Source organism: Catenulispora rubra, from assembly GCF_015356825.1.
Lineage (GTDB): Bacteria > Actinomycetota > Actinomycetes > Streptomycetales > Catenulisporaceae > Catenulispora > Catenulispora rubra.
The window spans coordinates 1-57,434 of record NZ_JAACYW010000021.1 but is presented as its reverse complement, the minus strand read 5'-3'; the positions used below and the strand labels follow the sequence as shown (position 1 = coordinate 57,434).

47 protein-coding genes (1 of these 47 running past the window's edge) are annotated in these 57,434 nt (G+C 71.5%); 25 read left to right on the top strand and 22 right to left on the bottom strand.

Annotated features, from left to right (window positions below):
- The 3 genes from GWK61_RS08945 to gabT all read right to left on the bottom strand — a co-directional run.
- Positions 1–1,052, bottom strand: the 5' portion of a protein-coding gene (locus tag GWK61_RS08945) for a class F sortase (RefSeq protein WP_194906966.1). Its footprint begins 13 nt before the window's first position; 1,052 of the gene's 1,065 nt are visible here — the first part of the coding sequence; the start codon lies at positions 1,050–1,052; the stop codon falls past the left edge of the window.
- Entirely contained in the window at positions 1,049–1,573 is a 525-nt protein-coding gene (locus GWK61_RS08940) for a hypothetical protein (RefSeq protein ID WP_194906964.1), read from the bottom strand. The genes GWK61_RS08945 and GWK61_RS08940 overlap by 4 nt, the downstream gene beginning before the upstream one ends.
- A gap of 208 nt (positions 1,574–1,781) precedes the next feature.
- Complete coding sequence (gene gabT / locus GWK61_RS08935; protein ID WP_194906962.1) at positions 1,782–3,113, bottom strand: 4-aminobutyrate--2-oxoglutarate transaminase; 1,332 nt, start codon at positions 3,111–3,113, stop codon at positions 1,782–1,784.
- Between the two features lie 217 nt (positions 3,114–3,330).
- On the opposite strand from gabT, the gene GWK61_RS08930 reads away from it, so the two are divergent.
- On the top strand, positions 3,331–5,325 hold the full coding sequence (locus tag GWK61_RS08930) for a DUF2510 domain-containing protein (RefSeq protein WP_194906960.1): 1,995 nt from the start codon (positions 3,331–3,333) through the stop codon (positions 5,323–5,325).
- Between the two features lie 93 nt (positions 5,326–5,418).
- On the opposite strand, the gene GWK61_RS08925 is transcribed toward GWK61_RS08930, so the two are convergent.
- Both GWK61_RS08925 and GWK61_RS08920 read right to left on the bottom strand, forming a co-directional pair.
- On the bottom strand, positions 5,419–6,168 hold the full coding sequence (locus GWK61_RS08925) for a G1 family glutamic endopeptidase (RefSeq protein ID WP_194906958.1): 750 nt from the start codon (positions 6,166–6,168) through the stop codon (positions 5,419–5,421).
- Positions 6,169–6,292: 124 nt separating this feature from the next.
- Positions 6,293–7,033, bottom strand: a complete 741-nt coding sequence (locus GWK61_RS08920; protein ID WP_194906956.1) for a TetR/AcrR family transcriptional regulator — start codon at positions 7,031–7,033, stop codon at positions 6,293–6,295.
- A 273-nt stretch (positions 7,034–7,306) separates the two neighbouring features.
- Here GWK61_RS08920 and GWK61_RS08915 point away from each other — a divergent pair, with 273 nt between their 5' ends.
- On the top strand, positions 7,307–8,836 hold the full coding sequence (locus GWK61_RS08915) for a DHA2 family efflux MFS transporter permease subunit (RefSeq protein WP_194906954.1): 1,530 nt from the start codon (positions 7,307–7,309) through the stop codon (positions 8,834–8,836).
- Positions 8,837–8,848: 12 nt separating this feature from the next.
- Here the strand turns inward: GWK61_RS08915 and GWK61_RS08910 are convergent, their stop codons facing one another.
- Together GWK61_RS08910 and GWK61_RS08905 are read right to left on the bottom strand one after the other, a co-directional pair.
- Complete coding sequence (locus GWK61_RS08910; RefSeq protein ID WP_194906952.1) at positions 8,849–9,979, bottom strand: phosphotransferase enzyme family protein; 1,131 nt, start codon at positions 9,977–9,979, stop codon at positions 8,849–8,851.
- Positions 9,980–9,993: 14 nt separating this feature from the next.
- Entirely contained in the window at positions 9,994–11,376 is a 1,383-nt protein-coding gene (locus tag GWK61_RS08905) for a purine-cytosine permease family protein (RefSeq protein WP_228561987.1), read from the bottom strand.
- Between the two features lie 90 nt (positions 11,377–11,466).
- Here GWK61_RS08905 and GWK61_RS08900 point away from each other — a divergent pair, with 90 nt between their 5' ends.
- The 3 genes from GWK61_RS08900 (at position 11,467) to GWK61_RS08890 (ending at position 15,330) form a co-directional block, all read left to right on the top strand.
- Entirely contained in the window at positions 11,467–12,918 is a 1,452-nt protein-coding gene (locus GWK61_RS08900) for a PucR family transcriptional regulator (protein WP_194906950.1), read from the top strand.
- 70 nt (positions 12,919–12,988) lie between these two features.
- Positions 12,989–13,708 (top strand): VOC family protein, encoded by a 720-nt coding sequence (locus tag GWK61_RS08895; RefSeq protein ID WP_194906948.1) that lies wholly within the window; start codon positions 12,989–12,991, stop codon positions 13,706–13,708.
- 176 nt (positions 13,709–13,884) lie between these two features.
- On the top strand, positions 13,885–15,330 hold the full coding sequence (locus GWK61_RS08890) for an aldehyde dehydrogenase family protein (RefSeq protein WP_194906947.1): 1,446 nt from the start codon (positions 13,885–13,887) through the stop codon (positions 15,328–15,330).
- Between the two features lie 110 nt (positions 15,331–15,440).
- Here GWK61_RS08890 and GWK61_RS08885 read toward each other — a convergent pair whose 3' ends face one another.
- Positions 15,441–16,367, bottom strand: coding sequence for an NAD-dependent epimerase/dehydratase family protein (locus tag GWK61_RS08885; RefSeq protein ID WP_194906945.1), 927 nt, complete (start codon positions 16,365–16,367; stop codon positions 15,441–15,443).
- Positions 16,368–16,487: 120 nt separating this feature from the next.
- Complete coding sequence (gene sigJ, locus GWK61_RS08880; protein WP_194906943.1) at positions 16,488–17,438, bottom strand: RNA polymerase sigma factor SigJ; 951 nt, start codon at positions 17,436–17,438, stop codon at positions 16,488–16,490.
- 63 nt (positions 17,439–17,501) lie between these two features.
- Here sigJ and GWK61_RS08875 point away from each other — a divergent pair, with 63 nt between their 5' ends.
- Together GWK61_RS08875 and GWK61_RS08870 are read left to right on the top strand one after the other, a co-directional pair.
- Positions 17,502–18,266 carry an SDR family oxidoreductase gene (locus GWK61_RS08875; RefSeq protein WP_194906941.1) on the top strand — a complete coding sequence of 255 codons (765 nt, stop codon included), beginning with the start codon at positions 17,502–17,504 and terminating at the stop codon, positions 18,264–18,266.
- Between the two features lie 71 nt (positions 18,267–18,337).
- Positions 18,338–19,207, top strand: a complete 870-nt coding sequence (locus GWK61_RS08870) for a PHP domain-containing protein (RefSeq protein WP_194906939.1) — start codon at positions 18,338–18,340, stop codon at positions 19,205–19,207.
- Positions 19,208–19,288: 81 nt separating this feature from the next.
- Here GWK61_RS08870 and GWK61_RS08865 read toward each other — a convergent pair whose 3' ends face one another.
- Together GWK61_RS08865 and GWK61_RS59395 are read right to left on the bottom strand one after the other, a co-directional pair.
- Positions 19,289–20,197, bottom strand: a complete 909-nt coding sequence (locus GWK61_RS08865) for an alpha/beta fold hydrolase (RefSeq protein ID WP_194906937.1) — start codon at positions 20,195–20,197, stop codon at positions 19,289–19,291.
- 154 nt (positions 20,198–20,351) lie between these two features.
- The gene (locus GWK61_RS59395; protein ID WP_194906935.1) at positions 20,352–22,589 is read right to left on the bottom strand and encodes a DEAD/DEAH box helicase; all 2,238 of its coding nucleotides are present in this window, start codon (positions 22,587–22,589) and stop codon (positions 20,352–20,354) included.
- 392 nt (positions 22,590–22,981) lie between these two features.
- Here GWK61_RS59395 and GWK61_RS08855 point away from each other — a divergent pair, with 392 nt between their 5' ends.
- Positions 22,982–23,671: a ferritin-like fold-containing protein gene (locus GWK61_RS08855; protein WP_228561986.1), complete on the top strand. Its 690-nt coding sequence runs from the start codon at positions 22,982–22,984 to the stop codon at positions 23,669–23,671.
- Between the two features lie 130 nt (positions 23,672–23,801).
- On the opposite strand, the gene GWK61_RS08850 is transcribed toward GWK61_RS08855, so the two are convergent.
- The 3 genes from GWK61_RS08850 to GWK61_RS08840 all read right to left on the bottom strand — a co-directional run bounded on the left by GWK61_RS08850 (position 23,802) and on the right by GWK61_RS08840 (position 25,066).
- Positions 23,802–24,068, bottom strand: a complete 267-nt coding sequence (locus GWK61_RS08850) for a hypothetical protein (RefSeq protein ID WP_194906934.1) — start codon at positions 24,066–24,068, stop codon at positions 23,802–23,804.
- Positions 24,069–24,105: 37 nt separating this feature from the next.
- On the bottom strand, positions 24,106–24,330 hold the full coding sequence (locus tag GWK61_RS08845; RefSeq protein WP_194906932.1) for a DUF3107 domain-containing protein: 225 nt from the start codon (positions 24,328–24,330) through the stop codon (positions 24,106–24,108).
- Positions 24,331–24,415: 85 nt separating this feature from the next.
- A complete protein-coding gene (locus GWK61_RS08840; RefSeq protein ID WP_194906930.1) occupies positions 24,416–25,066 on the bottom strand; it encodes a TetR/AcrR family transcriptional regulator in 651 nt (216 codons plus the stop codon).
- Between the two features lie 260 nt (positions 25,067–25,326).
- Between GWK61_RS08840 and moeZ the strand changes: the two genes are divergently transcribed.
- A complete protein-coding gene (gene moeZ / locus GWK61_RS08835) occupies positions 25,327–26,508 on the top strand; it encodes an adenylyltransferase/sulfurtransferase MoeZ (RefSeq protein WP_194906929.1) in 1,182 nt (393 codons plus the stop codon).
- 31 nt (positions 26,509–26,539) lie between these two features.
- Positions 26,540–27,181, top strand: coding sequence for a hypothetical protein (locus GWK61_RS08830; protein ID WP_194906926.1), 642 nt, complete (start codon positions 26,540–26,542; stop codon positions 27,179–27,181).
- 145 nt (positions 27,182–27,326) lie between these two features.
- Here the strand turns inward: GWK61_RS08830 and GWK61_RS59390 are convergent, their stop codons facing one another.
- A complete protein-coding gene (locus GWK61_RS59390) occupies positions 27,327–29,891 on the bottom strand; it encodes a lysylphosphatidylglycerol synthase domain-containing protein (protein WP_194906924.1) in 2,565 nt (854 codons plus the stop codon).
- 151 nt (positions 29,892–30,042) lie between these two features.
- Between GWK61_RS59390 and GWK61_RS08820 the strand changes: the two genes are divergently transcribed.
- Positions 30,043–30,420: an MGMT family protein gene (locus tag GWK61_RS08820; RefSeq protein WP_194906915.1), complete on the top strand. Its 378-nt coding sequence runs from the start codon at positions 30,043–30,045 to the stop codon at positions 30,418–30,420.
- A gap of 93 nt (positions 30,421–30,513) precedes the next feature.
- Here the strand turns inward: GWK61_RS08820 and GWK61_RS08815 are convergent, their stop codons facing one another.
- Both GWK61_RS08815 and GWK61_RS08810 read right to left on the bottom strand, forming a co-directional pair.
- Positions 30,514–31,197, bottom strand: a complete 684-nt coding sequence (locus GWK61_RS08815; protein ID WP_194906914.1) for a response regulator — start codon at positions 31,195–31,197, stop codon at positions 30,514–30,516.
- Positions 31,194–32,096 carry a sensor histidine kinase gene (locus GWK61_RS08810; protein WP_194906911.1) on the bottom strand — a complete coding sequence of 301 codons (903 nt, stop codon included), beginning with the start codon at positions 32,094–32,096 and terminating at the stop codon, positions 31,194–31,196. The genes GWK61_RS08815 and GWK61_RS08810 overlap by 4 nt, the downstream gene beginning before the upstream one ends.
- Positions 32,097–32,180: 84 nt before the next feature.
- Between GWK61_RS08810 and GWK61_RS08805 the strand changes: the two genes are divergently transcribed.
- The 9 genes from GWK61_RS08805 to GWK61_RS08765 all read left to right on the top strand — a co-directional run bounded on the left by GWK61_RS08805 (position 32,181) and on the right by GWK61_RS08765 (position 48,985).
- A complete protein-coding gene (locus GWK61_RS08805; protein ID WP_228561985.1) occupies positions 32,181–32,936 on the top strand; it encodes an ABC transporter ATP-binding protein in 756 nt (251 codons plus the stop codon).
- 5 nt (positions 32,937–32,941) lie between these two features.
- Positions 32,942–35,251 carry an ABC transporter permease gene (locus tag GWK61_RS08800; protein WP_228561991.1) on the top strand — a complete coding sequence of 770 codons (2,310 nt, stop codon included), beginning with the start codon at positions 32,942–32,944 and terminating at the stop codon, positions 35,249–35,251.
- A gap of 208 nt (positions 35,252–35,459) precedes the next feature.
- Complete coding sequence (locus GWK61_RS08795; RefSeq protein ID WP_228561984.1) at positions 35,460–38,762, top strand: ATP-dependent helicase; 3,303 nt, start codon at positions 35,460–35,462, stop codon at positions 38,760–38,762.
- The gene (locus GWK61_RS08790; protein ID WP_194906906.1) at positions 38,759–42,211 is read left to right on the top strand and encodes a UvrD-helicase domain-containing protein; all 3,453 of its coding nucleotides are present in this window, start codon (positions 38,759–38,761) and stop codon (positions 42,209–42,211) included. Before GWK61_RS08795 ends, GWK61_RS08790 begins: the two co-directional genes overlap by 4 nt.
- 180 nt (positions 42,212–42,391) lie before the next feature.
- Positions 42,392–43,720, top strand: a complete 1,329-nt coding sequence (locus GWK61_RS08785; RefSeq protein WP_194906904.1) for an ABC transporter substrate-binding protein — start codon at positions 42,392–42,394, stop codon at positions 43,718–43,720.
- A gap of 132 nt (positions 43,721–43,852) precedes the next feature.
- A complete protein-coding gene (locus GWK61_RS08780; RefSeq protein WP_323747468.1) occupies positions 43,853–45,235 on the top strand; it encodes an aldehyde dehydrogenase family protein in 1,383 nt (460 codons plus the stop codon).
- A 65-nt stretch (positions 45,236–45,300) separates the two neighbouring features.
- Positions 45,301–46,731 (top strand): dipeptidase, encoded by a 1,431-nt coding sequence (locus GWK61_RS08775; protein WP_194906893.1) that lies wholly within the window; start codon positions 45,301–45,303, stop codon positions 46,729–46,731.
- A 34-nt stretch (positions 46,732–46,765) separates the two neighbouring features.
- On the top strand, positions 46,766–47,791 hold the full coding sequence (gene nudC / locus GWK61_RS08770) for an NAD(+) diphosphatase (protein WP_194906892.1): 1,026 nt from the start codon (positions 46,766–46,768) through the stop codon (positions 47,789–47,791).
- Between the two features lie 93 nt (positions 47,792–47,884).
- On the top strand, positions 47,885–48,985 hold the full coding sequence (locus GWK61_RS08765) for a trypsin-like serine peptidase (protein WP_194906890.1): 1,101 nt from the start codon (positions 47,885–47,887) through the stop codon (positions 48,983–48,985).
- A 53-nt stretch (positions 48,986–49,038) separates the two neighbouring features.
- On the opposite strand, the gene GWK61_RS08760 is transcribed toward GWK61_RS08765, so the two are convergent.
- Complete coding sequence (locus GWK61_RS08760; protein WP_194906888.1) at positions 49,039–49,209, bottom strand: hypothetical protein; 171 nt, start codon at positions 49,207–49,209, stop codon at positions 49,039–49,041.
- A 318-nt stretch (positions 49,210–49,527) separates the two neighbouring features.
- On the opposite strand from GWK61_RS08760, the gene GWK61_RS08755 reads away from it, so the two are divergent.
- Positions 49,528–49,851, top strand: coding sequence for a hypothetical protein (locus GWK61_RS08755; protein ID WP_194906886.1), 324 nt, complete (start codon positions 49,528–49,530; stop codon positions 49,849–49,851).
- A gap of 31 nt (positions 49,852–49,882) precedes the next feature.
- Here GWK61_RS08755 and GWK61_RS08750 read toward each other — a convergent pair whose 3' ends face one another.
- Both GWK61_RS08750 and GWK61_RS08745 read right to left on the bottom strand, forming a co-directional pair.
- Positions 49,883–50,032, bottom strand: a complete 150-nt coding sequence (locus GWK61_RS08750; RefSeq protein WP_194906884.1) for a hypothetical protein — start codon at positions 50,030–50,032, stop codon at positions 49,883–49,885.
- A 491-nt stretch (positions 50,033–50,523) separates the two neighbouring features.
- Entirely contained in the window at positions 50,524–50,781 is a 258-nt protein-coding gene (locus tag GWK61_RS08745; RefSeq protein ID WP_194906882.1) for a mycoredoxin, read from the bottom strand.
- A 114-nt stretch (positions 50,782–50,895) separates the two neighbouring features.
- Between GWK61_RS08745 and GWK61_RS08740 the strand changes: the two genes are divergently transcribed.
- The gene (locus GWK61_RS08740; RefSeq protein WP_194906880.1) at positions 50,896–53,157 is read left to right on the top strand and encodes an ATP-dependent DNA helicase UvrD2; all 2,262 of its coding nucleotides are present in this window, start codon (positions 50,896–50,898) and stop codon (positions 53,155–53,157) included.
- On the opposite strand, the gene GWK61_RS08735 is transcribed toward GWK61_RS08740, so the two are convergent.
- Together GWK61_RS08735 and GWK61_RS08730 are read right to left on the bottom strand one after the other, a co-directional pair.
- The gene (locus GWK61_RS08735) at positions 53,127–54,347 is read right to left on the bottom strand and encodes a hypothetical protein (protein ID WP_194906879.1); all 1,221 of its coding nucleotides are present in this window, start codon (positions 54,345–54,347) and stop codon (positions 53,127–53,129) included. The genes GWK61_RS08740 and GWK61_RS08735 overlap by 31 nt on opposite strands.
- Positions 54,344–55,612, bottom strand: coding sequence for a hypothetical protein (locus GWK61_RS08730; protein WP_194906878.1), 1,269 nt, complete (start codon positions 55,610–55,612; stop codon positions 54,344–54,346). Before GWK61_RS08730 ends, GWK61_RS08735 begins: the two co-directional genes overlap by 4 nt.
- Positions 55,613–56,014: 402 nt before the next feature.
- Between GWK61_RS08730 and GWK61_RS08725 the strand changes: the two genes are divergently transcribed.
- The 3 genes from GWK61_RS08725 to GWK61_RS08715 all read left to right on the top strand — a co-directional run bounded on the left by GWK61_RS08725 (position 56,015) and on the right by GWK61_RS08715 (position 57,301).
- Positions 56,015–56,473 (top strand): hypothetical protein, encoded by a 459-nt coding sequence (locus tag GWK61_RS08725; RefSeq protein WP_194906877.1) that lies wholly within the window; start codon positions 56,015–56,017, stop codon positions 56,471–56,473.
- Between the two features lie 181 nt (positions 56,474–56,654).
- Entirely contained in the window at positions 56,655–56,996 is a 342-nt protein-coding gene (locus GWK61_RS08720; RefSeq protein ID WP_194906876.1) for a WhiB family transcriptional regulator, read from the top strand.
- Positions 56,993–57,301 (top strand): hypothetical protein, encoded by a 309-nt coding sequence (locus GWK61_RS08715; protein WP_194906875.1) that lies wholly within the window; start codon positions 56,993–56,995, stop codon positions 57,299–57,301. The genes GWK61_RS08720 and GWK61_RS08715 overlap by 4 nt, the downstream gene beginning before the upstream one ends.
- Positions 57,302–57,434 lie beyond the last annotated feature (133 nt).

Sequence of the window (57,434 nt, the reverse complement as noted above, 5' to 3'; positions counted from 1 at the left end):
ACGAGGTGCGCGTAGACGATGACGTTGTCCGCGTATCCGGTCCGCCGGTCGTAGTGGCCGCCGCAGGTGATCAGGCGCAGTGCCGCGTACCCGGTGGAGCCGTAGACCTCGCGCGTCGGAAAACCGGTCTTCGGTACCAGCGCGACCGAGTCCACCCGGAACACCGCGACCCGCCGATCGGTACGCGCCACCTCGACATCGTCGCCAGGGCGTACTGCTCCCAGCTCGTAGAAGGCAGCCCGATTGCCTGGTGCGAACCGCGAATCCACGTGCCCGGTGATCACCGCGGGCCCTGCCTGCCCGGGCGCCGGCCCCCGGTCGTACCAGGCGGCCTTCAACGGCTCGCGGGTCGGCGGCACCCCTACCTCGCCGTTCTGTGCCAACCCGACGGCGAGTACATCGGCATGAATGCCCACTCGCCCGACCGTGACCCGCGTCGGCCGCGCGTACCCCAGCGGCGCGGCCCGATGCCCCACCGGACCCACCGCGTGCCCCGCCCACGCCGGAGGCAGCGGCGGCGGCACCGGATCGGTGAGAGTCAGTGCACGGATGAGGAACCCGGAGCCGATGAGCACGGCCACCACCGATGCGAAGGCCAGCGCCCGCCCCGCATGCCGGACCTCGCTCCCCGCACCGTCCGCCTGCGCCGGTGCCTCGGCGGATGCCCGCGCCCTGCCTTGGATGCCGACCTCGACGTGGGAACCGGGCGCCACGAGGGCGGCGCTCGGAACCGTGGCCTGGCCGGGCTCGCCGATCGCGTGGAAGATCGGGCCTGACGCCGGGAGCTTCGCCAGCGATGCGCCGGCAGGGGACGCCAGCCCGGCCTCGGATGCCTGCGCAGGGCTCGGTAAGGAATCGCCGGGCAGCTCGGTGCCTGCGAGCGGGTCGGTGGCTCGCGGTACGTCGCTCGCCTCACGCGCGGGCTGCTCGATCGTGTGGGGATCGCGCGATGTCGGGCGAGCCGCATCCCGCGCGGCGTCCGGGGTGGGCCTGTGCTGCTGGTCGGTGACGGCGCCGCCGATCGGGATGCCGACCATCGTGGGTTCGCTCATCCGCGCGGGGTGGCGCGGCGGCGGCGGATGAAGGAGGCGGTGGCGAAGCCGAGGCCGCCCAGGAGGAAGGCGCTGCCCACCGCTGCGTCGCCTATGCCGAGGTGGTCTTCGGCGGAGCCGTCGCCGGTCGCGGCGGCGCCGGTGGGGGTGGCTGCGGCGTGCGTGGTGCCGTGGGTGTCGACGTGGAGGGTGGCCGTCAGGGTGCTGCCGCAGTGGAGGGTGATCGTGTACGTGCCGGCGGCCAGGCCTTGGCGGAGTGTGCCGCCTCCGCCGGTCATGTGGGCCAGGGGCGCCAGGGCGATGGGGGCCGCGAGGGCCTGGGAGGTCGCGGTGCCGCTGGGGGCTGTGCACTCGTTGGCGTCGTAGACCCAGACCTGGGTGCCGGGGGAGGCCGGGTTGGGCTGGACCGTCGGGTTGGCGGGTTTGTCCTCGGCCCGGGCCGAAGCCCCCGCACCCGTCGCCATAGTGGCCGCCACCAGCAGTGCGCTCGCCGCCGCCATCAGAACACCCAGAACCCTCACCGGCCGGCCTCCGTCTCTCTCCCGCTCACGTCACCCCGACAACCCACCCGAGCAGCGGTACATCGCGACGCTAACGCCGCGTATTGCGCCGCGCGCGCTGGGTGGTCCGGAGGAGGGGTGCGGAAGAGAGGGCCCAAAAGGAGGCGGCCGGTACGGGAGGACTCCGTACCCGCCGTGGTGACGCCGCGCTGTGTTCCTACAAACAATCTCAGACCGCGGCGAAAGCCCCCTCGATCACCGTCAGGCCCTCGTCCAGCAGCGCCTCGCTCATCACCAGCGAGGGCAGGAAGCGCAGCACGTTCCCGAAGGTGCCGCAGGTCAGGATCACGACGCCCTCGGTGTGGCACTTCTTCGCGACCGCGGCCGCCAGCGCGGCGTCCGGCTCCTTCGTGCCCGGCTTCACCAGCTCGACGGCGATCATCGCGCCGCGGCCGCGGACGTCGCCGACGCGGGGGTCGGCGGCGGCCAGCTTGGTCAGGCGCCCGAGCATCTGCGCCTCGATCTTGCGGGCCCGGGCCGGCAGGTCCTGCTCCTTCATGGTCTGGAGGGCGCCGAGCGCGCCCTCGCAGGCCACCGGGTTGCCGCCGTAGGTGCCGCCCAGGCCCCCGGGGCCGGCGGCGTCCATGATCTCGGCGCGGCCGGTGACCGCGGCCAGCGGCAGGCCGCCGGCGATGCCCTTGGCGGTGGTGATCAAGTCCGGGACGACGCCCTCGTGGTCGACGGCGAACCAGTCGCCGGTGCGGCAGAAGCCGGACTGGATCTCGTCGGCGATGAAGACGATGCCCTTCTCCCGGCACCAGTCGGCCAGGCCCGGCAGGAAGCCGTCCGGGGGCACGATGAAGCCGCCCTCGCCCTGGATCGGCTCGATCAGGACGGCGGCCACGTTGTGCGCGCCGACCTGCTTCTCGATCAGGGTCTTGGTCTGCTCCAGGGCCTCGGCCGCGGCGTTGTCCGGGCCGGTGGGCCAGCGGTACGGGTAGGCCATGGGGACGCGGTAGACCTCGGGGGCGAACGGGCCGAAGCCGTCCTTGTACGGGGCGACCTTCGCGGTCAGCGCCATCGTCAGGTTGGTGCGGCCGTGGTAGCCGTGGTCGAAGACCACGACCGCCTGGCGCTTGGTGTAGGCGCGGGCGATCTTGACCGCGTTCTCCACCGCCTCCGCGCCGGAGTTGAACAGCGCCGAGCGCTTCTCGAAGTCGCCGGGGGTGAGCTCGGCCAGCGCCTCGCAGACCGCGACGTAGGACTCGTACGGCGTCACCATGAAGCAGGTGTGGGTGAACTTCGCCAGCTGCTCGGAGGCCCGCCGCACGACGTTGGTGTCCGCGTGCCCGACCGAGGTCACCGCGATGCCGGAACCGAAGTCCAGCAGCTGGTTGCCGTCTGCGTCCAGCAGCACCGCGCCGTCGGCGTCCGTGACGAACACCGGCAGCGTCGTGGAGATGCCGCGCGCGACCACCTTGTTGCGGCGCTCGAACAGCTCGCGGGACTTCGGGCCGGGGATCTCGGTGACGAGACGCCGTTCCTGCTTGAGCTCGTTCATTGTCCCTGTGCCTCCTGGGTGGGCGGTTGGTCGCGCGGTTCCCTCGCAGCCTAAGCGCGCCGTGACGGCCCGGCACAGGACGCGGTGGCGGGTCCGGAAGCGAAGTTGAGCCGAATTGGCGAGTGGGAACGCTGCGCTGGAAGCGTCCGGGAGGTGTGCGGGAAGCGGCCGGGCGCCGTTCCCCATCGCCGCGTCGTAGTTCTGATACACAGAACGTGTGACGACTGAAGGCCAGGGCCCCGGCCCGCTGCCGCCCGGCTGGTACGCCGACCCCTCCGGGGCGCCGCAGGTGCGCTACTGGACCGGGACCAAATGGACCGAGCGCACCCGGCCCGACGTGCAGTCCTGGGTCCACGGCCCGCGGCTGGTGGACGTCCCGGGGGTCTTCGCCTACGGCCGCGACCCCGAGGCGGCCGCCGCCGTCCGGGTCAGCCGCGAGGCCCGGCAGCGGGCCCTGCGATACCTGCTCTACGCGCCGCTGGCCGGCGTGGTGCTGGCGGTGCCCGCCTCGATAATCCTCACCTCGATCGGCCTGAAGGGCGCCGGGGTGTGGCTGGTCTACCTGGTGCTGCTGCTGGGCGCCTGCGGGTGGGCCGGCGGCTGGGTGCCGGTGGGCCGGGTGCTGTGGGCGCAGCACGGCGACCGCCTGGGCGCCCTGCCCGGCCTGAGCAAGAAGCGCAAGGCCCCGCCGCCGCCCAAGCCCGACATGTGGGTGGACCTGCGCCAGGCCGGGCACGTCGCGGCCGCCAGCCGGCTGGACTCGGCCGCCGACCACGGCGAGCTCACCGACGTCGACTACGTCCGCGTGGTCCGGGTGATCCGGCAGGCGCGCGGCGACGACGACCGCCTCGCCGCGGTGGCCGCCGAGATCGAGGACGCCGGTCCGCACGCCTGGCTGCACCCTTCCGGCCAGCGCGACCTCCCCGCCCGACTCGGCGAGCACGACCTGATGACCGGGCAGGTGCGCCTGGGCGTGGCGTCGACCTCGGCGAAGAACCCGGCGACCCACGCCGGCCAGACCTTCGCCCTGGACGCCGAGGTCCTGCGCACCTCGCTGCTGGTGATAGGGCCCACCGGCAGCGGCAAGACCCGCAGCTTCGCGCGGCCGATCGTGGAGCTGCTGGGCCTGCAGACGCTGACCAACATGGCCTCGGTGGTGGTCATCGATCCGCACGGCGACTACGCGCTGCCCGGCTTCTTCGACGTCGACATCGACCCGCTGGACCCGGACTCGCGCTGGGGCTTCGACCTCTACGGCGGCGCGCGCAACCCGGCCGAGGCCGCGGACCGGCTGGCCGGCGCGCTGCTGCCGCCGGGCGTGGAGCCGGAGGCCGACGCGGCCGCGCACAACGGCCTGGACGCCGCGCTGAGCTGGTTCCGCGAGCGCGAGGGCCGCTATCCGACGCTCAAGGAGCTGATCGCCGAGCTGACCGAGGGCGGACCGCGGCTGCTGGTGGAGCGGCTGCGGCTGCTGGACCGGCCGGCGCTGGTCGAGCTGTTCGACGGCCGTGGCGAGCAGAAGTTCTCGATGCGGCAGATCGACAAGCCGATCCGGGTCCGCATCGCGCTCCCGGAGGGCGCCTACCCGCAGGCCGCGCGGATCCTGGCGCGGCTGGCGGTCTCGCAGTTCGTGCAGACCGTGTCCGCGCCGGACGTCGACCGCTCGATCTTCAAGGGCCTGATCGTCGACGACGCCGGCCGCTTCGTCGACGAGTACGTGGTCCAGGGCCTGCAGCGGGCCCGGGCGGCCAACGCCGGCCTGATCCTGCTGGCCCAGTCGATGCGCGAGTTCCCCGAGGACCTGCGGGCCACGGTCTTCGCCAACACCGGCTGCAAGGCGGTCTTCGCCGGCATCGACCCGCAGGACGCCTCCTACATCGCCGATTTCTGGGGCAAACAATGGGTCGCCGAGACCACGGTGACCACCGGCCAGGAGAACACCACCCGCTCCGGCACCATCACCGGGCCGCCGGAGCGGCGGCGCAGCGTGCAGTCCATGGGCCGCAACGCCCGGCGGCCCGGCCAGCTGCTGGCGCTGACCGGCGGCTCGTCGGTGACCCAGCAGCGCTCGGTGGCGACCCGGCCGGTGGAGCGCTACGTCTGGTCGCCCTCGGAGATCATCAACGAGATCCCGACCGGCCACGCCCTGGTGTCGCTGGCCACGGCCGAGGGCTTCCGGACGCCGCCGGTGCTGGTCGACCTGCGCGGTTGAACCTGCGCGGGCGGCGGCCGGACCGGTCGCCGCCGCCACGGCTGCCGCCGGCGCCGCCCCCGGCACCGGAACCGGCGCCGTCGCCGCCGCCGCTCAACCGGCGTGCCACGTCACCGCGAAGTCCCCGCCCGCCGAGAGCGGGCCGGGATCGGCCTTCGTGGTCCCGCCGTTGGCCATGGTGATCGGGTCCGGGTGGAACGCGCCCAGCGCGGCGCCGTTGGCACTCGCGCCGGTGAACCGCACCGCCCCGAAGTTGGACAGCGGCAGCACGCCAGAGGCGTCGGACGGGGCCTCGGCGATGACCTCGGCAGAGGCCAGGGCCGGGTTGTCGAGGTGTGGGGTGAAGGTGTGCGACCAGCCCTTGGTCCGGTCGCCGATGACCAGGGTGAAGCGGCCGGATCCGTTGTAGGTCACGGAGGCGTGGACGGCGTCGCCGGGGGAGATCGGGCCCGCGACGTCGACCGGGCCGTTCGGATACATCTCGTACCACGCGGAGTAGGCGGCGCGGCCGCCGGAGCAGTCGGCCTCGGTGCCGATCTGCTCGACCGAGTTGCTGCCGTCGCCGTCCAGGCCGATCCAGAACGACGCGTACGTGGTCTGCGACCGGCAGGAGACGCCCGGCTGCGTCCAGGAGGCGCTGACGGAGGTGTAGCCGCCGCCGGTGGCGACGTAGCCGGCCCAGTTCGCGGAGGTGCTGGCGGGCAGATCGGGGGTGGCCGGACGCGCGGACAGCGCCGTGCCGTCCACGATGCCCGCAGACGCTGCCGGAGTGGAGATGAGGGCCGCGGATATCGCTCCGGAGAGCGCTATGGCGGCCGCGGCCCGGCGGCGGGGAGAAGACATCATGTGTCTCCAATCTCTGTGTGCTGAGATGGAGACTAGGTAACCCTTTTGAAGATGTCTGCCCTGAAAAGCACAAAAGCCTGATTCGCCAGGCCGCGCCCGCTTTCGCTGTTGCTACGCCGGATCAGCTCCGAGCGTGCGAGGCCAGACCGCGCAGCATCAGGTCGAGCCCGAACTCGAACCGTCCGTCCGGGCCCCCGGTCTCGAACATCGGATCGGCCAGCGCCACCATGTTCGGGAACGTCGCGGCCGGCAGGGACTTGATGTAGGCCTTCATCTCCCCGGCCCACTTCTCGACGTCCTCCTGCGAGGACTCGCCGTGGACGGAGAACCGGACGTCGTCCTCGAAGACGCTCGCCACCACGTACAGCGAGACCACGTCCCCGGCCCAGGCGGCCACCTTGTCCGGCAGGTCGCCGGCCCGCAGCAGGCCCATGAAGCCCTCGACGAGGCGGATCCCGCTCGGTCCCATCGGCACCCGGCCGAGCATGGCGCGGGCCAGGCCGGGGTGGGTCTGCAGGATCCGCCGGGTCTGGCGCATCGCGTCCCGGAGCTGCTCGACCCAGTTCTCCGGGTCCGGCTCGGGGATCTCGGCCTCGGCGAACACCCGGTCGATGGCCAGCTTCAGCAGCTCGTCCTTGTTGGCGACGTGCGCATACAGGGACGCGGCGCCGGTACCCAGATCGGCGGCCACGCGGCGCATGGACAGCGCGTCGTAGCCGTCGGACTCCAGGATGCGCAGCGCCGCCTCGACGATCGCCTCCTGGCTCAGCGGCGTGCGCGCGGTCGCTTTGACCTTGCGCGTGCGCTCCCACGGGGGGACCGGCGCTTCCGGAGTCTCGTTCGGTGCTGCTGGATTCGCCATCGGATCTGGCTCCCTTCCTTCTTCCGAACACTGTACGCCTGACGAACGCTGTTCGGAAGCTCGAACAGTGTTTGACTCGAACGTAGTTCGCGTGTAGAACGGTGTTCGTAGAACTACGAACGGCGTTCGTGAGCGAACCGGATGCAGGTCCGAGGTTCGCGATATAGCTTGACATCCGGAACACGAGATATATCGTGAGCATGCACACCGTCGAACGGTGTTCGCTCGTCACGAACTACGTTCAACCATCATTTCTCCCGGAGGGGGAGCACCATGACCAGCACCATCGACACCTCGAACCAGACCGTCGACCACTCCGACAGCGCGCCTCCCGGCGCACCGGATGCCCAGATTTCACAAGATGCCCAGGGTCCAGCGAAGTCCAAGCTCGGCAAAGCCGTGATCCTCGCGCTGTTCGCGATCATCGGCGCCGACATCATGGACCTGCTCGACACCACGATCATGAACATCGCCAGCCCGGTCCTGCGGACCGACCTCGGCGCCTCGACCTCGGCCCTGCAGTGGATAGTCGCCGGCTACACGCTGGCCTTCGCCGTGATGCTGACCACCGGCGGCCGGCTCGGCGACGTCTTCGGCCGCAAGCGGATGTTCCAGGTCGGCATCAGCGGCTTCCTCGTCGGCTCGGTCCTGTGCTCCGTGGCGCAGAGCTCTGGCGAGCTGATCGGCGCGCGGATCCTGCAGGGCGCCTTCGCCGCGGTGATGATCCCGCAGGGCCTGGGCATGCTGCGGGCCATGGTCCCGGCGGAGAAGATGAACTCCGTCTTCGGCATCTTCGGCCCGATGATGGGCCTGGCCGCGACCCTCGGTCCGATCCTGGGCGGCTGGCTGGTCGGCGCCGACCTGTTCGGGCTCAGCTGGCGGGCCATCTTCCTGGTCAACGTGCCGGTCGGGATCGCCGCGCTGGCCTTCGGCAGCAGGGTGCTGCCCAAGGACGAGCACGCCGCCGACGGCGCCAAGCCCAAGCTGGACATCGTCGGCATGCTGCTGGCCACCGCCGGCATCATGCTGCTGGTCTACCCGCTGGTCCAGGGCCGCGAGGCCGGCTGGCCGGCGTGGATGTTCGCCATGATGGCCGCGTCCGTCCCCACCTTCGGGGTCATGGCGCTGCACCAGCGCCGCCGCAACGCCCTGGGCCGCGACCCGTTCGTGGTGCCGACCGTGTTCCGCAAGCGCTCGTTCGTCAGCGGCATCGCCGTGCTGTTCTCCTTCGCGGCGGCGATGAGCGGCGTGTTCTTCGTCTACACCCTGTTCCTGCAGGTCGGCCTGCACTACAGCGCGCTGCACGCCGGGCTGACGATGCTGCCCTGGTCGATCGGCACGATCATCTCCATGGGTGCCTCGCAGGCCCTGATGCCCAAGGTCGGCCCGCGCCGCACGCTCCAGGCCGGCATGCTGGTCATGTCCCTGGGCACGGTGATCTCCGCGCTGCTGGTCCACACCTACGGCGCGACCACCACCAGCTGGACCCTGATCGCCCCGCTGCTGGTCTCCGGGATGGGCATGGGCCTGATCTTCGGCCCGATCTTCGGCACCGTCCTGGGCGACCTGGACGACGCCGAGGTCGGCTCGGCCTCGGGCCTGCTCAACGCCATGCAGCAGCTCGCCGGCGCCTTCGGGATCGCCGCGCTGGGCACGGTGTTCTTCGACAAGGCGGGCGCCATGATGACCAGCGTCCCGGCCGCCGCGACCCTGGTGTTCGCGATCAGCGCCGCGATCCTGGTCGTCGCCTGGGCCGTCGCCTTCACGATGTCGAAGCACACCCAGGAGGCTGAGGGGCACTGAGAGGGGCCGGTTTCAGACCGGCGTGTCCCCTCCGAGGAGTCCGAGGAAGGTCTGTCCTTCCTCGGCTCCGCTCTTAAATAGGCACAGCGCCCATTTCGCGTGGCCGAGGAGCCAGTCGCGGTAAGCGATCTCGGCGTTCTTCTCGCTGCCGCCGGGGACGACCGACAGGAAGTAGTCGATCTCTGAGAGCTCGTATTCGGCGTGGCAGAGCGGGAACAGGTTCGGGAGTGCGGCGGATTCGGCGGCGCTGAGCGGCCGGACTGCTGTGTAGGCGCCCAGGAACTGCTGGAGTTCGCGCCGGGGAACGTTGGCAGGACCGCCGTCGCGCAGGCCGACCCAGTCCACGGCGAAGCGTTCGATCGCGATGGCCAGGTCGTGGACGGCGGTGGTGCGGTCGGAGAGGCCGAAGTCGAGGACCGCGGTGACGGACGGTCGGTCGCGGTCGGCGGACCAGAGCATGTTGGTGCCGTGCCAGTCGTTGTGGGTCCACAGCGGCGCGAGGTCTTGGTTCAGCCGCCGGTGGAACGGGAGCAGCAGGCGTTCGACGTCGGAGCGCCAGTCGCGGGCCGCCAGGAAGTCGGCGAGGTGCGGGCGCCGGGCTGCGATCTGTTCGATGGCCGTGATCGGGTCTGCCGAGCCGAAGAGCGAGAAGCCGGATTTCAGCGGGCGCCAGGGTCGGGGCGGGGCTTCATAGCCTTCAGCGGCGACGTGCAGGCGGCCGAGCATCGCTCCGGCGGGACCGGCGTGGGAGCTCGGGGAGTAGGGCGACCAGGAGAAGGTGCTCTGATACAGGTCCTCGCCGATGCCGAGTTCCTGGGCCTCGTAGACGAAATCGCCGCGGGTTCCGGCCGTCCAGGCGGCGGGGACCGGGATGCCGCGCTCGCGGACGTGGTCCATGAAGCCGTGTTCCTCGGCCAGTGCCTCGGGAGTGCGCAGGCTCGACGGCAGTCGCTTCACGATCAGCCGCCGACCGTCGGGCATGCGGATGCGCGCGGTCGTCGACAGCGGACGCGGACTGCGCCACTCGATCCCGGCGATCTCCTCGCCGAGCACCGCCTCGACTTCCTCCGTGGTCAGACTCGGCCAGTCGCGCCGCACGATCGATTCCGCCCCCATGCCGAAGACGAAGTCGTCGTCGCTCACGTCGCCGGCTCCGCTCACGCAGAGGCCTCGGCCTGGGCCGGGATCGAGACGCCCGGAGTCCGCCGCCGGTCCAGCGCCACGATCGCGCCGGTGACCAGCGCCGCCACCGCGAACGAGTACAGCGAGGCCGAGGCCCACCAGCCCGGGTGCACGTGGACCCAGTCCTGGACGTGCATCCAGCCGTGCGCCCACCAGTCCACCGAGCCCGGGTTCAGCACCTGGTAGACCACGAAGCCCAGGGCCCACGGCAGCAGCATCGCGGGCCGTGCCGGGGAGCGCTCGGACAGGTCCCAGCGGCCCTGGCGGCCGCGGCCCAGGAAGTAGTCGACGCCGACCACCGCGGCCAGCGGCACGAAGACCGAGCCGATCAGCCCGAGGAAGTTCGCGAAGCCGCCGAGGTCGTGGACGAACAGCGCGATCACCGTCACCAGCGCGCCGACCCCGCCGGCCAGGATCCGCCGGTCCACCCGGGGCAGCAGGTTCTGGACCGACATCGCGGTGGAGTACACGTTCGCGAAGGACTGGTCCGACTCGCGCAGCACCAGCACCAGGAAGAACAGCCAGCCGGCGGTCACGCCGAGCATGGTGTGGAAGACGTCGGCGTTCGGGGCCTGCAACAGGGCCACGATGCCGATCGCGTAGCACCAGAACTGCGTGATGCTGTAGCCGAGCACCGCCGCGCCGCCGGCCTGGCGGGAGCTGCGGGCGTGCCGCATGTAGTCGGCGGCCATCGGCAGGAAGGACACCGACAGCGCGAGCGCGGCGTCGACGGCCGGGAAGAAGCCGCTCCAGGACGTGCCGCTCTGGTGCGGGATCGGGTTCCGCAGCAGCTGGACCGTGAAGTAGAGCATGGCGACGGCGACCGCGCCGGTCACGTACTTGCGCAGCACGCGCAGCACCGCCAGCGGCCAGATCGCCATCGACGTGCACAGCGCCCCGGCGGCGAGCACCACCAGCGGGCGCGGGATGCCGTGGGTGTGGGGCATGGCGTCCACGCCCTGCACGATGACGGTGATCTCGTACACGCCCCAGCCGATCAGCTGGAAGATGTTCGCCAGGCTCGGCAGCCAGGACAGCTTGGTGCCGAACAGGCCGCGCAGCACCGCCATCGCCGGCGCACCCGTGCGGGTGCCGACCACGCCGGCCAGCGCGGTCATCACCATGCCGACCACGGTGCCCAGCGCGAGCGCCAGCAGCGAGGCCGGGACCGGCAGCGGCGAGTAGCCGGTGGGGACCAGCACGACCGCGGCCGAGGAGAACCCGATCAGGCTGACGCCCAGGTTCGCCCAGAACGCGGACTGGTCGCTGAAGGAGAGGGTGCGCGGGGCCTCTGTGGTGAGGTGGAGCGGCGCCTCGGCGGAGGGAGCGGCCTCGGCCGGCGTGGTGGTGGTCGTCATGGCGTGCTCCATGGTACGGGGCGCGCGCACCGCTGTTCGATGGGCGATCAGCGGAGATGGCTGCCCGGGCCGGCGACGTAGGCTGGGGCTGTGCCGCCGACGATCGCCTCCCTGCTCGCCGACCGACCTCTGGGCCTGCGACTGCTCACCTCCGAGGGACCGGCCGGGGACACCGCGCGCGAGGTGCGGTGGGTGCACACCACGGAGCTGAACGACCCGGCGCCGTTCCTGGAGGGCGGCGAGCTGCTGCTGACCACCGGGCTGCGCCTGGCCGACCCGGGATTCGACCTGGAGGCCTTCCTGTCGGGGCTGGTGCGCGCCGGGGTCGCGGGCCTGGGGTTCGGCGTCGGGCTGAACAACGCCTCGGTGCCGGACCGGTTCGTCGTCGCGGCCTCGGCGCACGGCCTCCCGGTGCTGGAGGTGCCCAAGGCCACGCCGTTCATCGCGATCGCGAAGTCGGTGTCGAAGGCGCTGGGGGCCGAGGAGTACCGGGCCATCACCGAGGGGTATCGGACGCAGCAGGACCTGGTGAAGTCGGCGCTCGCGCACGAGCCGCAGCGCTCCCTGGTCCGCTCGCTGGTGCGCGGCCTCGGACCCGGCGCGTGGGCCGTGCTGGCCGGGGCCGACGGCTCGGTGCTGCACAGCGCGGGCCCGGTGCCCGACCTGGACCTGGCGCCGGAGCTGGCCCGGCTGCGCGGCGGGACGCTGCCCAGCAGCTCGTCGATACTCACCGAATCAGGGCACGTCGAGGTGCACGCGCTCGGGGCCGGCAAGCGCGTGATGGGCTTCCTGAGCGTCGGGATGCTCGGCCGCACGAGCGGACCGGACATCACCGGCCGCCAGATCCTGGCCGTGGCGCTCACGCTGCTCACGCTCGGGGTCGAGCAGCCGACCAAGGACGTCACCGTCGCCGAGCTGACGCTGCGGCGCGCGGTGGTGCGGCTGCTGCTGGCCGGGTACGTGGACGCGGCGTACGAGGCCGCCGGGGAGCTGCGGGTGCCGTTGCCGGCCGAGCCGGTGCGGATCGCGCGCGACTCGGTCCGCGACGAGGCGGTGTCGGACCGGGTGTTCGTGCTCGAGGAGGACGGCGAGCGGGTGCTGGTCGCCGCCGCCGACTACGAGGGCTTCACCGGCGGCGTCTCGGACGCGGTCGGCTACGCGGACTTCGGACGCGGTTACCGGCAAGCCGGCGAGGCGCTGGCGACGGCGCGCAAGAGCGGCCGGCCCGCCGTGTACTTCGCCGAGTCCGGCTCGGGACTCGCGGCGCTGTTCGCGGACCAGAGCGTCCGGGACTTCGCGGCCGGAGTGCTGCGGCCGCTGGTCGAGGCAGACCGCTCGGAACTGGTGCCGACGCTGCGCGCCTGGCTGGCGCACAACGGCCAGTGGGATTCGGCAGCTGCCGAGCTCGGGGTGCATCGGCACACCGTGCGCGCGCGGATCGCACGGGCCGGCGAGCTGTTGGGCAAGGACCTGACAGCCGCGGATTCGGCCGACGCGCGCATGGAATTGTGGTTCGCGTTGCGGGTGCGCGAGGGGCAGTAGCCGACCGGCCACGGGGCATGAGGGCTGAAATGCAGTCGCGTCGCAGTTCTCGAAGTGGTTAAGTCGAGAGATGGGTGCCCAGCTTGTCGCGCTGTGTATAGACGCGCACGATCCGCTCTTGCTCGCCCGGTTTTGGTCCGGCCTTCTTGGCTGGGAGCGAGCGGAGGATCAGGGTGACGGCGTCGCCCTCGTCCCCGCCGACGACACCGGCTTCCGGATCAGGCTCCTGCCGTCGGAGGCGCAGAAGGTCCGGCAGAACCAGATGCACTTCGATCTGACCAGCGCTTCTCCCGAGGCCCAGAAGGAGACCGTGGCCCGCGCGCTCGAACTCGGCGGCCGGCACCACGACGTCGGGCAGGGCCCGGAGGCGACGCACGTGGTGCTCGCCGATCCGGAGGGCAACGAGTTCTGCGTCATCGCGGCGGGCAACAAGTTCCTCGCCGAGTGCGGGTTCGTCGGCGCGCTGGCGAGCGACGGTTCGCAGGAGGTCGGGTACTTCTGGAGCCGGGCGCTGGACTGGCCGCTGGTCTGGGACCAGGACCAGGAGACGGCGATCCGCTCCCCGCGCGGCGGTCCGAAGATCACCTGGGGCGGTCCGCCCGTCGCGCCGAAGAACGGCAAGAACCGGCTGCGCTTCGACCTCGCCGTCGCCGAGATTTCTCAGCAGACGGAGACCGACCGGCTGGTCTCGCTCGGCGCCACGTGGGTCGGCGTCGGACCGGGCACCGGCGAGGTGCTGATGCTGGACCCCGACGGCAACGACTTCAGCCTGTGGCCGGCCGCGCGGTGACCAGCCGGGGCTCGCGGTGACGAGCGCGGTGAGGGCTGGAGGCTCTGCCGCACACCTGCTTGAACGCCGGTCGCGGCCGGTCCGGCCGCATTCTGGCCCGAACGGCGTAGCCGCCGCCGTCGACTGGCCATCGCGTACACCGGCGGAACCGGCCGCCCGCGCCTACTGTGAGTGCCATGACTGAGCAGGCAACGCCGTTCTGGATCGCGGGTAAGCAGGTCACGGGGACCGACAGCTACGAGGTGCGCTCGCCGTACGACGGCCGCCTGGTGGCGACCGTCTCGGTGCCCACCGAGGAACAGGTCGAGCAGGCGGTGGCGGCGGCCGCCGAGGCGGCCAAGGAGACCGCCGACCAGCCGGCTTATCGCCGGGCGGCGGCGCTGGACCACGTCTCCCGGCGCATCGCCGAGCGCGCCGACGAGATCGCCGCGCTCATCACCGCCGAGAACGGCAAGCCGCTGAAGTGGGCCAAGGCCGAGGTCGGCCGCGCCGTCTCGGTCTTCCGCTGGGCCGCCGAGGAGGCGCGCCGCTTCAACGGCGAGCTCCAGCGGCTGGACACCGACCCCAACGCCGTCGGCCGAACCGCCATCACCCGCCGCTTCCCGCGCGGGCCGGTGCTGGGCATCGCGCCGTTCAACTTCCCGCTGAACCTGGTGGCGCACAAGGTCGCCCCGGCGATCGCGGTCGGCGCGCCGATCCTGCTGAAGCCGGCGCCGGCCACCCCGCTCAGCGCGCTGCTGCTGGGCGAGCTGCTGGCCGAGACCGACCTGCCGGCCGGCTCCTGGTCGGTGCTGCCGGTGCCGAACGACCGCATGGCCGGGCTCACCACCGATCCGCGGCTGCCGGTGGTCAGCTTCACCGGCTCCGGCCCGGTCGGCGCGATGATCCAGGCCGAGGTGCCGCACAAGCACGTGACGCTGGAGCTCGGCGGCAACGCCGCGGCCGTGGTGATGGCCGACTACTCCGCGGAGAAGGACCTGGACTGGGCCGCGCAGCGCATCGCCGCGTTCTCCAACTACCAGGCCGGCCAGTCCTGCATCTCGGTGCAGCGGGTGTTCGCCGACCGCGCGGTCTACGAGCGGCTGGTGGACAAGGTGGTCGCGGCCGTCGAGGCGCAGAAGACCGGCGACCCGGCGGACGGCGCCACCGACGTCGGCCCGATGATCAGCACCGCCGCCGCCGAGCGCGTCGAGGCCTGGGTCGAGGAGGCGGTCGGGGCCGGGGCCACGCTGCTCACCGGCGGCGGCCGGGACGGCGCCAGCTACGAGCCGACCGTCCTGGCCGGCGCCCCGGCGAACTCCAAGGTGGTGACCGAGGAGGTCTTCGGCCCGGTGCTGGTGCTGCACGCCTTCAGCGGCGCGGACGAGGCGGTGCGCCTGGTCAACGACTCGCAGTTCGGCCTGCAGGCCGGCGTGTTCACCAACGACCTGCGCACCGCGTTCCGGATGCACCGCGATCTGGAGGTCGGCGGGGTCATCATCGGCGACGCCCCGAGTTTCCGTGCGGACCAGATGCCGTACGGTGGTGTGAAGGGCTCCGGCGTGGGCCGCGAAGGCGTCAAGTACGCCATGGAGGACTACACATATGAGCGCGTACTGGTGCTGACCGGGATCGACCTGTAGCGACCCCGGTCCGCAGACCAGAACACGCTCGCCCCTGACTCGACTCCCTCACCGGGTCAGGGGCGTTTCCCTTTTCAAATGTCCTGTTCAGCTGTCCCGCTTGTCCCGTTTCAGATCCCGGCGGCTTCGGCGTCCGCTGCGACGCCCTCGCGGAAGGACGGGTACTGCGGCTGCCAGCCCAACTGGTCCTTGGCCTTGGCGTTGCTGACGATCCAGCGGCCGGTGATGAAGGCGTTCAGGTAGGGCATCGGCTTGGTCATCCAGGCCGGGACGACGCGCGGGGTCTTCGTCCTGAAGTCCTTCGCGATCTCCATGGCCACGTCCGCGAACGGCGCCGGGGCGTCGTCCACGATGTTGTAGGCCTCGCCGCCCTTGCCGCGTTCCACCGCGGCCACGGTCGCGCCCGCCGCGTCGGCGAGGTGGATGAAGCCGTTGGTGCCCGTCTTGACCAGCGGCAGCTTGCCTGCCTTGAGGAAGTCCACGTAGGCGCTCGTCGCGGGGCCGCCGTAGAACAGGCCGTAGCGCAGCGCGATGCCGTCGATGCCGGGCTCGGAGAAGGCGATCTGCTCGTTGCGCAGCATCGCCTCGCCGTGCCGGGCGAAGGCCTTGCGCGGCGAGGGCCCGAAGAACGCGTCCTCGGTCAGCGGCGTCGCGCCCTGGTCGCCGTAGCCGTAGCCGAAGATCATCGACTGGGTCAGGAAGCGCCTGGCGCCGGTCGCCTTGGCCGCCGCCATCAGGTTCTCGGTGCCGACGGTCCGCAGGACGTTGGTGACGTCCATGTCCTTGTTGCGCATCGGCGGCTTCTTCAGCGCGGTCAGCTGGCTGATGACCGCGTCGAAGTGCCGGCCGCCCAGCGCGGCGAGGAGCTGCTCGCGGTCCAGGACGTCGGCGACGACCGCGCCGGCGCCCATGGCCTCGATCGCGCGGACGCCGTCGGGGCTGCGGGTGATGCCGACCACCTCGTGGCCGGCGTCGATCAGGGCCGGGGTGAGGACGCGGCCGAAGACACCGCTGGCACCGGCGAGCAGGATACGCATCGTGAGCTCCTTGGGATCGGCTCGGCGGTTCTCTCCGCCGTGTTCGATCGCAAGGACGGGCCCGGGCCCGGATCTGTGACACGGGTCGGCGTGATCCGCGCCACAGGGCGTACCGCGGGCTCAGCCCGCGTTGTCCTCCAGCGCCCGGACCCCGCTGAGCTTGTCCGGGTTGGCCATGGCGAAGACTGCGCGGATCCGGCCGTCCTCGTCCATGTCCAGCGCGTAGACGTAGAGGATCTTGTCGTCGGCGAACGCGATGAGCGCCGGGCCGCCGTTGATCCCGGTCGGCGAGATCTCGACCCGGATGTCCATGCCGGCGTCGATGTACTTCGCGTACTTCTGCGTGATGCCCAGCAGGAACCGGGCCACGTGGTCCAGGCCGACCACGGGACGCATCGCCGCGTTGACCACGCCGCCGCCGTCGGAGATGACCGTGACCTCCGGCGAGAGCAGCTCCAGCAGCGGCGCGACGTCCCCGCCGACACAGGCAGCCAGAAAGCGTTCGGCGATGCTCTGCCGCTTGACGTCGTCCAGCGGGTAGCGCGGGCGCTTGTCGTGCACGTGGTTGCGGGCCCGGACCAGCAGCTGGCGCACCGCGGCCTCGGTGCGGTCCAGCATCGCCGCGATCTCGGCGAAGCTGTAGTCGAAGGCCTCGCGCAGCACGAAGACGGCGCGCTCCAGCGGCGACAGCGTCTCCATCACCAGCAGCATGGCCAGCGAGACGGTGTCGTCCAGGACCACGCGGTCGGCGGCGTCCGGGGCGGTGTCGGCGCCGTCCCGGGTCAGGACCGGCTCCGGGAGCCAGGGGCCGACGTAGGACTCCTTGCGGGTCTGGGCCTTGCGGAGCTGGTCGATCGCCAGCCGGGTGGTGACGGTGACCAGGAAGGCCCGCGGGTCCTCGACCGAGGCGTAGTCGGCGGCGCTCCAGCGTAGCCAGGCGTCCTGCACTACGTCCTCGGCGTCGCTCCAGCGGCCGAGGACGCGGTAGGCGACCGACGTCAGCAGTCTGCGATGGTCGTTGAAGACGTGCGCGGCCCTGGTGTCGTCCCCGGTGGGGAGGTCCTGATCCACGCCGGCCAGCCTATTACCGGTGTGGGCATGGACGCTTGGCGCCCTCTGACCTACCTTGCGCGCATGGCCTCAGAGGGAAAGATCGTGATGGTGACCGGCGGCGCCAGCGGGATCGGCCGGGCGACCGCGGAGATGTTCGCGGCGCGGGGCGCGGCGGCGGTCGTGGTGGTGGACCGGACCGACGCCGGGGAGTATTCGGGGCCGGAGACGGTCGAGCTGATCCGCAAGGCCGGCGGCACGGCGTTGTTCGTGCGCGCGGACGTGGTGGTGGAGGCGGAGGTCGAGGCAGCTGTCGCCGCGGCGCTCGCCGAGTACGGACGGCTGGACGCGGCGGTGAACTGCGCCGGGGTCGCCGGGACCGGGGCGAAGATCGCGGACACCGCGCTGGAGGACTGGAACCGGGTCCTGGGCGTCAACCTGACCGGGGTGTTCGTCTCGCTGAAGCACGAGATCCGCGCGATGCTGCCGAACAAGGCGGGGACGATCGTGAACATCGCCTCGGCGGCGGGGCTGGTGGCGGTGCCGTACCTGTCGCCGTATTGCTCGTCGAAGCACGGGGTGCTCGGGCTCACGAAGACCGCGGCGCGCGAGTACCGGAACGCCGGGCTGCGGATCAACGCGATCTGCCCCGGGGTCGTCGACACCCCGATGATCCGCACGTCGGCCGAAGAGCGGCCGGCGGTGAACATGCAGGCGCGGGAGAACACCGGGGGATTCGTCGGGCAGCCGGAGCAGATCGCCGAGGCGGCGGTGTGGCTGTGTTCGGACGAGGCGTCGTTCGTCAACGGGGAGTCCATGGTCGTGGACGGCGGCACCATCACAAGATGAGTGCCCACCCGTCTCCCACCACCGCCCGTTGAGGAGACGCTGCGCGTCGCAGAGCCAGATACCTTGAGGGCATGCGTATCGATCTCCATGCCCACACCACCGCGTCCGACGGGACCTACGAACCGGCCGAACTGGTCGCGATGGCCGAGGCGGCCGGACTGAACGTCGTCGCGATCACCGACCACGACGGGACGGCGGGCTGGTCCGAGGCGCGCCGGGCGCTGCGCTACGGCGTCGAGGCCGGGGTCTGGTCGCACATCCAGACCGTGGTGCCCGGCGTCGAGATCTCCTGCAAGATCCACGGGATCGGCCTGCACATGCTCGGGTACATGTTCGACCCCGAGCACCCGGACCTGGCCGCGGCGCTCGCCGAGATCCGCGAGTCCCGGACGCACCGCGCGGAGGCGATGGTGGAGAAGGCGCGGGAGCTGGGTGCGCCGATCACCTGGGAGCGCGTGCAGGAGATCGCCGACGGCGGCGTGGTCGGCCGGCCGCACGTGGCCTCGGCGCTGGTCGAGGCCGGCGTGGTGCCCTCGGTCGACGCGGCGTTCACGCCGGACTGGCTCGGCGAGGGCGGCCGCGCGCGGGTGGAGAAGCTGGACATGGACCCGGCCCGCGCGATCAGCCTGGTCAAGGCGGCCGGCGGGGTGACGGTGATGGCGCACTCGATGGCCTGGCGTCGCGGCCCGGTGGTGTCCGAGGCGGACATCGCGGCGTTCGCCGAGGCCGGGATGGACGGCATCGAGATGAACCATCCGGACCATGGGCCCAAGGAACGCGACCAGGTGCGTGCGCTGGCCAAGGAGCTGGGGCTGCTGACCACCGGCTCCTCGGACTGGCACGGAAGCCGCAAGCCGAACATCCGGCTCGGCGACGAGACCACGGATCCGGCCGTCTACGAGGAGCTGGTGGCGCGGTCGAGCGGGACCAAGCCGTTCTGATGCCGCGGTTGCGGCTTCGTGGTCTGGTTCGGCCTCGGTCGTTCTGACGTCGCGGTCGCGGCTTCGTGGTCTGATTCGGTCTCAGTCGTTCTGAGCCCAGAAGCCGGCGAGCAGTCGCGCGGTGGCCGCCGGGTTCTCGGCGGCGGGGGAGTGCGCGGCGTCCTCGATCAGGACGAGGTCGGTCCCCAGGCGCGTGGCGGTCTCCTTCTGGAGCTGGACCGGCCACGCCTCGTCACCGACGCCGGCCGCCATGAGCAGGGGCAGCCCGGCGGCGGCGAGCTCGGCGGTCCGGTCGGTGGCCGTCAGGATCGAGGTGCCCATGCCGGCGAGCATGCCGGTGTCGTTGTTCTCGAAGCGCCGCTGCAGGAAGGCGCGGACGTCCGGGTCCGGGTGCTGCGGGGCGCCCTCGGCGGCGGCGATCTTCTGCATCTCGGCCCAGATCTCGGCCGAGGTCATGAAGCCGGCGGCGGCCGCCAGGAGCGTCGCCTGCTCGGCGGAGCGGCCCGGGATCGCGGCGGGGCCGGAGTCCAGGAGGGCGAGGCTGCGGACGCGGTCGGGGTGGGCCAGGGCGAGTTCGCGGGCCACCAGGCCGCCGAAGGAGTGGCCCATGACGTGGATCGGGGCGGGACTGGCGGTGGTACCGTCGCCGCTGCTGCCGTCATCGGTCGTGGCGCCGAGGCCGTCGACGACGTCGGCGAGGTCGGCGGCGAGCCGCGCGAGCGTGTAAGCGTCCGGATCCGCGGGGCCCGCCGACTCGTTCTGGCCGCGCTGGTCGATCGCCACGACCTCGTACCCGGCCTCCGCCAACGGCGCCAGGACCGCGATGAAGTCCTCCTTCGACCCGGTGTAGCCGGGCACCAGCACCGCGATCCCGTTCCGCGCCGTCCCGGCGGGCGGGGTGGCGCGGAGCGCGGCGAGCGGCCCGCCCGCGGTCGGCAGCTGGACCGCGAGGGTGTGGGGCGGCAGGTCGACGAAGGGCGGCGTGCTCATGGGGATGAGCGTAGTTGACCACTCAACAGCGTCGCCGAACGGCCCGGCTTCAGGGCTTCACGACAGCCGATGAGAAAAAGCCGACGGCCCGAGCCTCCTGGGAGGTCTCGGGCCGTCGGCTTTCGCGAGTGGCCGGTGCGGCTGGCCGGCGCGACTACGAGTTGTAGTTGCCGGTCACGGCGACGCCGGTGGCGGTCAGGCCCTCGGCGTCGGCGAGCGAGCGGCGGGTGCGCTTCGGCTTGACGGCGCTGCCCGTGCCCGCCTCGGCGGCGTCGGCGACCACGACGGTCGACCGGCTGCGGGAGCGCGTGCGCTTCGGCTCGGCGGTCTCCTCGGCGGCCGGCTCGGCGGTCTTCGACCGGCCGCGGCTCGACTGCTTCGGAAGGGTGACCTCGGCGATGGGCTCAGCGATCGGCTCGGCGGTGTCGGTGGCCGCCTCGGCGGTCTCCGGCTTCCGGCTCCGGGTGCGCTTCGGCTTCTCGGCCTCGTCGGTGCCGGCCTCGGCGGCCTCGGTGACGATGCTGTCCGGCCCGGCCGTGTCAGCGGCCTTCGACCGGCTCCGCGTCCGCGTGCGCTTCGGCGTCTCCGACTCGTCGCCGGTGAAGTCGGCCGCTGTGACGACCGCGTCGGTGAGGACGTTGGTCTCATCGGTCTCGGCCGCTACGGTCTCGAACCTCGCTCCGCTGCGGCTGCGGGTCCGCGTACGGCTCCGCTTCGGCTTGTCGGAGCCCGAGGTGTCGTCCAGCACGTCCGATGCCGCGTCCGAGCCGGCCAGGGCCTCCTCGGCGCCGTTCAGCTCGTCGGCGGACCGACGGCCGCCCCGGGTGCGCACCCGCTCCCGCTTCGCGCGGCTCGGGCGCTCCGTGCGTTCCGTGCGTTCCGTGCGCTCGGTACGGGTCGCGCCGCCGCGGGCCCGGACGCCGGCGCCGCGGCCGGTCTCGCCGAGGTCCTCGACCTCCTCGGCGGCCAGGCCGGCGCGGGTCTGCTCGGACTTGAGCAGCCGGCCCTTGGAGTCGGCCGGGATGCTCAGCTCCTCGAAGAACCAGTCCGAGGTGGAGTAGGTCTCGCGGGGCTCGTGGAAGTCCAGGCCGAGGGTCTTGTTGATGAGGTTCCAGCGCGGGACCTCGTCCCAGTCCACGAAGGTGACCGCGGTGCCGGAGGCGCCGGCGCGGGCGGTGCGGCCGATGCGGTGCAGGTAGGTCTTGTCGTCCTCGGGGCACTGGAAGTTCACCACGTGGGTGACGCCTTCGACGTCGATGCCGCGGGCCGCCACGTCGGTGGCCACCAGGACGTCGACCTTGCCGTTGCGGAAGGCGCGCAGCGCCTGCTCGCGGGCGCCCTGGCCGAGGTCGCCGTGGACCGCCGCGGCGGCGAAGCCGCGGTCGTCCAGCTCCTCGGCGACCTTGGCGGCGGTGCGCTTGGTGCGGCAGAACACCATGGTCAGACCGCGGCCCTCGGCCTGCAGCATGCGGGCCAGCATCTCGGTCTTGTCCAGGGCGTGGGCCCGGTAGACGCGCTGGGTGACGTTGGTGACGGTGCTGCCGGTGTCGTGCGGGTCGGCCGCGCGGATGTGCGTCGGGCGGCTCATGTACTGCCGGGCCAGCGCGATGACCTGGCCGGGCATCGTCGCGGAGAACAGCAGGGTCTGGCGGTCGTCCGGGACCTGGGTGACGATCCGCTCGACGTCGGGCAGGAAGCCCAGGTCCAGCATCTCGTCGGCCTCGTCCAGCACCAGCATGCGCACCCCGGACAGGTCCAGGTGCCCCTGCTTGGCCAGGTCGAGCAGCCGGCCGGGGGTGCCGACGACCACGTCGACGCCGGCCGACAGCGCGGCGATCTGCGGCTCGTAGGCGCGTCCGCCGTAGACGGACTGCACGCGGGCGGCCATGACCTTGCCGGCCGCCGCGAGGTCTTCGGTGACCTGGACGGCCAGTTCGCGGGTCGGCACGACGATCAGGCCGAGCGGACGGCCCGGGACGCCGGTCGGGGCGGGGCCGCCGGCCGGCTTGCGGCCCCGGCCGCGCGGACGGCGGCCGCCGCGTGCGGCGTTGGCGCCGGCGCCGGTCGCGGCGGGGGCCGTGGCGGCGTCAGCGGCGTCGGTGGTGATGGAGTCGGTGGTGACGGCGTCGGTGCTGGCGGCATCGGCCGTCGCGGCGGCGCCCTCGTCCAGGGTCCCGGCGGCGGCGGTCTCCGCGGCCGCGGCCGCGGCGGCGATCTCGCGCACCATCCGCTGCAGGACCGGGATGCCGAACGCCAGCGTCTTGCCGGTGCCGGTCTTCGCCTGGCCGATCACGTCGGCGCCGGTGAGCGCGACGGGGATGGTCGCGGCCTGGATCGGGAACGGCGTGATGATGCCGCCGGCCGACAGGGCCTCGGCGATCCGCTCGTCCACGCCCAGGTCGCGGAAGGTCTTCTCGATCGGCTCGGGGGTTTCGGGAGCCTCGGGCGCGGTGGGCGCCTCGGGGGTGATCCCGGCCTCGCCGGAACCGTCTTCGATGTCGTTCGTGTCTTCGATGTCGTTCGTGACAGCGCTGATGATGTATGCCTCTTCTGTTGAGCGGCACTGCGCGAGGGGCTAGCACGGTGCTATGTGTGCTGCTTGCGTACGTGCTCGCGTCGACTCCGGCGATCAGACATCTGGAGGAGCGAGCGGCCTCGCGGCTCGGAGGGATCCTCTGTGGATCCGGTTGCCGCAGTGGGTCGGAGCCGATCGGGCCACCGACCGGGCATCCTGCTAGTCACACACAGTGTACCCGACGGGAAACACCTGAATAAACTGCCCCTATGACTTCTCCGGCGACCGCCATGTCCTATGAGACAGCTGTCATTGACTTTCTGGGGCTGGTCGCCTACGGGGAGCTGACGGCGTTCGAGCGCCTGGCCGCCGACTCCGGGCTGGCCCCCACGCTCGACGGCAAGGCGCAGGTCGCGGGCATGGCGGCGGCCGAATTCGACCATTTCCGGCGAGTCCGGGACCGGCTGACCGAGCTCGGAGCGGACCCGACCGCGGCGATGGAACCGTTCGCCGCCCCGGTGGACGCCTTCCACGAGCACACCAAGCCCTCGGGATGGCTGGAGTCGCTGGTCAAGGCCTACATCGGCGACACGCTCACGGCGGACTTCTACCGCGAGGCGGCGCGCTACCTGGACCCCGAGTCGCGGGCCGTGGTCGAGGGCGTGCTGGAGGATCTGGGGCACAGCGCGTTCGTGGTGGAACACGTGCGCGCGGCCATCGAGGAGGACCCGAAGATCTCCGGACGGCTGGCGCTGTGGGGCCGCCGGATCATGGGGGAGGCGCTGACCCAGGCGCAGCACATCGCGGCCCGCCGGGCGGCGCTGGCGGCCCTGCTGGCCGGGGTGCTGGCCGCGCCGGACTGTGCCACCACGGTCGACCTGGCCGAGGTGGGGAGGATGTTGACCCGGCTCACCGAGGCGCACGGCGCGCGGATGGCGACGCTCGGGCTCAGTGCGTGAGCGGTGCTGTACGGGGGGTTAACACCTAACCGGAACACCTGGCGGCGGGCGGATCGGGAACCGTCGCTGCTCGCTGCTTGCCGCTCGTCGCCAGCGGACGGACTGCGGGCCTTCGTCGCCGCCGGCTGGGTCAGGAACCCTCGCCGCGGGTCCGCTGCCAGCTCGTGATCGCCATCACCAGCAGCGCGGCCAAAGCGGCGCCGAGCATGGTGGCGACGAAGGTGTGCCCGTCGCCGAGGATCGCGTGGATGATCGAGCCGCCGCCGACGGCCCCGACCACCCCGACCACGGCGGTCATCCACGTCGCCATCGGGGTGCCGTGCTTGACGACGGCGCGGCCCAGGGCACCGATACCGAGCCCCAGGGCCGCCAGCCACAGTAGAGCGAAAAAGGACATGCGCCTCTTCTACCCCACCGAAAACTCCCGAATCGGGTCAGATCGCCCCGAAGCCGACGCGGCGGCCGGTGGGCTCGCCGAGCTCGACGTAGGCGATCTTGTCCCCGGGGACCAGGACCTTGCGGTCCTTGTCGTCGGTCAGGGTCAGCACGCCACCGTCCTTGAGCGCGGCGGCCACGGCGGCCTCCACCTCTTCGGACGACTGGTTGGACTCCAGGTTCAGCTCACGGGCTGTGTTCTGGATGCCGATCTTGATTTCCACGAAGGCTTCCTTAAGTGCTCGAGTGCTCGTAGCGGCACGCCGGCGACTGCGACATCGTCGCCGACGGTCCTAGCGTGCCAGCTATCTAGACAGAATCCTTGCGCGGGAAGTTCCCGATGCCGCGCCACGCCAGCTGCGACACGATCCGTGCCGCGGCGTCGCGGGGGATCTGGCCGCCCTCGGTGGACAGCCAGTACCGGGCGGTGACGTGCGCGATCCCGGTCAGGCCGACGGCCAGCAGCATCGACTCCTCGTCGGACAGGCCGGTGTCGGTGGCGATGACGTCGCGGATCGCCTCGGCGCACTCCTGGGTGACGCGGTGGGTGCGCTCGCGGACCGCCGCCTCGTTGTTCAGGTCGGACTCGAAGACCAGGCGGAAGGCGCCGCTCTCGTGCTCGACGTAGTCGAAGTAGGCGCCGATGGTGGCGGCCACCCGCAGCTTGTTGTCGCTGGTGGAGGCCAGAGCGCTGCGGACCTGCGCGACCAGGGCGTCGCAGTGCTTGTCCAGCAGTGCCAGGTAGAGCTCGAGCTTGCCCGGGAAGTGCTGGTAGAGCACCGGCTTGCTGACGCCGGCGCGCTCGGCGATGTCGTCCATCGCGGCGGCGTGGTAGCCCTGCGCGACGAACACCTCTTCGGCCGCGCCCAGGAGCTGGTTGCGGCGGGCGCTCCGAGGCAGCCTGGCGGACCGTTGCCGGGACGTGCCGGTGTCCGCGTAGGCGGCGTCGGTAGTGGTCATGGTCAGCAGTCTACGCGCGAGTAGGTTGTTTCCACCCGGTCGGTCCAGGGATGGTCGACCGGTGGACTGCCGCCGGTGCGGTGCTGGTCCACCAAGCCGTGGCCAGGCACGTTGATCGCAGGTAAGCGCCGCCGGAGACCGCCGCCCGGCGGTCTCGCGAAGTGGACGGCGGGCCCGGGAATCGAGCGGGGCATGCGACGGTTGTCGTTGAATGCCGCGGATTACCCCCAGGCGCTTCGAAGACTTCTCTGGGAGATGTTGTGAGCAACCTACCCCCGCTGGTCGAGCCGGCCGCGGACCTGAGCGTTGAAGAGGTGCGCCGCTACTCGCGCCACCTGATCATCCCCGACGTGGGCATGGCGGGCCAGAAGCGGTTGAAGAACGCCAAGGTGCTGTGCGTCGGCGCCGGGGGCCTGGGCTCCCCGACGCTGCTGTACCTGGCCGCGGCCGGCGTGGGCACGCTGGGCATCGTCGAGTTCGACGTCGTCGACGAGTCCAACCTGCAGCGCCAGGTCATCCACGGCCAGAGCGACATCGGCCGCTCCAAGGCCGAGTCCGCGCGCGACTCGATCAAGGAGATCAACCCTCTGGTGCAGGTCAACCTGCACGAGGAGCGCCTGGACTCGACGAACGTGATGGAGCTGTTCGCGCAGTACGACCTGATCGTCGACGGCACGGACAACTTCGCGACCCGCTACCTGGTCAACGACGCCTGCGTGCTGCTGAACAAGCCCTACGTCTGGGGCTCGATCTACCGCTTCGACGGCCAGGCCTCGGTCTTCTGGTCCGAGTACGGGCCCTGCTACCGCTGCCTGTACCCCGAGCCCCCGCCGCCGGGCATGGTCCCCAGCTGCGCCGAGGGCGGCGTCCTGGGCGTGCTGTGCGCCTCGATCGGCTCCATCCAGGTCACCGAGGCCATCAAGCTCCTCACCGGCATCGGCGAACCGCTGGTCGGCCGCCTGATGATCTACGACGCCCTGGAGATGACCTACCGCCAGGTGAAGGTCCGCAAGGACCCGGACTGCGCAATCTGCGGCGAGCACCCGACCGTCACCGAGCTGATCGACTACGAGGCCTTCTGCGGCGCCATCTCCGAAGAGGCGGCCGACGCGGCGAAGGACTCGACCATCACCGTCAAGCAGCTGAAGGAGTGGCTGGACACCGACGAGAAGATCCAGCTCATCGACGTCCGCGAGCCGAACGAGTACGAGATCGTCAACATCCCCGGCGCCACCCTGATCCCCAAGGGCGAGTTCCTGATGGGCGGCGCGCTGGAGAAGCTGGACCCGACGAAGCGCATCGTCCTGCACTGCAAGAGCGGCGTCCGGTCGGCCGAGGCGCTGGCCGTGGTGCACGCGGCGGGCTACAAGGACGCGGTGCACGTCGGCGGCGGCGTCCTGGCCTGGGTGAACCAGATCGAGCCGGAGAAGCCTTCGTACTGATTGGCTTCGCACTGATTTTTCGCTCGTTTGAGTGGAGTTGACCGTCGCCTCACGCTTGGGGCGGCGGTCGACGTGTTTGTGGGTCAATACGCTGATCGGCGTGGTGCTGACGGCTTATGTGGATGAGAGCTACCGTCGACGGCGGGGCGAGTCAGTGTGCGTGTACACGCTGGTCGGTGTGGTGGTGGCGGATGCCGATCTGGACGGCATCCGCAGCGAGTTGCGCGGGTTGCGGAGCGGAAAGGACAAGACCCTCCATTGGCGCCGCGAACGGCCGGAGCGGCTCCCGGCCATCGCTGCGGCGGTGGGGTCGCTGCCGATTTGCGCCGTCGCCACGGTGATGATGCACGACGCCCGGGTCGAGAGTGAACGCGCTCGCCGTTACTGCCTGTCGCAGCTTCTTCGGGAGCTTCACAGTCTTGAGGCGGGGCGGGTTGTGTTCGAGTCGCGGCAGGCGGAGGACCGCAAGGACATGCAGGTGATCGCAGCATGGCGGCGGGCGAAGCGTCCCGAGGCGATGGTGCGGGTGGATTTCCTGCCTGCGGTCGCGGAGCCTTGTCTGTGGCTCGCCGACATCATCGCGGGCGCGTTCATGTGGTGGCTGGGCGGGACCTGCGACCACTGGGTGGCGCTTGCCGGCAAGTGCCGGGTCGTCGAGGTCCACGAGCCCTGAACATGCGCGAAGCCGGGGCACCGACCTCCGTCTGGTCACACCCGGCTTCACTTCCGGCCCTTCGTGGGCGCGGCTGGTTCAACACGACAAAGTATGCCCGGATTCGCCTGAATCCCTCAACCCGAATCCCACGATCGGGTGACCGCTACAACTCCCCGCGCCGTGTCATGTAGTTGTAGGCGATCCATCCCGGCAGCACTGGCAGCCAGAACGTCATCAGCCGGAAGAGCAGCACCGCCGTCGTCGCCAGGCCTGTGTCCAGGCGGCCGAAGGTCGTCAGGGCGCCGATCAGCGCGCCTTCGACGCCGCCGACGCCGCCGGGGGTGGGGACGATGGAGCCTGCGGCCTGTGCGGTGAGGAAGACCACCGCTACGACTGCGAAGTTGATCTTTGCTGCCCGGTCGTCTGTTGCCGAGGCCTGGATGGAGGCCCAGAGGGCGAAGATGTAGAGCAGGGACAGCAGGACCGTGCCGCCGAGGCCGGTGGCGAGTTTGATCGGGTTCTGCGCCACGTCCATCATGCGCGGGATGATGCCGGCCACCAGGGGGCGGAGGCGGTTCACCGCGAAGCGGCGGAGTTGGGGGATCGTCGCGATCAGGAGGACCAGGAGGGCCAGGGCCAGGATGATGGCGATCAGGGTCGCGCTGGAGGCGTGGGAGCCGCCGCCGCTGTTGTCGCCGGAGCTGCCGGCGATGACGCCGAAGATCAGGATCAGCAGGAGGTGCTGGACCAGGCCCATGATCTGCTGGGCGCCGACGGCTGTGACCGCCGCGCGGGTCGGGATGCCGGTGCGTTGCAGGTAGCGGGTGTTCACCGCTACGCCGCCGACCGCCGCGGGGGCCACCAGGGTCACGAAGGAGGCCGCCACCTGTGACAGCACCGTGCGGTGCCAGCGCAGGTTCTCGGGGACGAAGCCGTCCAGGGCCATCGCCGCCGCGAGGTACGTCCCCGCCGAGGCCAGCGCCACCGCGCCGGTCCACCACCAGTTCACCGCGCTGAGGCTGGACCACGAGTAGTTCGAGGCCAGCAGCAGGTACGCCGCGAAGGCCAGGCCCACCACCGAGAACAGGGTGCGGGGCCCGAAGCGCTCCAGCTTCACCGGCTCCGGCTCCACCGAGGGGTGCAGGGCCTGGACCGCCTCCTGGATGTTGCTCAGCAGGCCCTTCGACTTCTTCAGCGCGGCGCGGGTGTTGCGGGTCAGGATCACCGGCTGGAGCATCGGCAGCGCCGCGGCGATGTCGTCCTCGCCGAGCCTGGTCACGCCGGCCGCGACGCTGCGCTCGTAGCCGAAGTACAGGCTGGTCACGGTCAGCATCTCGGCGGTGTCCAGGCGGCGCGACAGCGTGCCGGCCGCGACCTCGCCCAGCCGCAGGTCGGCCAGCCAGGGCCGGCCGTCCTCGTCGATCAGGAACGCGTGCGCCGACAGCCGCCGGTGCGCCAGCTGGTGCTCGTGCAGCTCGGCGAGCATGCTCCAGAGCTGGCTGAGCAGGTCGTCGGTGAGTTCGTCGGCGGTGAGTTGCTCCAGCGTGCGCCCCGGGACCAGCTGGTAGGCGAGCATGCCGGTGTCCGGTCCGAGGTCGCGCACGGCCATCAGGCGCGGGGTGCGGACGTCGGCGGCGGTGACCGCGTACGACATCAGCGCCTCCTGCTCCAGCATCCGGCGCAGGCTCAGCAGGTTGCGGCGCTGCGCAGGGCCGCGCAGCCGGGCCCGGCGGTAGAGCCGGTACACCAGGCCGGCGGCCTGCTGGTCGCGGTCCAGGACGATGGCGTCGACGTCGCCGCGGTCCTCGGTGGCCACGACGTACCGCCGCACGTCCTCGGTGTCCGGGACGCGGCGGCACGACAGCGGGCCCAGCCCGGCCGCGGACAGCGCCTGATGCACCGCCTCGCCGGTCGGCCGGTCGTTGATCACCCCGCGGACCCAGCGCCAGCCGAAGGCCACCAGCCGGCCCAGCAGGACGGTCTCGGCCAGGCTGATGATCGTCGCGTCGCCCTGGATCAGGGTGACCACGCCGTAGGCGATCAGCGCGATCCAGGTCGCGGTCTGGAAGTTGTGCCGGTTGGAGAACCCGATGATCGTCAGATACGCCACGACGGTCGTCAGGTAGATGTGGAACGCCGCGGTGTCCCCGGCGGCGTTGGTCGGCAGCGTCAGCGCGTCCCGGATGGTCTTCGGCATGTGCGGCGAGGCGACCAGCGCGTTCAGTCCGACCGCGCCCAGGTAGGCCATCGCGGCGGCCAGCACCGAGTCCACCACGCGCCGCGAGTCGCGCCGGTACAGGCGGTCGATCGCCAGCACGATGGGAACCACCGCGAGGAGCATCGACGTCACTGCTAGTACGAGGCCCAGCGGGAGCTTCTGGTCGGCGGACAGCTTGGAGATGTCCGACTCCGCGCCTCGGGTGGTGCCGCCGGCGACCATCCCGATGCCCAGGAACAGGAGCATGAAGACGAAGCTGGCCGCCGATCGGAGCAGATCGGCCGGGCGGCGTATGCGGCGCGGCTCCGGCGGCTCGTCGATGACCGGCGCGGAGTTCGGCCGGCCGGGTGTCGGCGGCCGGGCGCGGCGCGCGGCGGAGCTGTCGTCGGATCCGGGCTTCCGGGGCGTACCCGGACCTCCCGACCCCGCGGCGGGCAGGCTGACGGCAGGCGTGGCGGCCTCGACCGGACCCGGTCGGGTCGGTGAGGTGGTGCCGGGCTCCCCTGCCACTGTCCACCTGTTTTCTGCTCTTGTTGTCGTCGTGGTGCGCCGCGTCGGACACAAGGACGATAGTCCCTGGCGCCCCGCGAAGGCGGCGACTGTGGTTGATCGTCCCACGAGGGGGTTCCCCGGGGCGCGGCGGATTACCTCGACAGGAGTGATGGAAGTGAGCAAACCACCCGAACTGCCTCCGTACGTGGACCGGGTGTTCGACCTGGTGGACCGGATCCCGCCGGGCCGGGTGATGGCCTACGGCGACGTCGCGGACTGGCTCGGCGAGGGCGGCCCGCGCCAGGTCGGCACCGCGATGGCCAAGTACGGCGGCGGTTCCCCCTGGTGGCGCGTGGTGCGCAGCGACGGCGGCCTCCTGCCCGGGCACGAGCGCGAGGCGCTGGCCAACTACCGCGAGGAGGGCACGCCGCTGAAGCCGGACGGCGGCCGGATCGACATGGTCCGGGCCCGCTGGTCGCCGGGCGAGGACGGGACGCCGGGCCGCGGGGCGATGGACGAGGTGCCGAAGGACTTCGCGGGGGAGTAGAGCAAGCGGGCGCCGGTTTCGGGGCGCATGACGGATTGGTGGAGATCCGGCGGGGCCGGCGGGTGCAGGGTGGTTGCGGCCCCGCCGCCGACCTCAGTCCTCGTCGCCGGGCGCGACCAGCCCGGTCTCGTAGGCGACCACCACCGCCTGCGCCCGGTCGCGGAGCGAGAGTTTTGTGAAGATGTGCGCGACGTGCGTCTTCACCGTCGCCTCGGACAGCACCAGCCGTGCGGCCAGCTCGGTGTTGGACAGCCCGCGGCCCATCAGGGCCAGGATCTCGCGCTCGCGCGGGGTCAGCGCGGCCAGGTCGCGGTGGATGGCGGGGGTCCTCGTCGGGGCGCTTGCCGGGTCGCCGCCCGGGGCCGCGAACTTCTCCACCAGGCGCCGGGTGATCGACGGGGCCAGCAGTGCGTCGCCGGTGTCCACCAGCCGCACGCTGGCCACCAGGTGCTCGGGCGTCACGTCCTTCAGCAGGAAGCCGGACGCGCCGGCGGCCAGCGCCTCGTAGACGTACTCGTCGAGGTCGAAGGTGGTGAGCATCAGGATCCGGATCCGGGGGTCGGCGGCCAGGATCCGGCGCGCGGCCTCCAGGCCGTCGAGGTTCGGCATGCGGATGTCCATCAGCACCACGTCGGGCTTGAGCCTGGCGGCGGCCTCGACCGCCTCCAGGCCGTCGGAGACCTCGCCGAGGACGTCGATGCCGTTGGCGGTCAGGATCATGCGGAAACCGGTGCGGACCAGGGCTTGGTCGTCGGCTATCAGGACGCGGGGATTCATTTTTTGTCCATAGTGGCGCGTAGCGTCTCCATAACGGGCGGTGGTGGGAGACGGGTGGGCGTGTCCAAAGGTATCTTCGCGCGGACTCGGAAGCCGCCGCCGAGGCGACGGCGGGCATCCAGATCTCCGCCATAAACCGCGACGCGCTCTTTCAGGCCCATCAGGCCGCGGCCGGTGCCCAGAGACTCGCTGGAGACGGTACCGCCGAGCTCGGTCAGCGAGCCGCTGCCGGTGGTCAGAACCTCGATCCGCAGATAGCGGTCGTCATAGCGGACAGTGAGTTCAGCGCTCGACCCGCCGTGCTTGAGCGCGTTGGTCAACGCCTCCTGCACGACCCGGTACGCCGTCGAATCGATGCCGCCGGGCAGCGCGCGCGGCTCGCCGGAGATCCGCACGTCCACGGGGAGCCCGGCGAAAGCGATCTTGTCCACGAGCGCTGACAGCCGGGCCAGCGTCGGCTGTGGCGCGAGGCCGGGCCCGTCGTCGTCGCGGCCGTCCTGCGCCGGCGCCAGGACGCCGAGCAGATGCCGCAGCTCGGTCATGGTCTCGCGGCCCGCGCTCTCGACTGCGAGCAACGCGTCCTCGGCCACGTCCGACGCGGCCGGCTCCCCGGTGGCTTCGGTCAGGAGAGGGGAAGCCGCCAGCACCTGCCGCGCCGCGCCCGCCTGAATCAGCATCATGCTCACGTTGTGGCTGACGATGTCGTGCAGCTCCCGCGCGATCCGCGCCCGCTCACCGTCCACGGCCTGCTGCGCGGCGCTCTCCCGCTCCTTCTCCAGCAGCCACCCGCGCTCCTCGATGGCCCGGGCGTAGCGCCCGCGTTCCCGGCGCAGCAGAAGCGCGAACCACCCCGCCGCCGCAGACGCCATGAGCAGCGCCCCCACCAGCACCCACAGCATGTCTACATCCCCAGGATGAGAGGCCCGGACGATTACCACCACGGACCGATCCGCCGCGGTGCGCCCCCACCATACGTTGATCACATGACCGCTACCGCCGCCGAGTCCGCCGAGTCCGCAGGGACCGCCGAGTCCCCAGAGTCCGCAGAGTCCACCGGACCCATCGTCCGCCTCGACAACGTCCGCAAGGAGTTCGGGGACACCACCGCCCTCGACCGCGTCACCCTGCACATCCGCCAGGGCGAGGCCGTCGCGGTCATGGGCCCCTCCGGCTGCGGCAAGTCCACGCTGCTGAACCTGGTCGCCGGCCTGGACCGGCCCAGCTCCGGGCAGGTCGTCGTGCACGGCGAAGACCTCGGCGCGCTGAACGAGACCGGCCTGGCGCTGTTCCGCCGCCGCCGGATCGGGATGATCTTCCAGTTCTTCAACCTGATCGACGACCTGCCGGCGCTGGACAACGTCGCGCTGGCCGCACAGCTGTCCGGCGTCCCGGCCGGCCAGGCCCGGCGCCGCGCGCTGGAACTGCTCGGTGAGCTGGGCATCGCCGACCGCAAGAACACCTACCCGCAGCAGCTGTCCGGCGGCGAGCGCCAGCGCGTCGCGGTGGCCCGGGCCCTGATGAACCGGCCGGCCCTGCTGCTGGCCGACGAACCGACCGGCGCGCTGGACAGCCGCTCCGGCGAGCAGGTCATGGACCTGCTGATCGACCTGAACCAGCTCGGGCAGACCCTGCTGATGGTGACCCACGACCCGCGCCTGGCCGCCCGCTGCGCCAGCCGCCTGGTCGAGGTCGCCGACGGCCGGATCGTGGCCGAGCGCGCCGTGGAGAGGACCGCGTGAGCGCCATGAGACTTGCCAAAGGACCGGTCTGGCGCGCCTCGCGCGCGGCCGTGAAGCGTCGCAAGGTCCAGACCTTCGTCATCGGGCTCGTCGTCACCCTGTCCGCGATGAGCGCGGTGCTGGGGCTCGGGCTGCTGGAGGCTTCGACCGGGCCGTTCGAGCAGGCCTTCGGGCAGCAGAACGGCGCGCACGCCGTCGTCGCCTTCGACGGCGCCAAGGCCACCGACCAGCAGCTCGCCGCCACCGCGCACGCCGCCGGGGTCACCGGCTCGGCCGGGCCCTTCGAGGCGGCGCAGGTCAGCATGCAGATGCCGCACATGGGCGGTCCCCTGCAGATGACCGTGGTCGGCCGGTCGCAGCCCGGACCCGGAGACGTGGACCGCGTCCGGCTGTGGCAGGGCCGCTGGCCCAGCGCGCCGGGGGAGATCGTGCTGGATCAGCCGGTCGGCCAGACCCTTCCGGCGCCGCCGGGGCAGGACGCCTCGACCATCACCGGCCCGGGCCTGCCCACCTTCACCATCGTCGGCTACGCGTACTCCGTTTCGCAGACCGCTGACGCGTGGGTCGTACCTTCCCAGATGGCGGCCCTGCACCCGGACCACCTGGAGATGCTCTACCGGTTCGCGCACGCCGGCAGCGACGCCCAGGTCAAGGCGGACGTGACCGCCGCGACCGGGAACCTGCCGGCCGGCACCCTCACCGGCTTCCAGTCCTGGCACACCACCCGCGCCGAGATGCTGGCCAAGCTGCAGAGCCTGCTGCCGATGCTGATCGCGTTCGGCGTGCTGGCGGTGTCGGTCGCGGTGCTGATCGTGCTGAACGTGGTCAGCGGGGCCGTGGTCTCCGGATACCGGGACATCGGGATCTACAAGACCATCGGCTTCACCCCGCGCCAGGTGGTCCGGGTCTACGTGGCGACCATGGCGGTGCCGGCGGTCGTCGGGACCGTGGTCGGGCTGCCGATCGGGCTGGTGGTCGGGTCGCCGCTGCTGAACAAGGCCTTCAACGGGCTCGGCGGACAGCAGCAGATCAGTCCGCTGGTGGACGTGGCGTGCCTGCTCGGGGTGCCGCTGCTGGTGGCGCTGGCCGCCTACCTCCCGGCCCGGCGCGCGGCGGGGATGTCGGCGATCGCCGCGATCTCGGCCGGCTCGGCGCCCAAGCGCGGCCGCGGCCTGAAGGTGCAGCGCAAGCTCGCCGGCTCCCGGCTGCCGCGCTCGGTGAGCATGGGGCTGGGGCTGCCGTTCGCCCGGCCCGCCCGCAGTGCCCTGACCTTCGCGGCGGTGCTGCTCGGGGTGACCACCGTGGTCTTCGCCAACGGCCTGGCCCGCACCATGACCGACACCAGCGCGGCCTCGGACCGGATCGGCGCGGTGGCCGTCGACGTCGGGCACGACCCGGCCACCTCGGTGACCGTGGGCCCGGCCGCGATGGAGCAGGCGATGCGCGCCGTCCCCGGCGTGGACGGAGTGGCGTCGCAGACCGGCGACATGGTCGGGATCGCCGGGATGACCAGCGAGGTCAACGTGCACTACTACGGCGGCGACTCGGCGAAGATGGGCTGGACGATGGTCAAGGGGCACTGGCTGGACGGCCCGAACCAGATCGTGGCCCCGGCGCGGTTCCTGAACCGGCACCACCTGGCCGTCGGCCAGACCCTGACCATCGAGTCGAACGGCCGCACCGCGAAGGACGTCATCGTCGGCGAGGGGATCACGGGCGGGGACAGCATGTTCCAAGCGGACTGGAGCACCCTGCAGCAGCTGTCCCCGGGCCGTCAGGCCGACAGCTTCGAGGTGCACGCCGCGGCTGGCGCGGACCGGCAGGCGCTGGCGGCGAAGCTGAAGGCGCTGGACCCGACCTGGGACGTCACCGTCCGCGACTACGGAAATCCGAACGCCGAGCTGGAGGTCTTCGCGGCCGTCATCACCGTCGTGCTCAGCCTGGTCGCCGCGCTCGGGGTGTTCAACACCGTGCTGCTGAACACCCGCGAGCGCCGCCGCGACATCGGGATGCTGAAGTCGGTGGGCATGACCCCGCGCCAGGTGGTGGGGATGATCGTGACCTCGATGGGGCTGCTCGGACTGCTCGGCGGGATCGTCGGGCTGCCGCTGGGCTACGGCCTGCACGCGCTGATCGTCTCGATGATCGAACGCGCCCAGGGCCTGGACCTCGCGCCGAGCATGGTCCACGTCTACTCGGTGCCGCTGCTGGCCTGGATGTTCCTGGCCGGCGTGGGGATCGCGGTCCTCGGCGCGCTGGTCCCGGCCCGGTCCGCGGCGCGGTCGTCGATCTCTGAGGTGCTGCGCAGCGAGTAGGCCCAGACAGGCCCGGATAGGGGAGTGTGCTCAAGAAAGGGAAGGACCCGCGGCCGAACCCGCGGGTCCTTCGCGTTCGCCGATACGGCATGATCGGCGCGCAGGCGTGATCGATTGCCGAATGGGGCGTGACAGTCGGTGGTCTGTGTTGTCATAGAGGACCGTGGTGTATCGCTCGGGTATACCCACCGGCGAAGGATTCGAAACGTTGTTCGACACGCAGGCGCCGTCCCAGGTCAGCGGACCCCCGCTGGACCCGGCGCAGCGCCGCGTCGTCGACCACCCCGGCGGGCCGCTGCTGGTGCTCGCCGGACCCGGCACCGGGAAGACGCACACGCTGGTCGAAGCGGTCATCTCCAAGACCGATCCGGATCGCGCGGCGCTTCGTCCCGACCAGGTGTTGATCCTCACATTCAGCCGCAAGGCCGCCTCCGAACTGCGTGACCGCATCGGCCGTCGCCTGTCGATGTCCGGCGTCGCGCCGCTGGCGACCACGTTCCACTCCTTTTGTTATGCGCTGGTCCGCCGCTTCCAGGACCCCGAGCTGTTCACCGAGCCGATCCGGTTGCTCTCCGGTCCCGAGCAGGACGTGTTCGTCCGCGACCTGGTCTCCGGGAGCATCGACGTAGGGATAGGCGGCGGTGCGCTCGGCGAGCGCATCCAGTGGCCGCAGGACCTGCGCGCGGCGCTGGCCACCCGCGGCTTCGCCGAGGAGCTGCGGACCGTGCTGGCCCGCGCGCGGGAACTCGGCCTGGACCCGACCGAGCTGGCCGAGGCGGCGCGGCGGGCCGACCGCGGCGACTGGTACGCCGCCTCGGCGTTCTTCGAGGAGTACCTCGACGTGCTCGACGTCCAGGGCGTCCTGGACTACGGCGAGCTCGTGCACCGCGCGGTGCTGCTGGCCGGGCAGGACGACGTCCGCCGCGAACTGCGCCACGACTTCCGCGCCGTGTTCGTGGACGAATACCAGGACACCGACCCCTCCCAGGTGCGGCTGCTGGAGGCGCTGGCCGGGGACGGCGCCGACCTGGTGGTGTTCGGCGACCCGGACCAGTCGATCTACCAGTTCCGCGGCGCGGACGTGCGCGGCATCCTCGACTTCCCCGAGTCCTTCCGGAACATGGACGGCACGCCCGCCGACACCGCCGTGCTGCGCACCTCGCGCCGCTGCGGCCCCGCGCTGCTGAAGGCCTCGCGCGAGCTCACCCGGCGCATGCCGATCCCGCTGCTGCCGGTCGAGAAGGTGCGCGAGCACCGCGACCTGGCGGCCGAGGGGCCGGTGGTGGACGGCGCGCCGATCGAGGGCTCGCTCCAGGTCTTCACCTTCCCGACGCCGAACACCGAGCTCGACAACATCGTGGACATGGTGCGGCGCGCGCATCTGGAGGACGGCGTCCCGTGGGACGAGATCGCCGTCCTGGTCCGCTCCGCGACCCGCTCGATCCCGGCGCTGCGGCGCGCGCTGATCACCGCCGGCGTGCCGGTCGACACCTCCGGCGACGAGCTGCCGCTGGCCGCCGAACCCTCGGTCTCGGTGCTGTTGCAGGCGCTGCGGGTTGCGGACAACGAGGAGGCGCTGACGCCCGACGTCGCACGCTCGCTGCTGTCCGGACCGCTCGGCGGGATGGACGCGTTCGAACTCCGCAAGCTGGCCCGCGCGCTGCGCGCCGAGGAGCGCGTGGCGAACCAGAACGCTGTCGCACCGGAGCCTCGCGAGATCACTGACGCGACCGTCAACGGCGTCCGTCCCAGCGAGGTCCTGCTCCGCGAAGCCCTCGCCGAGCCCGCACGCCTGATCGCCATGGAGGAGGACGTCGCACGTCCCGCCTACCAGCTCGGCATGCTCCTGCTGCGCACTCGCCAGATACTGCGCGGCGGCGGCTCGGTCGAACAGGCGCTGTGGCAGCTGTGGAGCGCGACCAAGTGGCCCGAGCGCCTGGAGCGCACCGCGCAGCGCGGCGGCAACACCGGCCGCTCGGCCGACCGCGACCTGGACGCGGTGTGCGTGCTCTTCGACTACGCCTCGCGCGCCGAGGACCGCGCGACCGGCCGTGGCGTCCGCAACTTCATCGCCGATCTGGAAGCGCAGGAGCTGGCCGGCGACTCGATGGCCGCGCAGTCCTCGCGCGGCGGCGCGGTGCGGCTGATGAGCGCGCACAAGTCCAAGGGCCTGCAGTGGCGCTTCGTGATCGTCGCCGGGGTCCAGGACGGCTTGTGGCCGGACCTCCGGCTGCGCGGCTCGCTGCTCCAGGCCGACCTGATCGGCCGCAACGGCCTGCGGTCGATGGAGGAGATCCCGACCGCGGGGACGCTGCTCGCCGAGGAGCGCCGGCTGTTCTACGTGGCCGCCACCCGGGCCCGCGAGCGGCTGGTCGTCACCGCCGTCGACAGCTCCCTGATCGGCGACGACGCTGCGGCCGAGGCGCCTTCGCGGTTCGTGTACGAACTCGGCGTCGAGGTGCAGCCGCTGCCCGGCCTGCGCAAGCGCGCGCTGGCCATCCCCGCCCTGGTCGCCGATCTGCGCCGGGTGCTGACCGATCCGAAGAGCACCGACCAGCTGCGGCAGGCCGCGGCCGAGCGGCTGGCCCGGCTGGCCGACGCGCAGGCCGGGGACGGCCGGCCGCTGGTGCCCTCCGCGCACCCCGACAAGTGGTGGGGCCTGGTCGAGGAGACCTCCTCCGAGCAGCCGGTGCGCGATCCGGACAAGCCGCTGCTGCTCTCCGCCAGCCAGGTCGCGGCCATAGACGAGTGCTCGCTGCGCTGGTTCCTGGACCACGAGGCCGCCGCGCATGAGCAGAAGACCGTCGCGCTCGGCTTCGGCAACGTGGTGCACGTGCTGGCCGACGAGGTGGCCAAGGGCGACACCCCGGCCCGGCTGGACGTGCTGATGGAGCGGCTGGACCGGGTCTGGGACCGGCTGTCCTTCGAGGCGCAGTGGCAGTCGCCGCAGCAGAAGGAGGAGGCGCGGGCCGCGCTGGAGCGGTTCCTGGCCTGGCACGTCACCGACCGGGGCCGGCTGCTGCACTCCTCGGAGCAGGACTTCGACGTCCGGCTCAACGTCAGCTCCGAGGAAGCACGCGAAGGAGAGGGCTTCGACCTGCGCATCCGCGGCTCCTTCGACCGCGTCGAGACCGACGAGGCCGGGCTGGTCTACGTGGTCGACTTCAAGACCGGCAAGAACGTGCCGACCAAGAACGAGGCCCAGGAGCACCCCCAGCTCGCGGTCTACCAGCTGGTGGTGCGCGAGGGCGCGATACAGGGCGTCTCGAACGAGTCCGGCGGCGCCGAGCTGGTGTTCCTGCGCGAGGGCGACGCGGCCGGGCTGCCCAAGACCGCCGAGCAGGACCCCTCGCTGGACCAGCCCGGCGAGACGCCGATCGAGAAGAAGCTCGCGAAGATGGCGGCGCGGGTCCTGGACGAGAACTTCGCCGCGTACGGCGAGAAACAGTGCGGCACCTGCGTCTTCCGCAAGTGCTGCCCGAAACAGCCCGAGGGAAAGCAACTCCTTTGATCCGGGACACCGAAGATCTCAAAGCACTGCTCGGGGTTCCTTACACGGAAGAACAGCTCGAAGCCATCACGGCGCCGCTCGAACCGGCCGTCATCGTGGCCGGCGCGGGGTCGGGCAAGACCACCGTGATGGCCGCGCGCGTGGTGTGGCTGGTCGGGACCGGGCAGGTCGGGCCGCACCAGGTGCTCGGGCTGACGTTCACCAACAAGGCCGCCGCCGAGCTGGCGGAGCGGATTCGCAAGGCTCTACGGAAGTTGGAGGACGAAGAGCTCGACAACCCTGACTCCGACATCGAGGAGTCGGTCGGCGAGCCCACCGTCTCGACCTACCACGCCTACGCCGACCGCCTGATCAAGGAGCACGGCCTGCGCCTGGGCCTGGAGCCCTCGGCCCGGCTGCTGGCCGACGCCACGCGCTACCAGCTGGCCGTCACCGCGGTGCGCGGGCCCAAGGAGCTGCGCTACTTCAAGGGCAAGGTCGCCGACCTCGCCGACAAGGTGCTGGCCCTGGACGGCGAGCTGTCCGAGCACCTGGTGACCCCGGAGCAGCTGCGCGAGCACGAGGAAGCGTTCATAGGGCAGGCGGAGTCGTTCCGGGATCCCCGGAACGGCAAGGCCAAGCGCGGCTACACCGACTTCCTCAAGGCCGCCGAGGTCGCCCGGCAGCGGATCGAGCTGTCCGAGCTGGTCGAGCGCTACCGGGACCTGAAGGTGCGGCGCGATCTGATCGACTTCGGCGACCAGATGGTGCTCGGCGCGCGGCTGGCCGAGGAGCGGCCCGAGGTCGGGGCGATCGAGCGCGAGAAGTTCCGGGTGGTGCTGCTCGACGAGTATCAGGACACGTCGGTGGCGCAGCGGCGGATGCTGGTCGGACTGTTCGGCGGCGGCCATCCCGTGACCGCGGTCGGCGACCCCTGCCAGTCCATCTACGGCTGGCGCGGCGCGTCGGTGGCGAACCTCGACGACTTCCCGGACCACTTCGCCCGCGCCGACGGGGAACGCTCGCGCGGCTACGCGCTGAGCGAGAACCGGCGCAGCGGCGGCCATCTGCTGGAGTTCGCGAACGTGGTCTCGGACCCGCTGCGCCAGCGGCACACCGGCGTCCGGCAGCTGCGGCCCTCGGAGGAGAAGGCGAACCAGGGCTGGACCCGCGTCGGACTCACCGAGACCGCCGAGGACGAGGTGAAGTGGGTCGCGCGGATGGTCGCCGACGCGCACTACCGGGGCGGGATCGCGCTGCGCGAGATCGCGGTGCTGGTGCGCAAGGGCAACCAGATCCCGCCGCTGTACGAGGAGATGCACGCGCAGGGGCTGGCGGTCGAGGTGGTCGGGCTCTCCGGGCTGGTGCACCTGCCGGAGGTCGCGGACCTGATCGCGATGCTGGACGTGCTGGACGAGCCGATCGCCAACGCCTCGCTGGTCCGGCTGCTGACCGGGCCGCGCTGGCGGATCGGCGCGCGGGACCTGGCGCTGCTCGGGATGCGGGCCCGGGAGCTGGTGCGCGACCCCACGGAGTACGCAGACCGGGCCGGCCGGGACCGGCTGGCCGAGGCGGTCGCGGGGTCGGATCCGACCGAGGTGGTGTCGTTGTCCGACGCTATGGCGGATCCGGGTACTGACCTGCCGTTCTCCGAAGCGGCCCGGGTGCGCTTCGCGCGGTTCGCCTCCGAGGTCCGGATCCTGCGCCGCCGGCTGTCCGAGCCGGTCCTGGACGTGCTGCACCGGGTGATCTCGGTGACCGGGCTGGACGTGGAGGTCGCGGCGTCGCCGAAGCTGGTGGCGCAGCGCTCGGCGGAGACGCTGGCTGCGTTCCTCGGCCGGGCGGCCGACTTCCAGGACCTGGAGGGGGACCAGTCAGTAACCGCTTTCCGTGCCTATCTGAAGGCGGCCGAGCGGCACGAGCGGGGGATCGACGCCTCGCTGCCGTCGCAGGGCGACTCGGTGAAGCTGCTGACCATGCACAAGTCGAAGGGTCTGGAGTGGGACGCGGTGTTCGTGCCGCACCTGGCCGGCGCCGCGCAGAAGCCGCGCGAGTCGTGGATCGGGTCCGGCGCGGTGCTGCCCTATCCGCTGCGCGGCGACGCCGAGCACCTGCCGAGCCTGGACGACGCCGGCAACACCGCCGCCTTCAAGTCCTTCAAGGAGCAGGCCAAGGAGTACGAGTCCTGGGAGGACCTGCGGCTGGAGTACGTGACGGTCACCCGGCCGCGCTACCACCTGATCGCCTCGGGGCACTGGTGGGGGCCGACGCAGAAGCGGCGCCGCGGGCCGGACACCTGGCTGACCGGACTGTTCGAGCACTGCCAGGAGGGCCACGGCGAGATCGTCGCCTGGGCCGCGGAGCCGGATCCGGACGCCGTGAACCCCAGCCTCGGCGCGACCGAGGCGCACTGGCCGGTGCTGCCGGACGCCGAGGCGGCCGAGCGGCGGCGGGTCGGGGCCGAGATGGTGATGGCCGCGCTGTGGCGGCGGCAGGCGGCGGTGTACGGCGAGCCGATGGAGACCGCGTCGACGGACACCGCGTCGATGGGCACTGCTCCGACGGAGACCGCGCCATCCGATGACATGCCGTCGGACGCCGACGAGCCGAACTTCGACGAACCGGATTTTGAAGAGCCGGACTTTGAAGAGCCGGAGTACGAGGAACCGGGCTCTGACGGGTCCGCGGATCAACCAGTTGCTGAGGAACCTCAAGTCGAGGAGGAGACGGCCGCCGTACCGGGTCAGCGTGCTGCCGAGCAGCCCGCCGAACCGCACCCGGTCGACGCCGAGACCGCCGCCACCGCCGAGGACCGCGCGGCCATCGCCTCCTGGGACCGCGACCTCGAAGCCCTGCTGGAAGAGCTCAAGCGCGGCGACTCCATCCAGCGCTACGCCCCGCTGCCCTCCTCGATGTCCGCCTCCCAGCTGCTGCGGTACCGCAACGACCCCTCACGTTTCCGCCGCGAGCTGGCGCGCCCCATGCCCCAGCCGCCGCAGCCCTCGGCCCGGCTGGGCACCAAGTTCCACGCCTGGATCGAGTCGCTGTTCGGGCAGCAGGCGCTGTTCGAGTACGAGGACCTGCCGGGCGCCGCCGACGAGGAGATCGCCGACGAGGTGGACCTCAAGGAGCTTCAGGAGGCGTTCCTGCGGACCCCGTGGGCCGATTCGGTGCCGACCGCCGTCGAGCAGCCGTTCCAGGTGGTGCTGGCCGGCCGGGTGGTGCGCGGACGCATCGATGCCGTATATAAAACTGCTGACGGTTGGGAGGTCGTCGACTGGAAGACCTCCCGGTCGCACGACGCCGACCCGGTCCAGCTCGCGGTCTACCGTCTGGCCTGGGCGGAGATGCGCGGCGTGCCGCTGTCCGCGGTTTCTGCGGCGTTCGTCTACGTCCGCGACGGGCAGACGGTCCGCCCGACCGGACTGGCCGAGCGCGAAGAGCTTGAGGAGCTGTTCGGAGACGGCTGAGCCGGCTGAGACGGCTGAGGCGTCCCTTCCCCGGGGCGCCGGCCGGACGCGGTTTCGCCCACCGGGTGAACAGCACCCGAACGGGGCGGTCGCCCCGCGTTGTAAGCGTTTTCCCTATCGTCGTACCCTGCCGTCATGCCATCGAAGTCCAGGGGAAGACATAAGAGGCGGAACATAGCCGTGACAGCCGCGGTGCTCGTCATGGCCGTGACCGTTCCGGCTTGTTCGAGCAGCACGCCGTCGCGGGCGTCCGGGGGCGCCAAGTCCTTCACATACTGGTCCATGTGGAAGGAGGACGAGCCGCAGGCCACGGTGATCAAGAAGGCGCTGGCCGGCTACACGGCGACCACCGGGGTCACGGTCACCGTCCAGTGGCACGGCCGGGCGGTGCTGGACGACGTCGCGGCGGCCGTCAAGGCGGGCAAGCCGGCGCCGGACCTGTCGGACGGCAGCATCAACACCATTCTGGGCGCGGCGGCCGAGGGCGTGTCCGTCGCCGACCTGACCGCGCTGTACCAGCAGCCGGTGCCCGGCGAGAACCAGAACCTCACCGACATCGTGCCGGACAAGTACACGCCGCTGATGGCCGACGCCAACGGCGCGCTCGTGATGGTGCCCTACGAGGTCGCCTCCGAGTCGGTGTTCTTCGACAAGGGCAAGTTCCCGCAGCTGTCCTCGAACCCGCCGCGGACCTGGGACGAGTTCATGGGCCTGCTGGACCAGATTAAGGCCCGGGGGCAGGCGCCGCTGGCCTTGGACGCCAGCGGGGGCAACGCCGCGTACTGGGTGGAGTGGATGTTCGAGCGCGAACTCGGCCCCGGCCAGTTCAAGCGCACCGCCGAGGAGCGCCCCACCGGGGCCGGCGCCGACAGCCGCTGGGACGACGCGCGGCTGCTGGACAGCGCGCAGAAGCTTGAGACGCTGGTGAAGGGCGGCTACTTCGCGCCCGGCTGGAACACCGAGGACACCGGGACCACCAGCACCCACGCCAAGGACCAGCAGAACGCGTGGGCCGCCGGGAAGGCCGCGCTGATCCTCGGCGGCACCTGGGTGCCGAGCGAGACCAAGCGCACCACGAACGTGGACAGCTTCGTGTTCCCGGCGATGCCGGACCTGGGCGGCGTGCGCTCGGACAACTCCGCGGGCGTGAACTTCTTCGGGTTCGCGGTGCCGAAGGCCGGTAAGAACTCGGACGCCGCGGAGAAGTTCGTCCTCTACTTCATGGCCAAGGACCAGCTGTCGAAGATCTCGTCGGAGGCCGGCAACATGACGCCACGCATCGACATCCCCGCGCCTGGAGTGCTGGCCACGGTGCAGACCGCGCTTACCAACCGGACGGTTTTCCCGGACCAGGACGCGCTGATGCGGGACGACTCCAAGTGGTACACGACGGTGTTCCAGCCTGCTGCGGTCGCGTTCATGACCGGCAAGCTCGCTCCGCAGCAGTTCATCAGCAAGTTGAAGGCGGACTCGGCGACCTTCTGGGCGCAGGCCGCGCCGAGCAAGTAGACGTGGCCGGCTGTTCCGGTGGATGCGGCTGGCCATGCCGTGAGCAGCGGCCGGCTGTTCCGAAGTCCGAATAGCGGTACAGCTCAGTCCAGGGGCTTGGGCGCTCGACCGGACCGGGGTTACCCTGGTCCGGTGACATATCACACGACACTGGATCAGGCCGTCGACGCTGCGGCGTCCGCGGCGGGCGTCTACGGTTCCTGGAACGCCGAGCGCCGACGCGACCTGCTCCACGCGTGCGCCGACGCCGTGGACGCGGCGCGCGCCGAGCTCGTCGCCCTGGCCGGCACCGAGACCGGGCTGACCGAGGCCCGGCTGGACGGCGAGGTCACCCGCACCACCGGGCAGCTGCGGCTGTACGGCGACCACGTGGCGGCCGGCCGGCACCTGTCGCACCGCAGCTCGCCGGGCGCCGCGCTCGGCGGCGCCGACGTGTACACGGTCGACGTCCCGCTCGGGCCGGTCGCGGTCTTCGCGGCCTCGAACTTCCCGTTCGCCTTCGGCGTACCCGGCGGCGACACGGCGTCCGCCCTGGCCGCCGGCTGCCCGGTGGTCGTGAAGGGGCACCCGGCCCAGCCGCGGCTGTCGCGCCGGATCGCGGAGATCCTGAGCGCGGCGGTCGCCGGAGCCGGCGCGCCGGACGGCACCTTCGGCTTCCTGGACGCCGAGTCCACCGACGGCGACCCCAACAAGCTGTCCATCGAGCTGGTCCAGCACCCTGCGATCAAGGCGGTGGGCTTCACCGGCTCCTTCGGCGGCGGCCGCGCGCTGATGGACGCCGCGGCCGCGCGCCCGGAGCCGATCCCGGTGTACGCGGAGATGGGGAGCGTGAACCCGGTGTTCGTGCTGCCCGGCGCGATCGCCGACCCGGCGGGCCGCGAGAAGTGGGCGGCCACCCTGGCCGGCGCGGTGACCGGCTCGGCCGGGCAGCTGTGCACGAAGCCGGGCGTGGTGTTCGTCCCGGAGACCCCCGACGGCGAGGCGCTGGGCGACCTGACCGGTGCCCTCATCGCCGACAACGGCCCGATCCCGATGCTTACCGACGGGATGGCCGCGGCGCACCGGCGCTGGCAGGAGCAGAGCACCGGCGCGGGCGCGGACGCCGAGCGCGCGGGGAAGCCGTTCGCGGCGCAGATCTCTGCGAAGGACTTCACCGGCGACTACCGCGAGGAGCACTTCGGCCCGGCGACGGTGATCGTGCGCGCGGACCCGGCGGAGTACCCGGCGCTCGCCGACTCGCTGGAGGGACAGCTGACCGCGACGATCATCGCCGACGACGCCAGCGACGCCGACCGTGAGGCGGCGCGCACGCTGTTGCCGTCGCTGGTGGCGAGGGCGGGGCGCGTGGTCTGGAACGGCGTGCCGACCGGTGTCGCGGTGGTCGAGGCGATGCAGCACGGCGGGCCGTGGCCGGCGACGTCGGCGTCGTGGAGCACGTCGGTGGGCACTGAGGCGATCCGACGCTTCATCCGTCCGGTGGCGTTGCAGGGCGTCCCCGCGGACCTGGTCGGCTAACCGGTTCCTGGCGCCCTTCAAGATCGATACAGATCGACCGTTCGGGGCAGGAGTAAGGTGCAGGCATGACTTCTGCCTCGGACAAAGCCGTCCGTCCGTATGTAGCCGAGCACGCCGACGAGTTCTTCGCCGAGCTCAATGAGTGGCTGCGGATCCCGTCCATCTCGTCGGATCCGGAGAGTGCGCCGGAGGTGCGGCGGTCGGCCGAGTGGCTGGCGGCGAAGCTGCGGGAGATCGGCTTCCCGACGGTGGAGATCTGGGAGACCGCGGGCGGCAAGGGCCTGCCGACGGTGTTCGCCGAGTGGCCGTCCGGGGACGCCGGTGCGCCGACCGTCGCCGTCTACGGCCACCACGACGTGCAGCCGGTGACGCCGCTGGAGCTGTGGGACACGCCGCCGTTCGAGCCGACGGTCAAGGGGGACCGCCTCTACGCGCGCGGTGCCGCCGACGACAAGGGGCAGCTCGCCTTCCACCTGCTCGGCCTGCGGGCGCACCTGGCCGCGACCGGCCGGAGCGCGCCGGCGGTGAACCTGAAGATCATCGCCGAGGGCGAGGAGGAGTCGGGTTCGCCGAACTTCCGGGCGCTGCTGGAGGACAAGCGCGACCGCGTGAAGGCGGATGTCGTCGTGGTCTCCGACACCGGCATGTGGGACCGCGAGACGCCGTCCACGTGCACCGGGATGCGGGGCATGATCACCGGCCAGATCGACCTGCGGGGCCCGGCCAACGACGTGCACTCCGGCTCGTTCGGCGGCGCGATCCCGAACCCGCTGACGGAACTGGTGCGCCTGCTGGGCCGGGTGCACGACGAGGACAAGCACGTGGTCATCCCCGGCTTCTACGACGGCGTCGTCGAGCTCACCGAGACCGACCGCGAGATGTTCGCCAAGCTCCCCTTCGACGAGCAGGCCTGGCTGGGCAACGCCAAGTCCAGTGCGACCGCCGGCGAGGCCGGGTTCACCACGCTGGAGCGGGTCTGGGCGCGGCCGACCTTCGAGCTGAACGGCTTCTGGGGCGGGCACACCGGCCCCGGCCACAAGACCATCGTGCCGGCGTCGGCGCACGCCAAGATCTCGATGCGCCTCGTCGCCGGCCAGGAGCCGCTGGACGTGGCGAAGAAGTTCGAGGACTGGTTCCACGCCAACATCCCGGCCGGCCTCACCGGCGAGAGCCACTGGGAGTCCGACGGTGTGAAGCCCTGCATGACCCCGCTGGACCACCCGGCGGTGCAGGCGATCACCCGCTCCATGGGCAAGGCCTTCGGTGAGCTCGACGACCCGCGCGAGGTGCTCTTCACCCGCGAGGGCGGCTCCGGCCCGGAGGCCGACCTGCAGGAGGTCATCGAGGCGCCGGTGGTGTTCCTCGGGGCGTCGCTGCCCTCGGACGGCTGGCACTCGCCGAACGAGAGCATGACGATGCCGCTGCTCCTCAAGGGCGCCGAGGCGGCCGCCTACCTGTGGTCGGACCTGGCCGAGGCGTCGGACGAGAAGCGCTGACGGCGGCCGTGACGGTTCGGGGAGGACGCGCGCGATGAGCGGCCAGACACGGTACTTCGAAGGCGAACTCGGCCGGATGCTCCTGGCGCGGTCGGTCGTCGACCGCGCCGGCGAGCGGCGCACCGATGACGACTGGCTGACCGCGGCGTGGGCCGATCCGGGCACCCGGGTGTTCGCGGTCGACGACAGCCGGGCCGAGGCGGTCCTGGATCCGGAAGCGGGGCTGGTCTTCCACTCCGGAGCTGTCTTCGACGCCCTTTACCCGGGCGCCCATCGCTACTTCCTCGGGCTGGACGACGAGGACGTGGCCTACTTCGCGGTCAGCGTCGGCACGCCCGGACCGGACGGCCGGCCGACGGCCTCCACCGCCGGCTCCGCCTCCACCCCGGGCGCGGCGCTGACCTCGCCGCAGCCGCCGGCCGCCGAGGAGGCGCCGGCGCTGGGCGAGTTGCGGCACGTCCGCGAGGTCGCGGCGGCGCTGCCGGACCGCGACGGCGGGCTGCTGGCGCACGCCGTCGGCCTCGACAACTGGCACCGCACGCACGGCTTCTGCGGCGTGTGCGGGCACCAGACGCGGGTGACCTACGCCGGTTCGGTCCGCAAATGCGACCACTGCGGCACCGAGCACTACCCGCGCACGGACCCGGCCGTCATCATGGCCGTCACCGATCCGGACGACCGGCTGCTGCTGGCCCGGAACGCGGCGTGGCCGCCGAACCGGGCCTCGGTGCTGGCCGGCTTCGTCGAGCCCGGCGAGACGCTGGAGGCGGCGGTCGCGCGCGAGTGCGCGGAGGAGGCCGGGCTGCGCATCACCTCCGTGCGCTACCTCGGCAGCCAGCCGTGGCCGCTGCCGCGCTCCCTGATGCTCGGCTTCACCGCCACCGTCGAGGATCCCGCGCTGCATCTGGACGGCGCCGAACTCGACTGGGCCAAGTGGTACTCGCGGGCGGAGCTGAAGGAGGCCGTCAACACCGGTGAACTCCTGATGCTGCCGACCGAGATCTCGATCTCGCGCCGCCTGGTCAACCACTGGTACGGCGGCGATCCGGTCGGGCGCTGAGGTTCCACCCTCATCGGTTTCGCCGGCGACTCAGGCTTCTTTTAGAGAACCATTGGTAGTGTCGTCGGCGTTGAAGGGAGGGGAGGCGACGCCATGCTGATACGCCCACGCGGGGGCCGGGTGATCAAGAGCCGAGTGCTGTCGACGCTGGTCGCACTGACGACCGTGGCATCGTTGACCGCCGCCTGCTCCAGCTCGGGGGTCATCGGGGAGTCGTCCGCCACCGGCGATTTCGGCAAGGACTTCGTCGGCTCGGTGCTCAGCCCGAACGCGCCGTCCGCGGCCGGAGGCAACCATCAGGGCAAGGACGGCGGGCTGACCGGACAGCAGGCGCTGCCCTCGTTCGACAACGCCCCGCTGCCGCAGCCGGTCGCGGCGCACCAGCTGCCGGGCCCGTACACCACGCCCAGCGGTGCGGTCACCGGCAAGCTCTTCTTCTACCGGCAGGGCGATGCCAACTCCGGGAACTACTACGTGTGCTCCGGCACCGTGATCAAGAGCAAGAACGCCAGCCTGGTGTGGACCGCGGGGCACTGCGTCCACGACGGCAAGGGCGGCACGTGGCACCTGGACATGGTGTTCGTCCCGGCCTTCGACAACGCCGACGGCGACCCGAACGTCGACCCCAGCGACCTGTCGGCCTACGCCCCGCTCGGCACCTTCCCGGCCGTCCACGTCTGGACCTCCCCGGAGTGGGTCAAGACCGGCGACGAGCACGGCGGCGACCTGGCGCACGACTACGCGGTGATCGAGGTGGGCCGCAACAGCGACGGCCAGACCCTGGACTCCGCGGTGGAGTCGGCGGGCGCGAAGCCGGTCCCGATGTGGTTCAGCGCCCCGACCGCACAGGGCAAGACCCCGCAGATCTCGATCCGCGGCTACCCCGCCGCACAGCCCTTCAACGGCATGTCCCAGTGGGGATGCACGGCCGACTCGGTGCAGCTGCTGAACGTCACCGAACTCGGACCGCAGGCGAAGGAGTACCGCGCCGGCTGCGACCTCACGGGCGGCGCCTCCGGCGGCGGCTGGTTCGCCCGGGCGCCGGGGCAGACTTCGGGAGAGCTGTCGCTGGTGACCAACACGTCGGTCGGCAGCGCGCACAACGCGCACAGCGGGAACTGGCTCGCGGGGCCGTATCTGGACGCTAGTGCGAAGCAGCTTTACAACATCGCGAACGGGTCGCCGGCGCCGTGAGGTCGGGCGTCTAAGCCCCGAGCCCCGAGGCTGGCGGCGCGCTGTGCTCGCCGCTAGCGGCCGCTGCTCCCGCTGCCGTTTCCGCCGTTGTCGCTATCGCTGCTGCTCGAAGCCGTATGCCCGCTCGTCGTCGCCGGACACACCGGCCCGGACGCGTGCGTACCCGTGGTCACCGCGATGCCCACGACGATGAGGGCGAGAAAGACGCCTGCTGTCTTGGTCATGCCATCAGGTGTAGTCGCGCGGTGACGGTCCCGTCACGCAGAGTCCGCATATCCCACCCGAAGGTGGTCCGACCCCTCCACCCGCGTTCCACCCCGGAGTCAACCCGTGGGTTGACGCTGCCTGCCGCGACGCTCGGTAACTTCGCAGACGAACCCGAGAACGGGGACGTCAGCACACATTCGGAAGGCCTGGGAGGCCATCGTGTTCATCGTTTTCATCATCCGCCGCGTGATACGCCTCTTCCGCACCAGCCGGCGGTAGGGATCATGGCGGAAAAGGGGTGCCGCTGTACTGCGGCGCCCCGCTACCGTGCCGCCATGAAACTGATGTACTGCGCGCACTGCCACGACATCGTGAAGCTCTTCCCGGAGAAGCGCTTCTGCAAGTGCGGCAAGTCCTGGGGCCACTATCTCGAGGACAACTCCACGACCGTCCAGACCTTCCCGAGCCTGTCCGTCGGGATACACAACCGGGACTTCTACGCTGCCGTGCGAGCGTGGAACGAGGAACCGAAGGCCTGGTCGCCGGATATCACCGTGCGGGCTTGGATCAATCCTGTTTCGGAGCCGGATGTGACGTTCGCGAAGGGGGAGCCGCTCGCGGAGGAGGAAGAGCCCCCGGCCGGGGAGCCGGAGGCTTGAGCGGGGTCGGGCTTCGCGGGTGGCCCGGGGGTCAGCCTGCGAGCGCTACCTTCACCTGGGCCAGTGAGGGATTCGTCATCGCGACCTTCTCGCCGCCGGGCTGACAGCGAGACAGGACTACGGGCCGTCCGACCGTGAGCAGGTGGAACGCGTCCAGGTAGTCGATGCCGTTCCCGACCACGGGAAGGAAACGGCCACGGAAGCGTTGATGCCGGTCCGCTTCCGGTCCGCCTTACCTTCCGCCAGCACAAGCCACGACACCGTGGACCCGTTTCCGGCAGGTAGCCGATCGTCAGCCCTCTGCGCTAGCGGCCGGACGACGGCGATCTAGACGTGGCTCGCGGGCCTCGCGTAGATTCCCGGGCCATGGAAATCCAGCCGTGGCACGTCCTCATCGACCTCGTGGTCCTTGCCGTCATCGTTGCCGTCGTTGTCGCGTTGGTTCGCATCTCTCGCGGAGGTCGGCGCTAGCCGTCTGCGCCGGCGGCGCGTATCGGCTGGGTGGGCGCGGGACCGAGCTTGCGTCGGCCGTGATCCCGGAGGCTGGGAACGTGATCGAACTCGACCGCCGAGCGTCGCGAGTCCGGACGCGACGAAGCCCCGACGCGTTGTTCTCGTCACGCCGGGGCACCGCGTTCGTAGCCTGTGACTTGAGCCGCAGGCGAAGGAAGATCAGCTGGCCAGGTCGGCCTTGAGCTGCGCCAACGAAGGGTTGGTGCGAACGATCGGGTCTCCACCGCCGGCGGGAATCGTCACCACGGTCGGGACGGTCTGGTTGCCGCCGTTGACGCTCATCACGTAGTCCGCGGCGTCCGGGACCTGCTCGATGTCGACCTCGGTGTATCCGATGCCCTCGCGCTCGAGCTGGCTCTTCAGCCGGCGGCAGTAGCCGCACCAGGTCGTCGAGTACATCGTGATCTGGTCGTTCATCTTCCACTTCCTCATCGGCTGTCGGGAACATCCAGGGGGTGCAACCAGCGCGAGGGCCTGATTCTTCCGCATGGCCGCGTTCTGGGTGTCGGTGATGGATGCGAACATGGACGGATGCCGCAGACTCAATCCGGCTCCGGACCGGTTCCCGTCGCCGAGTTGCTGGGCGCGCTCGACCCCGAGCAGCGTGCCGTGGTCGAGGCGCTGCACGGACCGGTGTGCGTGCTGGCCGGGGCCGGGACCGGTAAGACGCGAGCCATCACCTACCGCATCGCCTATGGCGTGGCGACCGGGGAGTACATCCCGAGCCAGGTGTTGGCCGTCACCTTTACGCAGCGTGCCGCGGGAGAGATGCGGGGGCGGCTGCGGCAGCTGGGTGCCGGGGGAGTGCAGGCGCGGACGTTCCACGCCGCTGCGCTTCGGCAGCTCCAGTACTTCTGGCCCAAGGCCGTCGGGGGGCCGAATCCGCAGCTCATCGACTCCAAGATCCCGCTGGTCTCCGAGGCGGTGCGGCGGCTGCGGCTGAACGCCGAGCGCGCCGAGCTGCGGGACCTGGCCGGGGAGATCGAGTGGGCGAAGTCGACGCAGGTGGTGGCCGACGACTACGCCGCGGCCGCGGCCAAGGCGCTGCGGACGCCGCCGCGCGACGCGGCCGAGGTGGCGAAGGTCTACGCCGAGTACGAGAGCGCCAAGCGGGACCGCAACGCCATCGACTTCGAGGACGTGCTCCTGCTCACCATCGGGATCATGGAGGAGCGCCCGGACATCGCCGCGACCGTGCGGAACCAGTACCGCTTCTTCACCGTCGACGAGTACCAGGACGTCAACCCCCTGCAACAGCGCCTGCTCGACTGCTGGCTGGGGGACCGGGCCGACGTGTGCGTGGTCGGCGACGCCAGCCAGACCATCTACTCCTTCACCGGCGCCGACCCGCGCTACCTGCTGGACTTCGCCGACCGCTTCGACGACCCGACCATGGTCAAGCTGGTCCGCGACTACCGCTCCACGCCGCAGGTCGTCGCGCTGGCCAACGCCCTGCTGGACCGCGCCGAGGGCCGAGCCGCCAAGGCCCGGGTCCAGCTGATCGCGCAGCGCGCCGACGGTCCGCGGCCGAAGTTCGCCGAGCACCCCGACGCCGAGACCGAGGCGCGCGAGGTGGCGCGGGAGATCAAGAAGCTGGTCGACGCCGGCGTCCGGCTCTCCGAGATCGCCGTGCTCTATCGGATCAACGCGCAGTCCGAGGAGTACGAGCAGGCCCTCAGCGACGCCGGCGTGCCCTACATACTGCGCGGCGTCGAGCGCTTCTTCGAGCGCCCCGAGGTCCGCGAGGCGATCCAGGTCTGGCTGCGCGGGGCCGCCAAGGCCCGGTCCGACCACGCCTCCGACGCGCTGCCCGGGCCGTCCGGGCTGCCCGGGCTCGGCAGCACGCCGGACGACGACGAGGGCGAAAACCTGGCCTCCGAGGTCCGCGCCATCTTCTCCAGCCACGGCTGGACCCCGCTGGCGCCCAAGGGCGCCGGGCGCCTGCGCGACCGCTGGGAGTCGCTGGCCGCGCTGGTCTCCCTGGCCGAGGAGTACGGCCGCACGCATCCGGACGCCGGCCTCGACCGGTTCAGCGCCGAGCTGCGCGAGCGCGCCGACGCCCAGCACGCCCCGACCGTCGAGGGCGTGACGCTGTCCACCTTCCACGCCGCCAAGGGCCTGGAATGGGACGCGGTCTTCCTGGTCGGCATGACCGAGGGCATGATGCCGATCACCTACGCCGAGACCCCGGAGCAGATCGAGGAGGAACGGCGGCTGCTGTACGTGGGGGTCACCCGCGCCCGGGAGCGGCTGTTCCTGTCCTGGTCGCTGGCGCGCGCGCCGGGCGGTCGGGCCTCGCGCAGCCCCTCGCGCTTCCTGGACGGCCTGCGCGGCGGCGTCGGGCGCGACACCCGCGAGGGTGCGGCGGGCGGCGTCATAAGGGGCGGCGGCTCAGCGCGGCGCAGGAGCCCCGGCGCTTCGAGCGACGCCGAGGACCGGCCGTCGCGCCGGATCGCCGAACCGATCACCTGCCGGGTCTGTCAGAGGTCCCTGATCGATCCGGCCGAGCGCAAGATCGGCCGCTGCGAGACCTGTCCCAGCGACCTGAGTCCGGAGCTGTACGAGGCGCTGCGGGAATGGCGCTCGGGACAGGCCAAGCAGCAGAAGCTGCCCGCGTACTGCATCTTCACCGACGCCACGCTGACCGCGATCGGCGAGTCCCGGCCGGCCACCCCCGCCGCCCTGACGCGGATCGCCGGGGTCGGCAAGGCGAAGGCGGACCGCTACGGCGAGGAGGTGCTGGGGCTCATCGAGAGCCACGGTCACAGCATCGGGCAGACCGCGGCCAGCTGAGTCAGCAGCGTCGACTGCAGGTCGGCCGTGCCCGGCGTCACCCCGTCGAAGACCGCCTGGGCCGTGGTGGACAGGGGCGTCGGCGTGGTCTGGAACCGCGGGTCGACCGGTTGCAGCCCGATCGGCGTGGCCGCGTTCAGCGCCTCCGCGGCCTGCGTGGCGCCGCCCCGGACCGCCAGGTAGTCGCCGAACGCGCCGCAGTCGGTGATCCGGTCGGTGACGTTCACGTCCAGGCCCTGGGTCCCGATCTGCTCCGGACCGGCCAGATCGGTCTGCGCGCTCACGCCCGGGACGGCCGGCGGCTTCGGCAGCACCACCGCCATCTGCGCGGCGTCGGGGCTGTTGTCGATGTGCAGGGAGTAGCCCACCACGGGGTTCCGCGGGCTCGCGTCGCCGGGGTTCGCCGTGGCGCTCACCCGGGGCGGGATCATGGTCAGCACCTCGCCGCAGAGCTCGTAGAAGCTGCTGGTCGTGGTGGTGCTGAAGCCGTCCACCTCGGTGAAGAAGCCGTTCGAGCCCACTGGGAGGGCGGTGGGGTGCCCCGCGTCGAAGGCCAGCGGCAGGGCGGTCGGGGCGCCGGCGGCCTTGCCGACCGCGGCGGGGGTGCGCACGGTCAGCGTCACCCCGGAGGGGTACCGCGGCAGGTCCGCGGCGGTGCAGTGCACGGCGACGCGGCTGGTCAGCGACTCCGAGTCGCCGGGGGCGAGGGTCGTGGCCGGCGCGGCGTCGACGACGTCGACCCCGGGTACCGCGATCCCGACGGCGGTGATCTGCAGCGGCTTCGCTCCGTCGTTGCGCACCGCGACGGTGAAGTCGGCCGACAGCGGGGTCTGGAAGGTGCCGGGCGCGCCGATGTCCTGGGAGACGCTGTCCCCGCCGAACCTCATGCCGGCGCCGCCGCCCAGCAGGTGCAGCAGGACCCGGTCCTGGGTGCGGGTCTGGGCGTGGTCGAGGTCGCGGCTGTGCACCGCCACCCCGGTCGCCCCGGCGCCGGCCGCGATCGCGACCGCGAGCAGGGCGGCCAGGCCCAGACGGCGCCGGCGCTCCGGGTCGATCTCGTCTCCGGCGCCCAGCGGGGTGCGCTCGCGCAGCCGGTGCAGGGCGGAGGCGAGGCGGTGCGGAGGCGCGGCGGCGGCCGGGCCGGCCGGCGGGTCGAGCAGTTCGTCCTCGGACTCGATCAGATCGGTCATGAGCACGCCGCCTTCTCCTGCTGGACGATGTCCGCGGCCAGCCGCAGCGAGCCGGACAGCGCCTGGTCGATGAACACCGGCTGCGGCGGGCTGCCGTTCAGGTCGTCCACCTGGAGCATGGTCTCGCCGAGCACCGAGGCGCCGGCCAGGACGCTGGTGCAGTTGTGGATGTCGATCGTCAGCTGGGCCGGCGCGCTCGCCCCGGGGGCGAGCTTGAGCGGCGAGGGGAGCCAGTCGGTGCGCAGCTGGTTGTCGTCCAGGAAGGCCACGTCGGCGCGCTTGGTCAGGGTCACGGCGTGGTCGCTGGTGTTCTTCACCGTGAAGTCGAGTGTGAACATCCCGGCGGAGGCGGGGGAGTGGACCTTGACGTAGGTGAAAGCGACGTCGGTGGTGAACCGGGCGGTGCCGCCGAGGGCCAGGCGCTGGGCGCGGTCGGCCGTGTACTGGCCGCAGGCTTCGGCGTCGGCGGAGACGATCTCCGGGGCGGTCGCGCCGCCGGGCCTGCTGAACGTCATCAGCCCGCTGTTCGCGGACGGCGGGGCGGACGTCGCGACCCGGGTCGGCAGGGTCAGGGAGCGCAGGTCGCCGTCGCCGTCGCGGACCGCGACGTGCAGCGCCGGGAACGCCAGCGAGGGCCCGCCCCCGGTGCCGGCGGTCGCGCCGAACATCCCGGTCTGCTGGGCCATGAGCACCATCGGGCAGAACAGCTTGGCGGTGAGCGCGACCTTGGCGGTGCCGCCGCCGGGGATCCGGGGCGAGGCGCCGACCGGCTTCCAGGCGGTGCTGGTCATCAGGGTGCCGGCGTCGACGCCCACGGAGTCCAGGGTCACCGCGGCCGGGCCGTTGTTGGCGATCTCGACGACATACTGGCCGACGGCGGAGGAGTCCTTCGCGTTGTAGGAGGCGGCCGAGGGGTCGCCGTCCACCACGGAGTCGACGGCCAGCGAGACGACCTCCGCGCGGTCGGCCGCGCCGGCGACGTTGTCGAACCAGGCGGTGCAGGCGCCGCCGATGGCGCAGGCCAGGACCACCGCGGCGGCGACGGCCCCGATCTCGCGGCGCGAGCGGCGCAGGCGGCGCCCGCCGGCGCGGACGGCGGCCACGCGCTCCCGGAACGTCAGGGTCGGCTGCTTGGCCTTGGGCTCGTCGGACTCGTCCGGGTCGTCCTCGTCGTCGATCCACTCGAAGACTTCTTCGCCGTCCTCGACCGGGCCGAAGACGTCGTCGTCCTCCGGGTCGCCGACGGCACCGTGGTTCCTGTCCATCCCGCCCCTGTATCCCTCGCCCTTTAACGGTGGTGCGCCCCGTCGCCACTCATCCTCGCCCCATACTCGCCCATCTTCCCCCGAAGTTTTCCAGAAAGTTGGCGTGAAAGGGGTGACAGGCCCGTGCGGCTCTGACAGCATGGTCAGCGTCGAGGTTGGGGGCAACTGTGTCGACCATGGTGGGGGCCATCGGAGCCGAAAGTTCGGGCTCAAGGGCGTAACCGCAGGTCAAAAATAGTTTGCGGCCCTGTACGGGGATCACTTAACCTTCCGATGCGGGCGAGAGATCGCCCGGGCGCAGCACTGTGTGCGGCTCAACTGAACATCCCATCTGTAAGACGTGTGGTGCCGACTGCCAGCGGCTCCGTCCACACCAAGGCGAAGTGAAGGAGGCGAATTTCGATGAGGTACATGACCGACGTTGTTGTCGACGACGTGCAGGCGATGACCCCTGCGCCGGTTTACCGCGCGTTCGAGGAGTTCGCCGCCGCTTGCCGCCTGGTGTCGGGGCAGGAGTGCTTCGGCTCGGCCGCCGCCGTCTGGCAGGTGGAGTCCGTCTCCGGTACCGGCCTGGCCGGTGCGGCCGGCTTCCTGGGGCTCATCGCCCTGGGCGAAGGCCTGCTGGAGCGGCACGGCTATGTCGGTCAGCTGGGACAAGAGCGTCCGCGCCCGGTCTTCCAGCCGGTTCCGGCCCCCTTGACGGGCCGGGTCCTGGGCGACCTGCAGGCGCCGAACGGCAGCGGTGTCGACGGCAGTGGCATCTCCGAGCGCGACTACGACGGCAACGACAGCAGCAAGGGCGACAACGGCTCCAAGCCGGTGAGCCCCTGGGACTTCCGCACTTCCAGTCCACCTGGATGAAGAAAGCTTCTTCACCCGGCAGGACTTGAGGCCGCGGAATCCCGATAAGGGATCCGCGGCCTTCGTGTTTCCCAGCACGACAGTACGGCCCGTGACGGTGACCCCGGATCGGGAGCGGTACCGCAAGAGACCGGCCTGAAGAACTCAAGCCGGAAGAAACCGACTGACGAGGTGACTCACAGTGCAGAACGTGTTCGACACGGTCGTCGAGCAGACCGACACCACCCTGCCCTGCCGGGCTTACGACCCCGAGGTGTTCTTCGCCGAGACCCCGGCCGACGTCGAGTTCGCCAAGGCGATCTGCGTCGAGTGCCCGGTGAAGGCCGCCTGCCTGGCCGGCGCCCTCGAGCGCCGCGAGCCGTGGGGGGTCTGGGGCGGTGAGCTCTTCGTCCAGGGTGTGATCGTGGCCCGCAAGCGGCCGCGTGGGCGTCCCCGCAAGGACGCCGCCCAGGTCGAGGCCCAGATCGCCGTCGAGGCCGCCGCCGCGGTCGAGGCCGCCAAGAAGGTCGCGATCCCGGCATGAGCGTCCACGGTCTTCCGCGTCAGCGCATGCTGCAGAACCCCGGCCGCCGTGCCGCGAGCCCGCAGCAGGCCCAGCAGGACACGCAGTTCGAGCAGTACCCGAGACAGATTTCAGCGACCGCCGAGACCGGCGATCCCACAAGGAGTTTCAAGATGCTATTCCAATACGAAGAAGCCGCACGATACCGATCACAGGAGCTGCGCGACCAGGCTGACCGCCAGCGGCTGCTGCGAGAGGCGAGTCGTCTGCGCCGGGAGAGCGGGCGCCGTACGCGCCGGACGCTCGCCGGGATGTTCCTGAACTGACGCCGGCAACGGCGCGGGCGGCGCAGGCCGCGAAAACGGTTACCCGGCTGCCGGGGCGGGATCGGGGGTCCTTCCGGCGGTGCGGACACATGGCGAGAGCGGGTCTCAGGTTTCTGAGACCCGCTCTCGGGCG

What these genes read in the sequence shown, in the direction of transcription:
- gabT (WP_194906962.1), bottom strand. Translation starts at nt 3,113, where the DNA reads ATGAACGAGCTCAAGCAGGAACGGCGTCTCGTCACCGAGATCCCCGGC.
- GWK61_RS08925 (WP_194906958.1), bottom strand. Translation starts at nt 6,168, where the DNA reads ATGTCTTCTCCCCGCCGCCGGGCCGCGGCCGCCATAGCGCTCTCCGGA.
- GWK61_RS08920 (WP_194906956.1), bottom strand. Translation starts at nt 7,033, where the DNA reads ATGGCGAATCCAGCAGCACCGAACGAGACTCCGGAAGCGCCGGTCCCC.
- GWK61_RS08915 (WP_194906954.1), top strand. Translation starts at nt 7,307, where the DNA reads ATGACCAGCACCATCGACACCTCGAACCAGACCGTCGACCACTCCGAC.
- GWK61_RS08905 (WP_228561987.1), bottom strand. Translation starts at nt 11,376, where the DNA reads ATGACGACCACCACCACGCCGGCCGAGGCCGCTCCCTCCGCCGAGGCG.
- GWK61_RS08895 (WP_194906948.1), top strand. Translation starts at nt 12,989, where the DNA reads ATGGGTGCCCAGCTTGTCGCGCTGTGTATAGACGCGCACGATCCGCTC.
- GWK61_RS08890 (WP_194906947.1), top strand. Translation starts at nt 13,885, where the DNA reads ATGACTGAGCAGGCAACGCCGTTCTGGATCGCGGGTAAGCAGGTCACG.
- GWK61_RS08885 (WP_194906945.1), bottom strand. Translation starts at nt 16,367, where the DNA reads ATGCGTATCCTGCTCGCCGGTGCCAGCGGTGTCTTCGGCCGCGTCCTC.
- GWK61_RS08875 (WP_194906941.1), top strand. Translation starts at nt 17,502, where the DNA reads ATGGCCTCAGAGGGAAAGATCGTGATGGTGACCGGCGGCGCCAGCGGG.
- GWK61_RS08870 (WP_194906939.1), top strand. Translation starts at nt 18,338, where the DNA reads ATGCGTATCGATCTCCATGCCCACACCACCGCGTCCGACGGGACCTAC.
- GWK61_RS08865 (WP_194906937.1), bottom strand. Translation starts at nt 20,197, where the DNA reads ATGAGCACGCCGCCCTTCGTCGACCTGCCGCCCCACACCCTCGCGGTC.
- GWK61_RS08855 (WP_228561986.1), top strand. Translation starts at nt 22,982, where the DNA reads ATGACTTCTCCGGCGACCGCCATGTCCTATGAGACAGCTGTCATTGAC.
- GWK61_RS08850 (WP_194906934.1), bottom strand. Translation starts at nt 24,068, where the DNA reads ATGTCCTTTTTCGCTCTACTGTGGCTGGCGGCCCTGGGGCTCGGTATC.
- GWK61_RS08840 (WP_194906930.1), bottom strand. Translation starts at nt 25,066, where the DNA reads ATGACCACTACCGACGCCGCCTACGCGGACACCGGCACGTCCCGGCAA.
- GWK61_RS08820 (WP_194906915.1), top strand. Translation starts at nt 30,043, where the DNA reads ATGGAAGTGAGCAAACCACCCGAACTGCCTCCGTACGTGGACCGGGTG.
- GWK61_RS08815 (WP_194906914.1), bottom strand. Translation starts at nt 31,197, where the DNA reads ATGAATCCCCGCGTCCTGATAGCCGACGACCAAGCCCTGGTCCGCACC.
- GWK61_RS08810 (WP_194906911.1), bottom strand. Translation starts at nt 32,096, where the DNA reads ATGCTGTGGGTGCTGGTGGGGGCGCTGCTCATGGCGTCTGCGGCGGCG.
- GWK61_RS08805 (WP_228561985.1), top strand. Translation starts at nt 32,181, where the DNA reads ATGACCGCTACCGCCGCCGAGTCCGCCGAGTCCGCAGGGACCGCCGAG.
- GWK61_RS08800 (WP_228561991.1), top strand. Translation starts at nt 32,942, where the DNA reads ATGAGACTTGCCAAAGGACCGGTCTGGCGCGCCTCGCGCGCGGCCGTG.
- GWK61_RS08775 (WP_194906893.1), top strand. Translation starts at nt 45,301, where the DNA reads ATGACTTCTGCCTCGGACAAAGCCGTCCGTCCGTATGTAGCCGAGCAC.
- nudC (WP_194906892.1), top strand. Translation starts at nt 46,766, where the DNA reads ATGAGCGGCCAGACACGGTACTTCGAAGGCGAACTCGGCCGGATGCTC.
- GWK61_RS08765 (WP_194906890.1), top strand. Translation starts at nt 47,885, where the DNA reads ATGCTGATACGCCCACGCGGGGGCCGGGTGATCAAGAGCCGAGTGCTG.
- GWK61_RS08760 (WP_194906888.1), bottom strand. Translation starts at nt 49,209, where the DNA reads ATGACCAAGACAGCAGGCGTCTTTCTCGCCCTCATCGTCGTGGGCATC.
- GWK61_RS08755 (WP_194906886.1), top strand. Translation starts at nt 49,528, where the DNA reads ATGAAACTGATGTACTGCGCGCACTGCCACGACATCGTGAAGCTCTTC.
- GWK61_RS08745 (WP_194906882.1), bottom strand. Translation starts at nt 50,781, where the DNA reads ATGAACGACCAGATCACGATGTACTCGACGACCTGGTGCGGCTACTGC.
- GWK61_RS08740 (WP_194906880.1), top strand. Translation starts at nt 50,896, where the DNA reads ATGCCGCAGACTCAATCCGGCTCCGGACCGGTTCCCGTCGCCGAGTTG.
- GWK61_RS08735 (WP_194906879.1), bottom strand. Translation starts at nt 54,347, where the DNA reads ATGACCGATCTGATCGAGTCCGAGGACGAACTGCTCGACCCGCCGGCC.
- GWK61_RS08730 (WP_194906878.1), bottom strand. Translation starts at nt 55,612, where the DNA reads ATGGACAGGAACCACGGTGCCGTCGGCGACCCGGAGGACGACGACGTC.
- GWK61_RS08725 (WP_194906877.1), top strand. Translation starts at nt 56,015, where the DNA reads ATGAGGTACATGACCGACGTTGTTGTCGACGACGTGCAGGCGATGACC.
- GWK61_RS08715 (WP_194906875.1), top strand. Translation starts at nt 56,993, where the DNA reads ATGAGCGTCCACGGTCTTCCGCGTCAGCGCATGCTGCAGAACCCCGGC.